At 57.2% G+C, this 54,915-nt stretch carries 65 protein-coding genes (1 of these 65 cut by a window edge); 50 read left to right on the top strand and 15 right to left on the bottom strand.

The annotated features are described in order from the left end of the window. From EE949_RS16165 to rpoS, 8 genes are all read left to right on the top strand, one after another. On the top strand, window positions 1-323 hold the final stretch of the coding sequence (locus tag EE949_RS16165) for an S-(hydroxymethyl)glutathione dehydrogenase/class III alcohol dehydrogenase (RefSeq protein WP_122665195.1). Its footprint begins 790 nt before the window's first position; only the last 323 of its 1,113 coding nucleotides appear in the window; its start codon lies beyond the left edge, outside the window; it ends in the stop codon at window positions 321-323. A gap of 90 nt (window positions 324-413) precedes the next feature. Then, window positions 414-1,259 carry an S-formylglutathione hydrolase gene (gene fghA, locus EE949_RS16160; RefSeq protein WP_122665194.1) on the top strand — a complete coding sequence of 282 codons (846 nt, stop codon included), beginning with the start codon at window positions 414-416 and terminating at the stop codon, window positions 1,257-1,259. A gap of 53 nt (window positions 1,260-1,312) precedes the next feature. Continuing rightward, window positions 1,313-1,786, top strand: coding sequence for a 2-C-methyl-D-erythritol 2,4-cyclodiphosphate synthase (gene ispF, locus EE949_RS16155; RefSeq protein ID WP_122665193.1), 474 nt, complete (start codon window positions 1,313-1,315; stop codon window positions 1,784-1,786). Continuing rightward, window positions 1,783-2,841: a tRNA pseudouridine(13) synthase TruD gene (gene truD / locus EE949_RS16150; protein ID WP_122665192.1), complete on the top strand. Its 1,059-nt coding sequence runs from the start codon at window positions 1,783-1,785 to the stop codon at window positions 2,839-2,841. The genes ispF and truD overlap by 4 nt, the downstream gene beginning before the upstream one ends. Next, on the top strand, window positions 2,829-3,578 hold the full coding sequence (gene surE, locus EE949_RS16145; RefSeq protein ID WP_122665191.1) for a 5'/3'-nucleotidase SurE: 750 nt from the start codon (window positions 2,829-2,831) through the stop codon (window positions 3,576-3,578). Before truD ends, surE begins: the two co-directional genes overlap by 13 nt. A 41-nt stretch (window positions 3,579-3,619) precedes the next feature. Next, window positions 3,620-4,255, top strand: a complete 636-nt coding sequence (locus tag EE949_RS16140; RefSeq protein ID WP_205505009.1) for a protein-L-isoaspartate(D-aspartate) O-methyltransferase — start codon at window positions 3,620-3,622, stop codon at window positions 4,253-4,255. A 192-nt stretch (window positions 4,256-4,447) separates the two neighbouring features. Beyond that, window positions 4,448-5,314 (top strand): peptidoglycan DD-metalloendopeptidase family protein, encoded by an 867-nt coding sequence (locus EE949_RS16135; RefSeq protein ID WP_122665189.1) that lies wholly within the window; start codon window positions 4,448-4,450, stop codon window positions 5,312-5,314. Between the two features lie 101 nt (window positions 5,315-5,415). Further along, window positions 5,416-6,432 carry an RNA polymerase sigma factor RpoS gene (gene rpoS, locus EE949_RS16130; RefSeq protein WP_122665188.1) on the top strand — a complete coding sequence of 339 codons (1,017 nt, stop codon included), beginning with the start codon at window positions 5,416-5,418 and terminating at the stop codon, window positions 6,430-6,432. Window positions 6,433-6,983: 551 nt separating this feature from the next. Here rpoS and fdxA read toward each other — a convergent pair. Further along, window positions 6,984-7,307 (bottom strand): ferredoxin FdxA, encoded by a 324-nt coding sequence (fdxA, locus tag EE949_RS16125; protein WP_122665187.1) that lies wholly within the window; start codon window positions 7,305-7,307, stop codon window positions 6,984-6,986. Between the two features lie 247 nt (window positions 7,308-7,554). Then, window positions 7,555-10,122, bottom strand: a complete 2,568-nt coding sequence (mutS, locus tag EE949_RS16120; protein ID WP_205505011.1) for a DNA mismatch repair protein MutS — start codon at window positions 10,120-10,122, stop codon at window positions 7,555-7,557. A 507-nt stretch (window positions 10,123-10,629) separates the two neighbouring features. On the opposite strand from mutS, the gene EE949_RS16115 reads away from it, so the two are divergent. The 3 genes from EE949_RS16115 to recX all read left to right on the top strand — a co-directional run bounded on the left by EE949_RS16115 (window position 10,630) and on the right by recX (window position 12,762). Next, window positions 10,630-11,130 (top strand): CinA family protein, encoded by a 501-nt coding sequence (locus EE949_RS16115; RefSeq protein WP_122665185.1) that lies wholly within the window; start codon window positions 10,630-10,632, stop codon window positions 11,128-11,130. Window positions 11,131-11,223: 93 nt separating this feature from the next. Beyond that, entirely contained in the window at window positions 11,224-12,288 is a 1,065-nt protein-coding gene (gene recA / locus EE949_RS16110) for a recombinase RecA (protein ID WP_122665184.1), read from the top strand. Window positions 12,289-12,294: 6 nt separating this feature from the next. Next, a complete protein-coding gene (recX, locus tag EE949_RS16105; protein ID WP_122665183.1) occupies window positions 12,295-12,762 on the top strand; it encodes a recombination regulator RecX in 468 nt (155 codons plus the stop codon). 3 nt (window positions 12,763-12,765) lie between these two features. On the opposite strand, the gene EE949_RS16100 is transcribed toward recX, so the two are convergent. Together EE949_RS16100 and EE949_RS16095 are read right to left on the bottom strand one after the other, a co-directional pair. Beyond that, the gene (locus EE949_RS16100; protein ID WP_122665182.1) at window positions 12,766-13,881 is read right to left on the bottom strand and encodes a TIGR00730 family Rossman fold protein; all 1,116 of its coding nucleotides are present in this window, start codon (window positions 13,879-13,881) and stop codon (window positions 12,766-12,768) included. A 290-nt stretch (window positions 13,882-14,171) separates the two neighbouring features. Beyond that, the gene (locus EE949_RS16095; protein WP_122665181.1) at window positions 14,172-14,582 is read right to left on the bottom strand and encodes a quorum-sensing-regulated virulence factor family protein; all 411 of its coding nucleotides are present in this window, start codon (window positions 14,580-14,582) and stop codon (window positions 14,172-14,174) included. A gap of 238 nt (window positions 14,583-14,820) precedes the next feature. On the opposite strand from EE949_RS16095, the gene EE949_RS16090 reads away from it, so the two are divergent. From EE949_RS16090 to EE949_RS16080, 3 genes are all read left to right on the top strand, one after another. After that, a complete protein-coding gene (locus EE949_RS16090; protein ID WP_122665180.1) occupies window positions 14,821-15,531 on the top strand; it encodes a tRNA-uridine aminocarboxypropyltransferase in 711 nt (236 codons plus the stop codon). Window positions 15,532-15,777: 246 nt separating this feature from the next. After that, the gene (gene erdR / locus EE949_RS16085; RefSeq protein WP_122665179.1) at window positions 15,778-16,428 is read left to right on the top strand and encodes a response regulator transcription factor ErdR; all 651 of its coding nucleotides are present in this window, start codon (window positions 15,778-15,780) and stop codon (window positions 16,426-16,428) included. Between the two features lie 82 nt (window positions 16,429-16,510). After that, entirely contained in the window at window positions 16,511-16,876 is a 366-nt protein-coding gene (locus EE949_RS16080) for a diacylglycerol kinase (RefSeq protein WP_122665178.1), read from the top strand. Window positions 16,877-16,880: 4 nt separating this feature from the next. Here EE949_RS16080 and EE949_RS16075 read toward each other — a convergent pair whose 3' ends face one another. After that, the gene (locus EE949_RS16075; RefSeq protein ID WP_122665177.1) at window positions 16,881-17,807 is read right to left on the bottom strand and encodes a LysR family transcriptional regulator; all 927 of its coding nucleotides are present in this window, start codon (window positions 17,805-17,807) and stop codon (window positions 16,881-16,883) included. 121 nt (window positions 17,808-17,928) lie between these two features. On the opposite strand from EE949_RS16075, the gene fpr reads away from it, so the two are divergent. Continuing rightward, on the top strand, window positions 17,929-18,708 hold the full coding sequence (gene fpr / locus EE949_RS16070; RefSeq protein WP_122665176.1) for a ferredoxin-NADP reductase: 780 nt from the start codon (window positions 17,929-17,931) through the stop codon (window positions 18,706-18,708). 112 nt (window positions 18,709-18,820) lie between these two features. Here fpr and tsaA read toward each other — a convergent pair whose 3' ends face one another. From tsaA to rimO, 5 genes are all read right to left on the bottom strand, one after another. Next, on the bottom strand, window positions 18,821-19,525 hold the full coding sequence (gene tsaA, locus EE949_RS16065) for a tRNA (N6-threonylcarbamoyladenosine(37)-N6)-methyltransferase TrmO (RefSeq protein WP_122665175.1): 705 nt from the start codon (window positions 19,523-19,525) through the stop codon (window positions 18,821-18,823). A 159-nt stretch (window positions 19,526-19,684) separates the two neighbouring features. Then, the gene (locus EE949_RS16060) at window positions 19,685-20,146 is read right to left on the bottom strand and encodes a DUF1456 family protein (protein ID WP_122665174.1); all 462 of its coding nucleotides are present in this window, start codon (window positions 20,144-20,146) and stop codon (window positions 19,685-19,687) included. A 65-nt stretch (window positions 20,147-20,211) separates the two neighbouring features. Beyond that, entirely contained in the window at window positions 20,212-20,922 is a 711-nt protein-coding gene (locus EE949_RS16055; protein WP_122665173.1) for an rRNA pseudouridine synthase, read from the bottom strand. Between the two features lie 232 nt (window positions 20,923-21,154). Next, window positions 21,155-21,607: a GNAT family N-acetyltransferase gene (locus tag EE949_RS16050; protein ID WP_122665172.1), complete on the bottom strand. Its 453-nt coding sequence runs from the start codon at window positions 21,605-21,607 to the stop codon at window positions 21,155-21,157. A gap of 362 nt (window positions 21,608-21,969) precedes the next feature. Next, complete coding sequence (gene rimO / locus EE949_RS16045; RefSeq protein ID WP_122665171.1) at window positions 21,970-23,298, bottom strand: 30S ribosomal protein S12 methylthiotransferase RimO; 1,329 nt, start codon at window positions 23,296-23,298, stop codon at window positions 21,970-21,972. Window positions 23,299-23,408: 110 nt separating this feature from the next. On the opposite strand from rimO, the gene EE949_RS16035 reads away from it, so the two are divergent. The 8 genes from EE949_RS16035 (at window position 23,409) to EE949_RS15990 (ending at window position 29,408) form a co-directional block, all read left to right on the top strand. Then, window positions 23,409-24,707: a hypothetical protein gene (locus tag EE949_RS16035; RefSeq protein WP_162874440.1), complete on the top strand. Its 1,299-nt coding sequence runs from the start codon at window positions 23,409-23,411 to the stop codon at window positions 24,705-24,707. After that, window positions 24,707-26,323 carry a recombinase family protein gene (locus EE949_RS16030; protein ID WP_240350588.1) on the top strand — a complete coding sequence of 539 codons (1,617 nt, stop codon included), beginning with the start codon at window positions 24,707-24,709 and terminating at the stop codon, window positions 26,321-26,323. The genes EE949_RS16035 and EE949_RS16030 overlap by 1 nt, the downstream gene beginning before the upstream one ends. A 64-nt stretch (window positions 26,324-26,387) precedes the next feature. Beyond that, on the top strand, window positions 26,388-26,660 hold the full coding sequence (locus EE949_RS30280) for a DUF1654 domain-containing protein (RefSeq protein WP_122665168.1): 273 nt from the start codon (window positions 26,388-26,390) through the stop codon (window positions 26,658-26,660). A gap of 118 nt (window positions 26,661-26,778) precedes the next feature. After that, window positions 26,779-27,318 (top strand): hypothetical protein, encoded by a 540-nt coding sequence (locus tag EE949_RS16020; RefSeq protein ID WP_122665167.1) that lies wholly within the window; start codon window positions 26,779-26,781, stop codon window positions 27,316-27,318. Continuing rightward, window positions 27,315-27,521, top strand: a complete 207-nt coding sequence (locus EE949_RS16015) for a hypothetical protein (RefSeq protein ID WP_122665166.1) — start codon at window positions 27,315-27,317, stop codon at window positions 27,519-27,521. Before EE949_RS16020 ends, EE949_RS16015 begins: the two co-directional genes overlap by 4 nt. Then, the gene (locus tag EE949_RS16005; protein ID WP_162874441.1) at window positions 27,514-28,497 is read left to right on the top strand and encodes a hypothetical protein; all 984 of its coding nucleotides are present in this window, start codon (window positions 27,514-27,516) and stop codon (window positions 28,495-28,497) included. Before EE949_RS16015 ends, EE949_RS16005 begins: the two co-directional genes overlap by 8 nt. Before the next feature lie 222 nt (window positions 28,498-28,719). Next, a complete protein-coding gene (locus EE949_RS15995; RefSeq protein ID WP_122665164.1) occupies window positions 28,720-29,010 on the top strand; it encodes a hypothetical protein in 291 nt (96 codons plus the stop codon). After that, window positions 29,007-29,408 carry a hypothetical protein gene (locus tag EE949_RS15990; protein WP_122665163.1) on the top strand — a complete coding sequence of 134 codons (402 nt, stop codon included), beginning with the start codon at window positions 29,007-29,009 and terminating at the stop codon, window positions 29,406-29,408. Before EE949_RS15995 ends, EE949_RS15990 begins: the two co-directional genes overlap by 4 nt. A 172-nt stretch (window positions 29,409-29,580) precedes the next feature. Here EE949_RS15990 and EE949_RS15985 read toward each other — a convergent pair whose 3' ends face one another. Next, entirely contained in the window at window positions 29,581-30,249 is a 669-nt protein-coding gene (locus EE949_RS15985) for an XRE family transcriptional regulator (RefSeq protein ID WP_346010041.1), read from the bottom strand. Between the two features lie 176 nt (window positions 30,250-30,425). Here EE949_RS15985 and EE949_RS15980 point away from each other — a divergent pair, with 176 nt between their 5' ends. Genes EE949_RS15980 through EE949_RS15970 form a run of 3 tightly spaced genes read left to right on the top strand, consistent with a single transcriptional unit; the run spans window position 30,426 to window position 32,223 of the window. Continuing rightward, window positions 30,426-30,665, top strand: coding sequence for a Cro/CI family transcriptional regulator (locus tag EE949_RS15980; protein WP_346773487.1), 240 nt, complete (start codon window positions 30,426-30,428; stop codon window positions 30,663-30,665). Further along, entirely contained in the window at window positions 30,662-31,285 is a 624-nt protein-coding gene (locus EE949_RS15975; RefSeq protein ID WP_122665161.1) for a hypothetical protein, read from the top strand. The genes EE949_RS15980 and EE949_RS15975 overlap by 4 nt, the downstream gene beginning before the upstream one ends. 5 nt (window positions 31,286-31,290) lie before the next feature. Beyond that, the gene (locus tag EE949_RS15970; RefSeq protein WP_240350589.1) at window positions 31,291-32,223 is read left to right on the top strand and encodes a hypothetical protein; all 933 of its coding nucleotides are present in this window, start codon (window positions 31,291-31,293) and stop codon (window positions 32,221-32,223) included. A gap of 1,053 nt (window positions 32,224-33,276) precedes the next feature. Here EE949_RS15970 and EE949_RS15960 read toward each other — a convergent pair. The 3 genes from EE949_RS15960 to EE949_RS15950 all read right to left on the bottom strand — a co-directional run bounded on the left by EE949_RS15960 (window position 33,277) and on the right by EE949_RS15950 (window position 36,467). After that, window positions 33,277-33,537, bottom strand: a complete 261-nt coding sequence (locus tag EE949_RS15960) for an ogr/Delta-like zinc finger family protein (protein ID WP_122665159.1) — start codon at window positions 33,535-33,537, stop codon at window positions 33,277-33,279. Window positions 33,538-33,613: 76 nt separating this feature from the next. Beyond that, the gene (locus tag EE949_RS15955) at window positions 33,614-34,483 is read right to left on the bottom strand and encodes a phage portal protein (protein WP_162874442.1); all 870 of its coding nucleotides are present in this window, start codon (window positions 34,481-34,483) and stop codon (window positions 33,614-33,616) included. Then, a complete protein-coding gene (locus tag EE949_RS15950; RefSeq protein WP_162874443.1) occupies window positions 34,395-36,467 on the bottom strand; it encodes a terminase large subunit domain-containing protein in 2,073 nt (690 codons plus the stop codon). The genes EE949_RS15955 and EE949_RS15950 overlap by 89 nt, the downstream gene beginning before the upstream one ends. Before the next feature lie 162 nt (window positions 36,468-36,629). Here EE949_RS15950 and EE949_RS15945 point away from each other — a divergent pair, with 162 nt between their 5' ends. The 24 genes from EE949_RS15945 (at window position 36,630) to EE949_RS15835 (ending at window position 53,969) form a co-directional block, all read left to right on the top strand. Continuing rightward, window positions 36,630-37,574 (top strand): GPO family capsid scaffolding protein, encoded by a 945-nt coding sequence (locus EE949_RS15945; protein ID WP_122665158.1) that lies wholly within the window; start codon window positions 36,630-36,632, stop codon window positions 37,572-37,574. Between the two features lies 1 nt (window position 37,575). Then, window positions 37,576-38,604, top strand: a complete 1,029-nt coding sequence (locus tag EE949_RS15940; protein WP_122665157.1) for a phage major capsid protein, P2 family — start codon at window positions 37,576-37,578, stop codon at window positions 38,602-38,604. Beyond that, a complete protein-coding gene (gene gpM / locus EE949_RS15935) occupies window positions 38,601-39,422 on the top strand; it encodes a phage terminase small subunit (protein WP_122665156.1) in 822 nt (273 codons plus the stop codon). The genes EE949_RS15940 and gpM overlap by 4 nt, the downstream gene beginning before the upstream one ends. A gap of 99 nt (window positions 39,423-39,521) precedes the next feature. After that, a complete protein-coding gene (locus EE949_RS15930) occupies window positions 39,522-39,983 on the top strand; it encodes a head completion/stabilization protein (RefSeq protein ID WP_122665155.1) in 462 nt (153 codons plus the stop codon). Next, the gene (locus tag EE949_RS15925; protein WP_122665154.1) at window positions 39,980-40,423 is read left to right on the top strand and encodes a phage tail protein; all 444 of its coding nucleotides are present in this window, start codon (window positions 39,980-39,982) and stop codon (window positions 40,421-40,423) included. The genes EE949_RS15930 and EE949_RS15925 overlap by 4 nt, the downstream gene beginning before the upstream one ends. Further along, window positions 40,413-41,093: a phage virion morphogenesis protein gene (locus tag EE949_RS15920; RefSeq protein ID WP_205504984.1), complete on the top strand. Its 681-nt coding sequence runs from the start codon at window positions 40,413-40,415 to the stop codon at window positions 41,091-41,093. The genes EE949_RS15925 and EE949_RS15920 overlap by 11 nt, the downstream gene beginning before the upstream one ends. Before the next feature lie 11 nt (window positions 41,094-41,104). Continuing rightward, on the top strand, window positions 41,105-42,214 hold the full coding sequence (locus EE949_RS15915; RefSeq protein ID WP_122665152.1) for a DUF2586 domain-containing protein: 1,110 nt from the start codon (window positions 41,105-41,107) through the stop codon (window positions 42,212-42,214). A 6-nt stretch (window positions 42,215-42,220) separates the two neighbouring features. Then, on the top strand, window positions 42,221-42,673 hold the full coding sequence (locus EE949_RS15910; RefSeq protein WP_122665151.1) for a phage protein: 453 nt from the start codon (window positions 42,221-42,223) through the stop codon (window positions 42,671-42,673). After that, the gene (locus EE949_RS15905; protein WP_122665150.1) at window positions 42,673-42,882 is read left to right on the top strand and encodes a TraR/DksA family transcriptional regulator; all 210 of its coding nucleotides are present in this window, start codon (window positions 42,673-42,675) and stop codon (window positions 42,880-42,882) included. Before EE949_RS15910 ends, EE949_RS15905 begins: the two co-directional genes overlap by 1 nt. Further along, the gene (locus EE949_RS15900) at window positions 42,882-43,211 is read left to right on the top strand and encodes a hypothetical protein (RefSeq protein WP_240350590.1); all 330 of its coding nucleotides are present in this window, start codon (window positions 42,882-42,884) and stop codon (window positions 43,209-43,211) included. Before EE949_RS15905 ends, EE949_RS15900 begins: the two co-directional genes overlap by 1 nt. Further along, window positions 43,208-43,735 carry a lysozyme gene (locus EE949_RS15895; RefSeq protein WP_122665149.1) on the top strand — a complete coding sequence of 176 codons (528 nt, stop codon included), beginning with the start codon at window positions 43,208-43,210 and terminating at the stop codon, window positions 43,733-43,735. The genes EE949_RS15900 and EE949_RS15895 overlap by 4 nt, the downstream gene beginning before the upstream one ends. Then, entirely contained in the window at window positions 43,732-44,217 is a 486-nt protein-coding gene (locus tag EE949_RS15890; protein WP_122665148.1) for a lysis protein, read from the top strand. Before EE949_RS15895 ends, EE949_RS15890 begins: the two co-directional genes overlap by 4 nt. Window positions 44,218-44,248: 31 nt before the next feature. Further along, the gene (locus EE949_RS15885) at window positions 44,249-44,539 is read left to right on the top strand and encodes a putative phage tail assembly chaperone (protein ID WP_122665147.1); all 291 of its coding nucleotides are present in this window, start codon (window positions 44,249-44,251) and stop codon (window positions 44,537-44,539) included. 20 nt (window positions 44,540-44,559) lie between these two features. Next, the gene (locus tag EE949_RS29485) at window positions 44,560-44,703 is read left to right on the top strand and encodes a DUF6890 family protein (protein ID WP_162874424.1); all 144 of its coding nucleotides are present in this window, start codon (window positions 44,560-44,562) and stop codon (window positions 44,701-44,703) included. Between the two features lie 6 nt (window positions 44,704-44,709). After that, entirely contained in the window at window positions 44,710-46,710 is a 2,001-nt protein-coding gene (locus tag EE949_RS15880) for a phage tail tape measure protein (RefSeq protein WP_122665146.1), read from the top strand. Then, window positions 46,707-47,024: a DUF2590 family protein gene (locus EE949_RS15875; RefSeq protein ID WP_122665145.1), complete on the top strand. Its 318-nt coding sequence runs from the start codon at window positions 46,707-46,709 to the stop codon at window positions 47,022-47,024. The genes EE949_RS15880 and EE949_RS15875 overlap by 4 nt, the downstream gene beginning before the upstream one ends. Continuing rightward, window positions 47,021-48,196, top strand: a complete 1,176-nt coding sequence (locus EE949_RS15870) for a baseplate J/gp47 family protein (RefSeq protein WP_122665144.1) — start codon at window positions 47,021-47,023, stop codon at window positions 48,194-48,196. The genes EE949_RS15875 and EE949_RS15870 overlap by 4 nt, the downstream gene beginning before the upstream one ends. Continuing rightward, a complete protein-coding gene (locus EE949_RS15865) occupies window positions 48,189-48,713 on the top strand; it encodes a phage tail protein (protein ID WP_122665143.1) in 525 nt (174 codons plus the stop codon). The genes EE949_RS15870 and EE949_RS15865 overlap by 8 nt, the downstream gene beginning before the upstream one ends. Window positions 48,714-48,721: 8 nt before the next feature. After that, entirely contained in the window at window positions 48,722-50,317 is a 1,596-nt protein-coding gene (locus EE949_RS15860) for a phage tail protein (RefSeq protein ID WP_122665142.1), read from the top strand. Beyond that, the gene (locus EE949_RS15855) at window positions 50,314-50,868 is read left to right on the top strand and encodes a hypothetical protein (RefSeq protein WP_122665141.1); all 555 of its coding nucleotides are present in this window, start codon (window positions 50,314-50,316) and stop codon (window positions 50,866-50,868) included. The genes EE949_RS15860 and EE949_RS15855 overlap by 4 nt, the downstream gene beginning before the upstream one ends. After that, complete coding sequence (locus EE949_RS15850; RefSeq protein ID WP_122665140.1) at window positions 50,865-51,788, top strand: hypothetical protein; 924 nt, start codon at window positions 50,865-50,867, stop codon at window positions 51,786-51,788. The genes EE949_RS15855 and EE949_RS15850 overlap by 4 nt, the downstream gene beginning before the upstream one ends. Next, on the top strand, window positions 51,785-52,318 hold the full coding sequence (locus tag EE949_RS15845) for a DNA-binding protein (protein WP_122665139.1): 534 nt from the start codon (window positions 51,785-51,787) through the stop codon (window positions 52,316-52,318). Before EE949_RS15850 ends, EE949_RS15845 begins: the two co-directional genes overlap by 4 nt. Beyond that, window positions 52,315-53,025 carry a hypothetical protein gene (locus EE949_RS15840; protein WP_122665138.1) on the top strand — a complete coding sequence of 237 codons (711 nt, stop codon included), beginning with the start codon at window positions 52,315-52,317 and terminating at the stop codon, window positions 53,023-53,025. Before EE949_RS15845 ends, EE949_RS15840 begins: the two co-directional genes overlap by 4 nt. Then, window positions 52,998-53,969: a hypothetical protein gene (locus tag EE949_RS15835; protein ID WP_122665137.1), complete on the top strand. Its 972-nt coding sequence runs from the start codon at window positions 52,998-53,000 to the stop codon at window positions 53,967-53,969. Before EE949_RS15840 ends, EE949_RS15835 begins: the two co-directional genes overlap by 28 nt. A gap of 3 nt (window positions 53,970-53,972) precedes the next feature. Here EE949_RS15835 and EE949_RS15830 read toward each other — a convergent pair whose 3' ends face one another. Next, entirely contained in the window at window positions 53,973-54,899 is a 927-nt protein-coding gene (locus EE949_RS15830; protein ID WP_122665136.1) for a hypothetical protein, read from the bottom strand. Window positions 54,900-54,915 lie beyond the last annotated feature (16 nt).

Genomic DNA, 54,915 nt, shown 5'->3' with positions numbered 1-54,915 from the left:
GTATCGGTAACGTGAATCTGATGCGTGCTGCGCTGGAATGCTGCCACAAAGGCTGGGGCGAGTCGGTAATCATCGGCGTGGCCCCGTCGGGTCAGGAAATCGCGACCCGTCCATTCCAGTTGGTGACCGGTCGCGTCTGGCGCGGTTCAGCCTTCGGTGGCGTCCGTGGTCGTACCGAACTGCCAAGCTATGTTGAAAAGGCTCAGAAGGGCGAAATCCCGCTGGATACTTTCATCACCCATACCATGGGGCTGGAAGACATCAACAAGGCATTCGACTTGATGCACGAAGGCAAAAGCATCCGCACAGTCATTCACTTTTAAGCAGTTGCAAGCTTCAAGCGACAAGCTACAAGAGGGTTCCGCGCCTCTTGCAGCTTGAAGCTTGTAGCTTGTGCCTGGGAGTTTACGACCATGGCTCTAGAGAATATTTCCTGCCAGAAAAGTTTTGGCGGTTGGCACAAGCGTTACAAGCATCATTCCAAGGTGCTTGGGTGTGACATGGTGTTTGCCGTTTATCTGCCGCCACAGGCGGAGCAGGGCGGTAAGTTGCCGGTGCTGTACTGGCTCTCGGGCCTGACCTGCACCGATGAAAACTTCATGCAGAAGGCTGCCGCTCAGCGGGTGGCAGCAGAGCTGGGCTTGATCATTGTCGCGCCAGATACCAGTCCGCGTGGACCGGATGTTGCCGGTGATCCTGATGGCGCATGGGATTTTGGTTTGGGTGCCGGGTTCTATCTCAATGCTACGCAAGAGCCCTGGGCGAAGCATTACCGTATGCACGACTATGTAGTAAGCGAGCTGCCCGCTCTGGTCGAAGCGCATTTCCCGGCTTCGCAGGCTCGCGGGATCAGCGGTCACTCCATGGGCGGCCACGGTGCTCTTGTCTGCGCGTTGCGCAATCCGGGCCGCTACAAATCGGTGTCAGCGTTCTCACCCATTTCCAATCCGATGGATTGTCCGTGGGGCCAGAAAGCTTTTTCCCGCTACCTCGGTGAAGAGCGTTCGCGCTGGCGTGAATGGGATGCGAGCGTACTGATTGCCGATGCCCGCGAGAAGTTGCCGATGTTGGTGGACCAGGGCGATCGCGATGATTTCCTCGCTAATCAGCTTAAACCCGAGGCACTGGTTCAGGCGGCCAAAGCGGCCGGTCATCCCCTGACATTGCGTATGCAACCGGGTTATGACCACAGCTATTTCTTCATCGCCAGCTTCATCGAAGATCACCTTCGGCATCATGGCGACGCGTTGAACAGCTAAGCGTCGACAAAGTAGGTAGAATCACGCCCTGACTTTTTTCAGGGCGTTTTTTTATGCGTATTGGCCATGGCTATGATGTGCACCGTTTCGCTGAAGGCGATTTCATCACCTTGGGTGGCGTGCGCATCGCGCACCGTTTCGGCCTGCTTGCCCATTCCGATGGCGATGTACTGTTGCACGCCTTGAGCGATGCTTTGCTTGGTGCCGCAGCGCTGGGTGATATCGGCAAGCATTTCCCTGACACCGATCCGCAGTTCAAAGGTGCTGACAGCCGTGCGCTGTTGCGCCACGTATTGACTCTGGTGCGGGGCAAAGGCTGGAAAGTCGGCAACGTAGACGCAACGATTGTCGCTCAGGCGCCCAAAATGGCTCCGCACATTGAATCCATGCGTGCATTGATCGCCGAGGATCTCCAGATCGATCTGGATCAAGTGAACGTCAAGGCAACTACGACTGAAAAGCTTGGCTTTACCGGTCGCGAAGAAGGCATCGCGGTTCACGCCGTCGCGCTGTTGCTGTCCGCATGACCGAATCAGAACTGCTGGGCCCGCAAGCCTATGGCCAGCCGCTGGGTAGCGCGGTACTCAAGGCGACTGCCGAAGATTTTCAGGTCGATGAAGTGCTGGACATCCCGCTCTCCGGCGATGGCGAGCATTTATGGTTATGGGTCGAGAAACGCGGCCTCAACACTGAGGAAGCCGCCCGCCGTCTTGCGCGTGCTGCTGGCGTTCAGTTGAGGACTGTCAGCTATGCCGGGTTGAAGGATCGTCAGGCGCTGACTCGTCAGTGGTTCAGCATCCAGTTGCCGGGCAAGGCTGACCCCGATTTGAGTTCGGCGGAAAACGAGACCCTGAAAATTCTTCAAAGCACCCGCCACAAGCGCAAGCTGCAGCGCGGTGCTCATGCGGCAAACGGCTTCACGTTGCGTCTGACTCAGTTGAACGCCGACAAGGACGCACTGAATGCGCGGCTTGAGTTGATCGCCAAGGCCGGAATCCCCAATTACTTCGGTGCCCAGCGATTTGGTTATCAAGGTGGCAATCTGGGTGAGGCGCGCGATTACGCTATGCGTCAGGCGTTGCCGGAACAGCGTGCAGTGCGTTCCCGGTTGCTGTCCACGGCCCGCAGTTATCTTTTCAATCAGGTGCTTGCTGCCCGTGTCGCGGATGGTTCCTGGCAGGTCGCGCAAGTGGGGGATCTGCTGGCCTTCACTGACAGTCGCAGTTTTTTTCCGGCTGGCGTGGATGAGTGCAATGATCCGCGGCTGGCGATTCTTGATCTGCATCCGACGGGCCCGCAATGGGGCGAAGGCCTATCGCCAGCCTCCGGAGCCACGGCAGTACTGGAGAATGACGTCGCCAATCGTGAATCGGCACTGCGCGACTGGCTGACGAGAGCGGGAATGGAGCACGAACGGCGCATCCTGCGACTGCCCATTGGGCGGTTGACGTGGCATTATCCCGAGCCTGACATTCTGCAACTGGAATTCGTCCTTCCGCCCGGATGCTTCGCCACTGTACTGGTGCGCGAACTTGTTGATCTGGCGCCGGTTGGGCAGACGGACAGCTCATGCGTATTCTGATTTCTAACGATGATGGGGTCGCCGCGCCCGGTCTCGCCGCGTTGTATGCGGCGCTGGCCGATTACAGCGAGTGCGTGGTGATAGCCCCCGATCAAGACAAAAGCGGCGCCAGCAGCTCGCTGACGCTCGACCGCCCTTTGCATCCTCATGCATTGGCGAACGGTTTCATCAGCGTCAACGGCACTCCGACCGATTGCGTGCACCTGGGTCTGAACGGGTTGCTTGAAGTGCAACCGGACATGGTTGTGTCCGGGATCAACCTGGGCGCTAATCTGGGCGACGACGTTTTGTATTCCGGGACAGTGGCCGCAGCCCTTGAGGGGCGGTTCCTGGAGAAACCTTCGTTTGCCTTTTCGTTTCTGTCGCGTCAGCCGGATAACCTGGCCACCGCAGCGCATTATGCGCGCGTGCTGGTCGAGGCTCATGAGCAGCTCGACTTGCCGCCTCGCACAGTGCTGAACGTGAATATTCCAAATCTGCCGCTTGACCGTATCCGGGGCATCCAGTTGACCCGGCTTGGGCATCGGGCGCGAGCCGCTGCGCCGATCAAGGTAGTCGATCCTCGTGGACGTGCCGGCTACTGGATCGCGGCGGCAGGTGACGCTGAGGACGGCGGCGCCGGGACAGATTTTCATGCAGTGATGCAAGGCTATGTTTCAATCACCCCCTTGCAGCTGGATCGTACTTACCAGGACGGGTTCGCTAGCCTGAACAAATGGCTGGAGGGCCTTCTTTGATGTCTCGCGAGCAAGATGATCTGTTACGTCGTGGCATCGGGATGACTTCCCAGCGGACTCGGGAGCGCCTGATTCAACGTCTTTACGAGGAAGGGCTTTCCAACGCGCAGGTGCTGGAAGTCATTCGCAAGACGCCACGGCATTTGTTTGTCGATGAAGCTCTGGCTCATCGAGCCTATGAAGATACTGCGCTCCCGATCGGCCACAACCAGACGATTTCACAGCCTTATATGGTGGCGCGCATGAGCGAGCTGCTGTTGGCGGCAGGTCCGCTGGACAAGGTGCTGGAGATCGGAACCGGTTCCGGCTACCAGACTGCTGTCCTTGCGCAGCTGGTCGAGCGGGTGTTCTCGGTTGAGCGAATCAAGGTATTGCAGGATCGCGCCAAGGAGCGTCTGGTCGAGCTTAATCTGCGTAATGTGGTATTCCGCTGGGGCGATGGCTGGGAAGGTTGGCCGGCTCTGGCACCGTACAACGGGATTATCGTGACCGCGGTCGCCACCGATGTGCCACAGGCACTGCTTGATCAGCTTGCCCCCGGAGGGCGGTTAGTGATCCCGGTGGGATCAGGCGAAGTACAGCAGTTGATGCTGATTGTGCGTGAGGAAAACGGGTTCTCCCGGCATGTGCTTGGCGCCGTGCGCTTTGTACCTTTGCTCAATGGTCCGCTGGCTTGATAGCTGTTCAGTGAATTCTGGGGAACGCGGCCTGTCTACCTCATGGCACCAAAGACCAGCGTCTGGAATGAACCCGTGAAACGGTGATCCTGACCGCATCAATTTGATTCAGAACAGTTAAGCAGTAGCTGCCAGTCGTTATTACGGCACAATAGGCATCTTTAATTCAGTCACCAGTAAAGGGAGTGGCGGGTGAGTCGCACAGTCATTCGGCAGCGTAGTTATTCAACAAGTTTTCAGCGGCTGGTGATTGGCATTGCGCTCAGTGTCCTCTTGGTCGGATGCTCCAGCTCGCCCTCCGGTGGCGTGCGTGTCGTCGATCGTAATAACAATGCTGCGCCTCAACGTCCGACGGTGACGACAGGACAGTACGTTGTCCGTCGCGGTGACACGCTGTTCTCCATCGCCTTCCGTTACGGCTGGGATTACAAGGCGCTCGCGGCACGCAACCAGATTCCAGAGCCCTATACGATTCGTCCGGGTCAGACGATTCGCTTTGACGGCCGTTCAAATTCAACATCCTCAACGGTTGCGGCAGCTCCAGGAGGCGTTCGCCCACCTGTTGCTTCCACAACGACTTCGACCACGACCAGCCCTTCTGGCTCGGTGAAAACCACGGTTATCTCCAAGCCGGTGACGGTTGTTCCCCCTCCGGCGAACGAGTCGACAGGGCCCGCCGGGCCATCTCCGAAAGGCTGGACATGGCCGTCTAACGGCGTTTTGATCGGCAAATTTTCTTCAAACGGTAGTTTGAATAAAGGCATTGATATCGCTGGAGATTTGGGACAGCCTGTTTTGGCTGCGTCTGATGGGTCGGTGGTTTACGCCGGGAGTGGCTTGCGGGGCTACGGCGAATTAGTCATCATCAAACACAGCGATACCTACGTCAGTGCTTACGGCCACAACCGTAGGCTGTTGGTACGGGAGGGGCAACAGGTCAAGGCAGGGCAGACGATTGCCGAGATGGGGTCAACGGGAACTGACCGGGTGAAGTTGCATTTTGAGATTCGCCGCCAGGGCAAACCTGTAGATCCGCTGCAATTCCTGCCGCGTCGTTGATTGTTGCCAGCCTGTTCCTAGCGTAGAGGGACAGGCTCAAGCGTTGCCATGGAATTGGCGTCGCTGGAGCTTGAGGTCGAACTCACCAAAGGACTATAACAATGGCTCTTAGCAAAGAAGCGCCGGAGTTTGACATCGACGATGAGGTTCTCCTTATGGAGGCCGGCATCGTTCTGGAATCGGAGCTTGAAGCGGACGAGAAGCAGACTCCTGCTGCCTCTGCGCCCCGTACCAGAGCAAAAAACTCCACATCGCTCAAACAACACAAATACATCGACTACACCCGGGCGCTTGATGCTACCCAGTTGTACCTCAATGAAATCGGGTTTTCCCCGCTGCTTTCTCCGGAAGAAGAAGTCCACTTTGCGAGACTCTCGCAAAAAGGTGATCCGGCTGGTCGTAAGCGCATGATTGAAAGTAACCTGCGACTGGTGGTGAAAATTGCCAGACGTTATGTCAATCGTGGGTTGTCGTTGCTGGACCTGATCGAAGAGGGCAACCTCGGACTCATCAGAGCGGTCGAAAAATTCGATCCGGAACGTGGATTCCGTTTCTCAACTTACGCAACATGGTGGATTCGTCAGACCATTGAGCGTGCGATCATGAATCAGACCCGCACCATTCGGCTGCCTATTCATGTCGTCAAAGAACTCAACGTCTATTTGCGGGCTGCCCGCGAACTGACGCAAAAACTCGATCACGAACCCTCTCCTGAAGAAATCGCCAACCTGCTTGAAAAGCCGGTGGGTGAGGTCAAGCGCATGCTTGGTCTGAATGAGCGCGTTTCCTCTGTCGATGTTTCTCTCGGTCCGGATTCCGACAAGACATTGCTCGATACCCTGACCGACGATCGCCCCACCGATCCTTGTGAGCTGCTGCAGGACGATGACCTTTCACAGAGCATTGACCAATGGCTTTCAGAGCTGACCGACAAGCAGAGAGAGGTCGTGATACGGCGTTTCGGCTTACGCGGTCATGAGAGCAGCACGCTCGAAGATGTAGGGCTGGAAATCGGTCTTACTCGTGAGCGTGTCAGGCAGATCCAGGTGGAGGGCCTCAAGCGCTTGCGCGAGATCCTCGAAAAGAACGGGCTTTCCAGTGAGTCACTGTTTCAATGAAGTAAATATCCGCAAAGATAAACAGTAAGTTTATCTTTCGCGTCACGAAAAACACTCCGTTAAGGGGTGTTTTTTTTTGCTGGAGTTAAAGGCGGGTTCGGGCTGCTCATTAAGGCCATTCGGCGTACACGTAAGTTATCCAGACTCTTTCGACGTCAGTCATTACTTACACCGGCTGTAAGCCTTTGCGAAATACAATGCACAACATTGACCTGTGTGGATGTAGTCGCTCCCTAACCGTATGAAATAAAAGACTTTTAATTTATATCCGTGATGTCCTGATAGATCTTGAAAGATTTCGCCTACTTGCCCTCGGCGCAAAAAACACTACTATCAGAACTGTGTCTACGGATGGACACAGGCCGTCAAGGATGACAGTCAAGGACATCGCAGGATGCGATTCATCAGGATGATGAAAGGGATTAAAAGGATTAGGGAAAAAATGTGGGCGGGTCATACCGCCCCTTTTTTCGTCTGGAGAAAAGTATCCCCGGATAAACAGACAGCCACAAAAAAGCCCCGCAAGGGGCTTTCTTGAACAGCCTGAACGCTTAACGTTCCAGGTCTGCGATCTTGCCGGTTTTGCCATCCCACTCTGCTGCGTCAGCCAGTGCGTCTTTCTTCTCGGTGATGTTCGGCCAGACGTCCGCGAGCTCGGCGTTGAGCTCGATGAAGTTCTCCATCCCGGCAGGGATCTCATCTTCCGAGAAAATGGCCTGAGCGGGGCATTCAGGCTCGCAAAGCGCGCAGTCAATGCACTCATCCGGGTGAATCACCAGGAAGTTCGGGCCTTCGTAGAAGCAGTCCACCGGACAGACTTCTACACAGTCGGTGTATTTGCACTTGATGCAGTTGTCGGTGACGACGAAGGTCATTTCTAATTCTCTCCTCAGGCGGCGACAGCAGAGCCCTTCGGTATAGGGTTGCCAGGTTCGGGAAGTCTCCCGCGCCGTGTGAAACACATGCATTAGGTAAACGGCGCTGAATGCAGATCGACTGCACGCATGGCGTTCGACCCTGGGTTCGCTACGTCTCACGCGGCTCGGATCAGCTGCTCAGCCAGGCTAAAAGCTGTCAGCGTCTCAAACCGCGCGGGATTCTAACAGCTTGTTACGGTTCTCGTTAGATGCGAGTTTGCAGTGCATATAACAACTCTAGCGCCTGACGTGGCGTGACATCGTCGAGTTTGGCCCTGGAGAGCTCTTCGAGCACCGGGTGCGGCAGGCTCGCGAACATGTCACTTTGCTGGGGCGCAGCGGGTTTTCCAGGTTTTGGACGAGGCTGCTCGTGGGGCAGGCTGGTGGTCTCCAACCGGTGTAAATGTTCTTTCGCCCGGCCAATCACTTTCGCTGGAACCCCGGCCAGCTGGGCTACAGCCAGGCCATAGCTTTGGCTGGCAGGTCCTGGCAGAACCCGGTGCAGGAACACAATTCGCTCGTTGTGCTCGGTCGCATTGAGGTGCACGTTGGCGACCAGCGGTTCGCTTTCCGGCAGCACAGTCAGCTCGAAATAGTGGGTGGCGAACAGCGTGTAGGCGCGTAACTGGGCGAGACATTCTGCCGCAGCCCATGCCAGGGACAGACCATCAAATGTACTGGTGCCGCGTCCAACCTCGTCCATCAGCACCAGGCTGCGATCAGTGGCGTTGTGCAGGATGTTGGCCGTTTCGCTCATTTCGACCATGAACGTCGAACGCCCGCCTGCAAGGTCATCGCTGGAGCCGATCCGAGTGAAAATCCGGTCTACCAGTGACAGCTCGCAGCTCGCCGCTGGCACGAAGCTGCCGATGTGGGCCAGCAACACGATCAGTGCGGTCTGGCGCATATAGGTCGACTTACCGCCCATGTTCGGGCCGGTGATGACCAGCATCCGGGTCTTGTCATCAAGGTCCAGATCGTTGGCCACGAACGGCGAGGTCAGCACCTGTTCCACGACCGGGTGACGACCCTGGTCGATGCGCATGCAGGGCTCATCGACGAACTGCGGGCAGTTAAGGTCCAGATTCAGGGCGCGTTCGGCCAGGTTGCTCAGCACATCCAGCTCGGCCAGTGCCGAGGCGGTGTCCTGCAGCGGAGCGAGGTGGCCGATCAGGTCCTCAAGCAACGCTTCGTACAGCATTTTCTCGCGCGCCAGTGCGCGGCTTTTGGCTGACAACGCTTTGTCTTCGAACTCTTTCAGTTCCGGCGTGATGAAGCGCTCGGCACCTTTCAGGGTTTGTCGACGAATGTAATCGGCAGGTGCCTGTTCGGCCTGCTTGCTTGGCAACTCAATGAAGTAGCCGTGAATCCGGTTGTAGCCGACTTTCAGATTGGCCAATCCGGTTCGGGCTTTTTCACGGGCCTCAAGGTCAATCAGGAACTGCCCGGCGTTTTCACTCAGCGACTGCAGCTCGTCCAGCTCAGCGTCATAACCGGTTTTCAGCACGCCGCCATCGCGGATCACCGCCGGCGGGTTATCAATGACGGCTCGTTGCAGCAAATCAGCCAGTTCCGGATAGACGCCGGTGACTTTGGCCAGTTGCTGCAAATGCGGCGCTTCCAGTTCGGCCATTGCCGTTTGCAATTCGGGCAACGCACTCAATGCATCGCGAAGGCGAGCGAGGTCGCGTGGCCGCGCATTGCGCAGGCCGATGCGGGCAAGGATTCGCTCGATATCGCCGATTTCCTTCAGCTGCGGCTGCAGGTTTTCGAATCGATAACGCTCAAGCAGACACTTGATGGAAGATTGCCGCGCCTTGAGGACCGACAGGTCACGCAAAGGGCGATTCAACCAGCGGGTCAGGAGGCGCGTACCCATTGCGGTCTGGCAGCGATCTACCACCGACTGCAAGGTGTTGTCGCGGCCACCGGCCAGGTTGGTGTCCAGTTCGAGGTTGCGTCGGGTGGCGCCGTCGAGGATGACCGTATCGTCAAGACGCTCGTGACGCAGGCTACGCAGGTGCGGCAGGGCAGTACGCTGGGTTTCCTTGGCGTAGCCCAGCAGGCAACCGGCAGCACCGATCGCCAGGGTCAGGTTTTCGCAGCCAAAGCCTTTCAGGTCCTGAGTCGAGAACTGCTGGCAAAGACTTTTGAGCGCCGAGTCGCGCTCGAAATCCCAAGGCGCGCGGCGGCGTGATCCTCGACGCTTTTCGGCGGGCAGACCTTGTGGCCAGTCATCCGGGATAAGTAGCTCCACGGGGTTGATACGCTCAAGTTCAGCCAGCAGGTTCTCCCAGCCCTTGATTTCCAGCACGCTGAAATTGCCACTGGTGATGTCCATCACCGCCAGGCCGAACAGGCGTTCATCGCCCAATACGGCTGCGATCAGATTGTCGCGCCGCTCGTCCAGCAGGGCTTCATCGCTGACAGTGCCGGGGGTGATGATGCGTACTACCTGACGATCTACCGGGCCTTTGCTGGTCGCCGGGTCGCCAACCTGCTCACAGATCACCACGGATTCGCCGAGTTTGACCAGCTTGGCCAGATAGCCTTCAGCCGCGTGATAGGGAATCCCGCACATAGGGATGCTCTGGCCGGCTGACTGGCCCCGCGCTGTCAGGGTGATGTCCAGCAATTTGGCGGCTTTCTTCGCGTCTTCGTAGAAAATTTCGTAGAAATCGCCCATGCGGTAGAACATCAACTGGTCAGGGTGCTGATTCTTCAGCCGCCAGTACTGCTGCATCATCGGGGTGTGTGATGAGAGATCGGAAATTGCTTTATTCATCAGATAGTTAGGCAAGTTCGTTAGAAAGATGGGGCAAATTCGGAAGCGTGCCTGATATCCCCTTTGGGCTAACAGGTCGGTAAGTCCGTGTGTTTTGCGATGGGCGCAAGATTACCACGCGAGGCTTCGCTACGCAGGTCCGCTGCAAGTCGGCTGATTCGTCACCGAGCGTTTCCGAACGGCCACAGAGTCGAAATCGCTGTATAGACTTTGCAGCGTCGCCTCTCAATCCCGAGCAGGCGTTGTAAAAAAGGGATTTTATATGGCTAACAAACGCGGAAGGGATTCTGAAAGCGGGCGTTTCATTCCGGTCGAAGAGGCTCGGCGACGCCCGAAGGAAACAACGGTTGAAACCATCAAGAAACCGCATTGCCCGAAAACCCGAGACAAATGACGTATCCATGAGGGCGGTCGCGATCAGGCCGCTCTCTGCTTGCACCTTCAAAGCGCTCGTGTACGGTGTTGGTTTACTCGCCTTTCCAAAGGAAGAGCATCTTGGATGAGATCACCCGGCTTGCCGCCACCCTTGGCAAGCATCTGCAATCGATCAACGCTCAGGTCAGCACCGCCGAGTCCTGTACCGGCGGCGGCATCGCCGAAGCGATTACCCGGATACCCGGCAGCTCGGCCTGGTTCGAGGCGGGTTATGTCACTTACTCCAACCCCCAGAAAACCCTTCAGTTGCAAGTACCGACCGAATTGTTTGCCCGGGTCGGTGCGGTCAGCGAGGAGGTGGTGCGCGCGATGGTGTCGGGTGCGCAACGTCAGAGCGGCGCAAGGTTTGCGGTTGCGGTTAGTGGTGTAGCCGGGCCGGATGGCGGCTCGGTCGAGAAGCCGGTCGGCACTGTATGGCTGTGTTGGGGCGTGGGTGGAAAGCTGATTTCCCGGCGCGAACAGTTCGCCGGAGACCGTGACGAGGTGCGCCGACAAACGGTGAAAGCCGCGCTAGAGGGGCTGATCCAGCTTGTCAGTGCAGAAATACCAACTCGGGGGTAGGCGAGCGCTCAACCCTGTGGAATAATACTGTCTACTTATACAGGTGTTGTGGCCGTCAGGCCCCTAATTGAATTTGATTACGTGAGGACTTCAATGGACGACAACAAGAAGAAAGCCTTGGCTGCGGCCTTGGGTCAGATCGAGCGTCAATTCGGTAAAGGTGCCGTAATGCGCATGGGTGACCATGACCGCCAGGCTATTCCTTCTATCTCCACCGGTTCGCTCGGGCTGGATATCGCGCTGGGTATTGGCGGTTTGCCGAAAGGCCGGATCGTTGAAATCTACGGTCCGGAATCTTCCGGTAAAACGACGCTGACGCTTTCGGTTATCGCCCAGGCCCAGAAAATGGGTGCAACTTGTGCGTTCGTCGATGCCGAGCACGCGCTTGATCCAGAATACGCAGGCAAGCTGGGCGTCAATGTTGACGACCTGCTCGTGTCGCAGCCGGATACCGGTGAGCAGGCGCTGGAAATCACCGACATGCTGGTGCGCTCCAATGCCATCGACGTCATCGTTGTCGACTCCGTTGCCGCTCTGGTACCGAAGGCTGAGATCGAAGGCGAAATGGGTGACATGCACGTGGGTCTGCAGGCTCGTCTGATGTCTCAGGCGCTGCGCAAGATCACCGGCAACATCAAAAACGCCAACTGCCTGGTTATCTTCATTAACCAGATCCGTATGAAGATCGGTGTGATGTTCGGTAGCCCTGAGACCACCACCGGTGGTAACGCGCTGAAGTTTTACGCTTCGGTCCGTCTGGACATCCGCCGTACCGGTGCTGTGAAAGAGGGCGACGAAGTCGTCGGTAGCGAAACCCGTGTCAAAGTCGTCAAGAACAAGGTGGCTCCGCCGTTCCGTCAGGCCGAGTTCCAGATTCTTTACGGCAAGGGTATCTACCTCAATGGCGAGATCATTGATCTGGCCGTACTGCATGGTTTCGTAGAGAAGTCCGGTGCATGGTACAGCTACCAAGGCAGCAAAATCGGTCAGGGTAAAGCCAACTCGGCCAAGTTCCTGGCGGATAACCCGGAAGTAGGTGCCACCCTTGAGAAGATGATTCGCGAGAAGTTGCTGACTCCAGGTGTTGATACCAAATCCGAAGCCTCTCGTGCACCAGCGCCTGCTGATGACATGGCTGAAGCTGACGTTGATCTCTGATAGATCATGTCGGTTGTACTCGATACACCTGTCGCCGTAAGGCGCACCGCAATGGACCTGCTCGCACGCCGCGAGCACGGTCGTGTCGAGCTGACGCGCAAACTGCGTCAGCGCGGCGCAACTCCTGAACTCATCGAACCTGCTCTCGACCGCCTTGTGGAAGAAGGGCTGTTGTCTGAAGCGCGTTACCTCGAAAGTTTCGTCTCTTACCGTGCACGCTCGGGCTATGGCCCTGCGCGTATTCGTGAGGAGTTGAATCAGCGAGGATTGCAGCGTGCGGAAGTCGAACAGGCCATTCGGGAATGTGGTTTTGATTGGCAGGAAAAACTGAAAGAAACCTGGCAGCGCAAGTTTGCCGGTCAGTTGCCCGCAGATGCGCGGGAGCGTGCGAAGCAAGGTCGCTTCTTGAGCTACCGCGGTTATCCCATGGATATGATCGGCCGCCTGTTAAGCGGCCGTGGCGAAGACGACTGATCCTCAGGACTCTTTTGAGGATTCCGATTCCCGGGCTTTCAATTTTGCTGCCGGTTGAGCCCAGTTTTCCGACAGGTTGATGTAGTCCACCAACTCCCGCAAACGCCCTTGATTACGTCCACTGAAAGTAAATACCAAGCGCGTCAGATGGCTGAAATCAGCCTCATGTTCTTCACCCTGATAAGCATGTTGCTGAAAGTCTTCTGCCAGACGCAGGTCGGCGAATGCTTCTTGCATATGCGCAATGGCTTGCTCGGTGAGCGGGTGATGCATGCGCAGGATGAACTTGTTCTTCAGCCAACGGCTTGAATGGAAGTTGCTGTAGAACTGATCGATTTCCTCAACCGCTTCTTCGGCGCTGTAGACCAGGCGCAGTAATTTCATGTCGTTTGGCAGAATGTAGTGATTTTCTTCCAGCTGACTTTTGATGAAGTCCAGTGCGCTCTGCCAGAAACTTCCTCCTGGCACGTCGAGTAGCACGATAGGCACCAGTGGACTTTTGCCGGTCTGAATCAGTGTCAGCACTTCCAGAGCTTCATCAAGCGTGCCGAAACCACCTGGGCAAAGCACCAGCGCATCGGCTTCTTTGACAAAGAACAGCTTGCGCGTGAAGAAGAAGTGGAAGGGCAGCAGGTTGCCCGTGCCCTCGACCGTGGCGTTAGCGTGCTGTTCGAACGGCAAAGTGATGTTGAAGCCCAGGCTGTGATTCAGCCCGGCGCCTTCATGGGTCGCAGCCATGATGCCGCCCCCCGCGCCAGTGATGACCATCAGATCCGCTTTGGCCAGCAACGCGCCAAGCTCCTTGGCGAGCGCATACAGTGGATGTTCAACGGGGGTGCGGGCGGAGCCGAAGACCGTCACCTTGCGGCGCCCGCGGAACTGCTCAAGTACCCGAAAGGCATTGTCCAGTTCGCGCAAGGCTTGCAGCGTTATTTTGGCGTTCCAGCGATTGCGATCGTCCTGGGCCATGCGCAATACGGTCAGCATCATGTCGCGATAGAGCGGAAGGTTTGGACTGTTGGGGGCTACCAGATTGATCTGTTCTTCGATCTTGCTGGTGAGGTCTTTACCGTTACTTTGAAAGTGGCTGCTCAGCAGGTCGTTGGGTACATAGGGCATTCAAGGCTCTCCTTGCATGAATCGTCACTCCAGCCATCGAGGGCTGATACTTGATTTCAAACGATAATGACCCTTGCCTGCTGGGACTGGCAACGTTTGTGTATGACTTTGGGTTTCTGCACCGCAGACGTTGGACCGGCTTGAACAGCACTGAGGTGGAACGGCCGGGCGGCGTTCCGTTTCAGCCGGGAAGTCGGGATTCCCGGCGATGAAGATGGAGTGACTGTACCGGCCACTTCCCGGCTAAAGCCGGTCCCACGTTGGGTTCTTGTGCGGTGCGAGAAGGAATCTTACTTCTTGACCGAACAGTCGCTGGCCTTGAATACCTGGCTGGTTACCGGACGATTGGTCTTGTACTCGGTGAACTGATACTTGAGTACCGCGCCCTTGCTCATCAACTGGCGATAGCCGTTGTTATGGCAAACACTGTTCCCGAGCTGATTGCGGACCGCATCGGGGTTGGCGCGCATTTGCTGGGCCTGGCCTTCGCGAACACTCAGATGATTGATCAACTGATTGCCTTCAACCGTGTAACCCTGATCGAGAATGTCCTCATTGATAGCCCGCGGCGTGCCGACGCTGCTTTCCTTCGCAACTTTTTCGAGCATTTTGCTCAATTCGAAATCCTGCTTCGACGCCGCTTGAGCGAAGAATGGGACAGCGAGCAGAAGCGTGAGGGTAGGGACGGTAAGGCGCAGCATTAAATTCTCCTGATTCAGTGACTGGCCCGTTGGACCGGTGACTTGCAAGTATGTTCAGCAGGCAGCAGGGCTGAATATGCATGAACGATGGCGAAGTATAAGGATGGCGCGCAGTGAAAGCGATTCGTCCGTCGACACCGCGGGCCGGACAGGACGTGGCTCTGTTAAACTGCGCAGACTTTTAAGCCCTCCGAGTTATCGCAGTGTTCACGCTTCCCTTCAATCGACGCATGCCATTATGAGCCACGCCGTTTCTCGCCTGCGCGATCGCCGTCTGGCGCAGAGTACCAAGCCGTTTATTGCACGCGGGTCGCGCGCGCCACGCTGCAATCAGTGTCGAGTGATCCCCGAGTACTGCCTGTGTGGATGGAAGCCAAATGTGGCGACCAATTCGGCGATGTGTCTGCTTATGTACGACACTGAGCCGCTTAAGCCGACTAATACCGGCTGGCTGATTGCGGATGTTGTCGATGACACTCATGCATTTGGCTGGTCACGCATAGAGGTCGATGAGCAGTTGCTGGCATTGCTGGATGATCCGCAATGGCAGCCCTATATTGTTTTCCCGGGTGAGTTTGTGGCTCCGCAACGGGTGGTCAACCAGGTCATTCAGGAAGAGGGCAAGCGTCCGCTCTTCATCTTGCTGGATGCGACCTGGCCTGAAGCGCGCAAGATGTTTCGCAAAAGCCCTTACCTGGAACGGTTTCCGGTGCTCAGCCTTGAGCCGGAACAGATGTCCCGCTATCGCCTGCGCCGTTCAAAGCGTGATGATCATTTTTGCACGGCGGAAGTCGCTGCATTGTGTCTGGAGCTGGCCGGCGATAAGCAAGCCAGCGGGGTGCTTGATGCTTACCTGGATGTGTTCACTGCTCACTATCTGGGCGCGAAGTACCAGAAAAACATTGATTCGGATGATGTCTCTCACACCCATCTGAAGGCTTTTCTCTAAGCTGATATTGCGGCTTCGCGAGTGACGTGCACCTGCATGCGAAATAACCTCTGTTTGCGGCCGGGTTAATGCTTGACCACCCCGGTTTCGCTGGGCATGCTGGCGCCGCATAAAGGCCCGGACGGGTGTTTTTCGCAGGCTGCGGTTCGCGCTGCGTATAGCTGCAACAAGTGTTTGCTGGCATTTGCCAATGCCTTGCTGGGCGCTGAATGGATCGGCGCCCACTTATAAGTACAGGACCACCCCATGACTTACGAAATCCTGATTGCCGATGACCATCCGCTGTTCCGCAGCGCGTTGCATCAGGCATTGAGCCTTGGCCTCGGTCCTGATGTGAGACTCGTGGAGGCGGAGAGCATTGCCCAGCTTGAAGCGCGTCTGGATGAGAAGTCTGACTGGGATCTGGTCCTGCTGGACTTGAATATGCCGGGTGCTTATGGCTTTTCCGGTCTGGTCCTGCTGCGTGGTCAGTATCCGCAGATTCCGGTGGTGATGGTGTCGGCGCAGGAAGAAGCCGCCATCGTTGTCAGGTCCCGAGAGTTTGGTGCCAGTGGCTTCATCCCCAAGTCCAGCCCGTTGGAGACTATTCAGCAGGCTGTGCGCAAGGTACTTGAAGGCGATGTCTGGTGGCCGCCGCAGGCTAACGAAGCCGTGAGTGTTTCTGATGAAGCCAAAGCCGCCAGCGCGGGTCTGGCAAGCCTGACGCCTCAGCAGTTCCGGGTATTGACCATGGTCTGTGAAGGATTGCTGAACAAACAGATTGCCTATGAGCTGACCGTCTCTGAAGCAACGATCAAGGCTCATGTCACGGCGATATTTCGCAAGCTGGGTGTGCGGACACGAACCCAGGCTGCATTGCTTTTGCAACAGCTGGAATCCATTTCTCCGAACGGATAACTCTGGATGACTCAACCGTTCACATTTTTTTGATCTGTCCTGAATTAGCTTCCATCATCTTTTTTTGCACAGCAGCCTATCTATGTCTCCTTTCAAAGGCCAAACGGGCCTGAAACGTATCCTGAATGCCGCCGGTTATTCTTTCGATGGTCTGTCTGCCGCTTTCAAGGGTGAAGCCGCTTTCAGGCAGTTGGTGCTTCTTAACGTAGTGCTGGTGCCACTGGCTTTTATCGTCGATGTGAGCAAGGGCGAGCGCGCGTTGTTGATCGCGGTGTGCCTGCTGGCACTGATCGTTGAATTGCTCAATTCGGCGGTTGAAGCGGCCATCGATCGCATTTCCCTGGATTTGCATCCTCTTTCGAAAAACGCCAAAGACATGGGCAGCGCTGCCCAGATGGTCTCGTTGACCATGATCGCTGCTGTATGGATGCTAATCCTGTTCGGCTGATCATCTAGTACATGCTTGGCAGCACGATTTCATCGCTGCGCTGGACGCCTTCAGTCAACGAGCGGCACAGGTCGAGAAACTCGCGCATGGCAGAGGTCTGATACTTCTGCTTGTGCCAGATGAAGTAAAACTCTCGGGACAGGTCCAGCTCCGGTGTTTCCACCGCCACCAGACTGCCGCGCCGAATTGCATCCCGAAGAGCCAGTCGGGATATGCAGCCAATACCCAGACCCGATTCGACGGCACGTTTGATGGCCTCTGTATGCTCAAGCTCCAGGCGTACATTCAGCGCATTGCGATGATGACGCATCGCCTGATCGAACGTAAGGCGGGTTCCTGAGCCCTGTTCGCGCAGGATCCAGGCTTCCTGGGTCAGTTCGTCGAGGCTGGCATGTCCGCGTTTGGCCAGTGGGTGCTGAGGGGCGCAGAACACCACGAGTTCGTCCTCGACCCAGCGTTGCACCTCAATGTCAGCGTGCGTGCAATCGCCTTCAATCAGACCCAGATCAATTTCGTAGTGTGCGACCTGCTGCACGATGTGAGCGGTGTTCTGTACATGCAGCTTGACCTGGCTCTCCGGGTGACGCTGCATGAAACTGCCGATCAACAGCGTCGCCAGGTAATTACCGATGGTCAGCGTGGCGCCTACCGCCAGCGAGCCGAAACCGGATTTACCATTGAGCAAGTCCTCGATCTCTTTGGCCTGATCCAGCAGGGCAACCGCCTGGGGCAGTAGCTGGCGCCCGGTGGCATTCAGGCTCAGGCGTTTTCCCGCCCGGTCGAACAACTGGCAACTGGACTGTCGCTCCAGTTCAGTGATGGACGTGCTGGCGGCCGATTGGGACAGCGATAGCAGGATCGCCGCCCGGGAAACGCTTTCCTGTTGGGCGACGGCTACAAAAACCTGAAGTTGACGTAAAGTAAATCGCATATCTATATAACCGATAACCTATATCTTAATAATTCAGTTAACAGATATTGTGCTTCCCACTAGAATATCGCGCAATAGCGTTCCTACCCGGCGCAAGCGAATCTCAGGAGTTTTCACGTAAATGAGCAACATGAACCACGAGCGTGTTCTAAGCGTCCACCACTGGAACGACACACTCTTCAGTTTCAAGTGCACCCGCGATCCAGGTCTGCGTTTCGAGAACGGTCAGTTCGTCATGATCGGTCTGCAGCAGCCAAACGGGCGCCCGCTCATGCGTGCCTATTCGATCGCCAGCCCGAACTGGGAAGAGCATCTCGAATTCTTCAGCATTAAAGTGCCTGATGGTCCCCTGACTTCGCAGTTGCAACACTTGAAGGAAGGCGATGAGATCATCATCAGCAAAAAGCCTACGGGCACGCTGGTACTCGACGACCTCAAGCCGGGCAAGCATCTTTATCTGCTGAGCACGGGTACCGGTCTGGCGCCGTTCATGAGCGTTATTCAAGACCCTGAAACCTATGAGCGTTTCGAAAAAGTCATTCTGTGCCACGGCGTACGCTATGTGAATGAAGTCGCTTACCGCGAATTCATCACCGAACACCTGCCACAGAACGAGTTCTTCGGCGACGCGCTGCGCGACAAGCTGATTTACTACCCAACCGTTACTCGTGAGCCGTTCGAGAACGAAGGTCGTCTGACTGACCTGATGCGCAGCGGCAAGTTGTTCAGCGATATTGGGCTGCCACCGATCAATCCTCAGGACGACCGCGCCATGTTGTGCGGTAGCCCAAGCATGCTCGACGAAACCAGCGAAGTGCTCAACAGCTTCGGTCTGACGGTTTCTCCGCGTATGCGTGAGCCAGGCGACTATCTGATCGAGCGTGCATTCGTCGAGAAGTAAGCGCTGAAATTACGGGGTGGGGGGTGTTCGCACGCCCCGCTGATGTGACAAAAAAACCGCCTGGGGGTCACGGACCGGGCGGTTTTTTTGTGGGCGCAGATTCGTGATGTAATCAATCGGCAGTGAGCACGACTTCCAGCACGTTGATCACTCCCGGGCCGGGGTAGTGCCAACGCACGTCGAGGTCCCAGAATTGCGCACCGTAGCGGCGTTCCGAAGTGGGTGTCTGATAGGCCGGACGTGGGTCCTGCGCCAGGCATTGCTCGATCAGTTCGATTAGCGGTTCATTCAGGCGCATGCCGTGCTCATGAGCCTGCTTCAAGGCTGACTCATCCCAATTCACAGGGATGAGGTCTGGTGCGGCACTGGCCATGTTATTGAATGCTGTTGACACGTTGTCGGCGTAAGGCACATAGGGCTTGATGTCCAGTACCGGCGTGCCGTCCAGTAAGTCGATGCCCGATAAGTACAGGCGTCCGGCTTCAACCTTGTCGAGCTTGACCACTGACTGGCCGATCCCGTTCGGGCGATGCGTGGCACGGGTGGCGAAGACGCCCATCGACTGGTTGCCCCCCAGCCGTGGCGGCCTGACTTTCAAGCGGGGTTTGTCTTCCAGAGCTTGATGAAAGAGAAACAGAATCCAGACATGACTGACGTGTTCCAGACCCTGCACGGCATCGCCCTGATCGAACGGCGCCACTAGTTCCAGCACGCCACGCGCCGCTGGCGCCAGTTGTGGCTGGCGCGGAATGGCGAACTTCTCCTTGAAGCAGGAGCGGACGAAGCCGATGGGGGAGACGGTGTAGGAATCAGTCATGAGATGCGTCTGAATTGAAATGAGTACGCCATGCGGACTGTGGGAGCGAATTTATTCGCGAAAGGGCCGGTACATCCAACGCTTTTCGAAGGTGTGGAAGGCCGTATTCGCGAATGAATTCGCTCCCACAGGTTCTCTACATGGCGGTAGCCAGCTTGTTCAGCCGCGAACCCGCAGGGTCAAACCCTTGAGGAAGTTACGCAGCAACTGGTCGCCACACGTACGGTAGTTGCTGTGGCCGAATTTGCGGAACAGGGCGCTCAGTTCAGGTTTGGAGACCGGGAACTCAACCGATTTGAGGATCGCATGCATGTCCTCTTCCTTCAGTTCGAAGGCTACGCGCAGCTTCTTCAAGACGGTGTTGTTGGTGACTGGCAGCTCGACAGGCTGCGGCGCGCGGCTGTCGTCCTTGCCACGCTTGAAAATCACCAGGCCATCAAGGAAGTGCGCCATGATTTCATCGCTGCAATTCAGATAGCCTTCTTCGTCTTCCTTCTTGGTGAAGGCGATGACATCAGCCTTGGAAATTTCCATTCCGCCAAGCTTTGTAATGTCGACAATTTTGCCGTCGCTGATATCAAGCATGTAGCGCACGCTGCGCAATACGTCGTTGTTCATCATGATGGGTAAATCCTGGTAAGGCTGGGGTCACGCGGCAGGAAAGGATCCTGCAGCATTGAACTGAATCAGAACTTCTCTTTGGAAGTCATGTAGCGCCATTGGCCTTCGGGCAACTTGCCCATGGACACGCCGCCGATGCGGATGCGCCGGACTGAAACGATCTTCAGGCCTACGGCTTCACACATTTGAGCAATGACGCCGGGTTGCGGGTTTTTCATCGCAAAACGCAGACGGTTCTCGCTCTGCCAGCTGGCTTTGACCTTGGGCAATTCCGTGCCTTTGTAAGTCATGCCGTGATTGAGCCGGTTGAGGCCGTGAGCGACCATCTCACCGGATATTTCCACCACGTACTCTTGCTCGATCTTGCTGCGATCATCCGTGAGCTTTCGGAGGATCTTCCAGTCCTGGCTGAACACCATCAAACCGCTGGCATTGGCCTGCAGCGTCGAGATAGGTTCAAGGCGCAGAAAGTGTCCTTTGAGCGGACGTTTGCCGAAGCTGTGTTCTTCCGAGAGGGTGGCAGGGGTAATCAATGCCAGTGCATCGGCTTCGCGCAGAGTGGCCGGTTTGTGGAAGATGATGGTGACAGGCTCTGGTGCATCGGCCTTGGCTTCGCGATCCAGCACAACCGTTTCGGTGTCGACCTTGAACTGCGGTTCATCGATGACTTTACCGTCCACGGTGACCCAGCCGCCTTCGATATACAGCTCAGCCTCCCTGCGGGAGCAGCCGGTCAGTTCGATCAGGCGTTTGGAGAGGCGGATGGGTTCTGACATGACAAAAGCCGTTACTTGAGAGAAAGGCCGACATTGTACCCGTGCCCGCCCGGTTAATCGCGGCAACATTGCAAATGGTGCGTAATCGGGTCGCTGCCTTCATAGCTGAAGCCACTTCCATCAAACAAAATGCTGAATGCATTCTTGTAGGAGCTGCCGAAGGCTGCGATTGCATTTCCCCCTGATACACCGCAATCGCAGCCTTCGGCAGCTCCTACGGGGGGCTTGGTTATCAAAATCGCTGCTCCAGCCTCATCCGCAACATTGGATACGGCTGCCCAAGCCCGTCGACTTCAGAACGGCTGATCACTTCAAAACCCTGCTTGAGGTAAAACTCCAGCGCTTGCGGGTTCTGTTCGTTGACGTCCAGTTCGCGAATCCTGAAGTGTTCGATGCTGTGAGCCAATAGCTGTTTGCCCAGCCCTCGGCCGCGATGATCGGCGGCGATGAACAGCATCTCCAGCTTGCCGATACTGACGCCGGCGAAGCCCGTGATATTCAGGTGTGAATCCCGGGTGCAGACCAGCGTCACGGTATCCAGATAACGGGTCAGCAGCAGCTCCTTGAGCTGCACGATGTACGCATCGGGCAAAAAGTCATGCGTCGCGCGGACAGCGCTTTCCCAGACTTGAATCAATTGCGGATAGTCATTTTTATCAGCGTTGGAGATCGCCGGATGTTGCATGGGGTTTGGCTCCACTGAAGGTCGCTTTGTGTTCCTGACACGTCGCCAAGGCGCTGCGTTGTTTCGTGGCAAGCATGGACCCTGTAGAAGTGAGCTTGCTCGCGATAGCGTCAGGCCAGACGCTAATTCTCAGCAGGTCTAAATCGCGAGCAAGCTCACTCCTACAGGTCCTATGCTTGCCGTGAGACAGCGTGGTGTCAGGGACGCGGGGGCGATTTTCTACAGAAAATGCATTTCAGTTAAAGGATTACAGCTGTTCGATAGAAGGCAGTGCACACGGACTAGCTTAGCCCTTCGAAGTCAAAAAAAGCCCCGCCGTTTGAAGGGCGGGGCTGTTTTGTTGCATCAGCTCAAACGGAGGGTCAAAGCGTCTCGGCCCAGAGATCATACTCATCGGCGTCGGTGACGCGGCACATGACCTTGTCGCCTGGCTTCAAGGTGCTGTTGTCATCCAGGGCGATGAACACATTGCCGTCGATTTCCGGAGCATCGAAGAAGCAGCGGCCCACAGCGCCTTGCTCGTCGACTTCGTCAATCAACACTTCGATTTCCCGGCCGATTTTCATCTGCAGGCGGGCAGCGCTGATGGCTTGCTGGTGGGCCATGAAGCGGTCCCAACGGTCCTGTTTGACGTCGTCCGGCACAATGGCCGCGTCCAGCAGGTTGGCCGGTGCGCCTTCAACCGGCGAGTACTGGAAGCAGCCGACGCGGTCGAGTTGTGCTTCAGTCAGCCAGTCCAGCAGGTACTGGAAGTCTTCTTCGGTTTCGCCGGGGAAGCCGACGATGAAGGTCGAACGGATGATCAGGTCCGGGCATTGCTCACGCCAGTTCTTGATACGGGCCAGAGTCTTGTCTTCGAAGGCCGGACGCTTCATCAGCTTGAGCACTTTCGGGCTGGCGTGCTGGAAGGGGATATCCAGGTACGGCAGGATTTTCCCGGCGGCCATCAGCGGGATCAGCTCATCAACGTGCGGGTACGGGTAAACATAGTGCAGACGGACCCAGACACCCATTGAGCTCAGGGCCTGACACAGCTCGGTCATGCGAGTCTTGACCGGGGCACCGTTCCAGAAACCGGTGCGATACTTGACGTCGACGCCGTAGGCGCTGGTGTCCTGAGAGATTACGAGCAGTTCTTTTACGCCAGCCTTGACCAGACGCTGGGCTTCGTCGAGTACATCGCCCACCGGGCGGCTGACCAGTTTGCCGCGCATCGACGGGATGATGCAGAAGCTGCAGCTGTGATTGCAGCCTTCGGAAATCTTCAGGTACGCGTAGTGGCGTGGGGTCAGTTTGACGCCTTGAGGCGGCACCAGATCGATCAACGGGTTGTGATCGAGCTTGGGCGGCGCTGCGTCGTGCACGGCGTTGACCACTTGCTCGTATTGCTGTGGACCGGTAACGGACAACACGCTTGGGTGCACGTCACGGATCACGCTTTCATCAACGCCCATGCAGCCGGTGACGATGACCTTACCGTTCTCTTTAATGGCGTCGCCGATCACTTCCAGCGATTCAGCCTTGGCGGCATCGATGAAACCACAGGTATTGACCACAACGACGTCGGCGTCCTGATAAGTCGGTACGACTTCGTAGCCTTCCATGCGCAGCTGGGTAAGGATGCGCTCGGAGTCGACCAAAGCTTTCGGGCAGCCTAACGATACCCAACCTACACTTGGGGTTTTGCTCATATAATCACCTCGGTTGGGTACGTTCTTTGGGGCGCGCGATTCTATTCGCTGGCTAAAAAATGTGCAATTTTCTTTGTTGGCAATGATTGCTATTTAGGTTTGGTGAGTGTATGGAAGAAAAAAATCACAGGGATCCGGACAACAGGAATCATAGCGATCCGGACAACATCAATCACAGGGATCCGGACTACGGGAGTGATAGGGATCCGGACAGTAGAAATCGTCGCGACCCGGATGAAAGTATTCGCAGGGATCCAGATGAACAACATATGGAAGATCGTCATCTGGAGCAAAAGGCTCAGTTGGATGCTATCGAGCAAAGAGCGAAGGATGCGTACGATCGCATTAAAGCCGAGGCAGCGAGAACTAGTAAAGAAAAAGCTAACTTAGAAGATGAATTAAGATCTCTTTTTTCAGAGAAAAAGACAGAGCGCATATCGAGAATAAAATATCGTTCTATGTACGCTGTTTCTATGTTAACGGGTTTCATAGCTTCGATATATAGTGTTGGCTTATGGTTTTATCCTGAGTTTGGCTCATTTGTTTTTAAAAGTTGGGAGATTACTTTATCTGTATTAGTTGCTTTAATATGTATTATGGTGGGTGTGATTGTTCAAGCATACATGCCTAAGCGGGAAAAAGGGTTTGTTGGTATCGATATTAGGGCTCAGGAAGAGAAAAATGAACGGTATATAAACGAGAAAATAAATGCCGCTATAAAACTGCTGGAAGTTCCGCCCCGATCTCCCGAAACTGTTACCAAGTCTGAAGATAGTATAAAAATTTCTGACGAATATTTTGCATCCGTCACACCACCCAGCGGGACGGCTGTATCTAAGTTTGAATCGTATGTTGCTTTTTTAGTCAGAGAGTTGGACTTCCAGATTTTAACATTTGATACAAAAGCTTCGGAATTGCTTGATACAGGTATAAAGTTTCTTCTTTGGGGGATTTCGGCATACGTTGTCTCTATATTTATTTGGCAGTTTGCTATAAAAAACGGCTATGTGGGCGAATATGCCATTATTGGTATGGTCTCATGCACTCTGGCGTTTCTTGTGGTGGAGTTTTTGGCCGCATGGTTTTTGCGGCAATATAAGGGGTTTGTAGAATCATCAATCCATCTTGTTAAGGCTAGATCGCTTTTTAACCGATACATGCTTTCTTATCATGCTGTCGTAGAGTTTTCCAATCCCTCTGAGGAAATTGCTGCCATAAGAGGCCAGATACTCAAGGTTTTGGAAGAAACAGTGAAGTGGCCGGAAGCATCCGTAGCAAAGGCTGGTGACCTTAATCATATGGTTGCAATGTTCGAGTCTGTATCAAAAGTTATTGAGGTAGCTAAATCAGATAGCGATAAAGCTTCTACAGATAAGAAGAAGGCTTCCGCAAGCGAGGCTCCAGGCTAGTGTCCATTTCCCCTAAAGTATTCAGCTATCTAAGGTTTTCTGATCCTAAACAGTCAGCAGGTGGCAGCGCCGATCGACAGCTTCAATATGCTCAGCGCTGGGCAGCCGAGAAAAGCCTGGTGCTGGATGAGTCGTTGTCACTTCGGGACGAAGGATTATCTGCCTATCACCAGCGCCATGTAACCCAAGGTGCATTGGGAGTCTTTCTTCTGGCTATCCAAGACGGGCGCATCGCTGCTGGATCAATATTGGTGGTTGAGGGGCTGGACCGGCTGAGCCGTGCCGAACCGATACAGGCGCAGGCGCAGTTGGCCCAAATTATCAACGCTGGCATTACCGTCGTCACCGCGAGTGACGGTCGGGAGTACAACCGCGCCAGTCTCAAGGCGCAGCCAATGGACCTTGTCTATTCGCTCCTGGTGATGATTCGTGCGCACGAAGAATCCGATACCAAGAGCAAGCGGGTGAAGGCATCCATACGTAGACTGTGTGAAGGCTGGATAGCCGGAACTTACCGTGGCCTTGTTCGTAACGGTAAAGATCCACAGTGGGTCAAGTGGACCGGAGATGCGTGGGAGTTGATCCCAGAAAGAGTCGCTGCAGTGAAGCGTGCGCTTGAGTTGTATCAAAGCGGGCTTGGTGCTGCCCGTGCAGCGAAGCTGATGCACGAGGAGGGGTTTGAGCTGAGCGAATGGGGAATCAATGGTCAACAGATCTACAGGCTCATCAAACTGCCTGCTCTGCGCGGTGCGAAGCGCATCTCTGTCGACGGGGAAGATTATCTGTTGGAGGACTACTATCCGCGCCTCCTTTCAGAGACTGAGTGGTCCGAGCTTCAGCACTTGGGAGGTCAGCGCCTGCGTCGACGTGGCCATGGCGAGATCCCAGGCTTCATCACCGGTATGGGGATTACTTATTGTGGATACTGCGGTAGTGCCCTCGTCGCTCAAAACGCCATGAGTCGGCGGAAGACAGACGGAAGCTTGAATGACGGTCATCGGCGTTTGCACTGTGTGGGGTACAGCAAGAATGGTGGCTGTAAGGAAAGTGGTTCTTGTAGCGTCGTGCCGATCGAGCGCGCTTTGCTGAGTTTTTGCTCGGATCAAATCAACCTGCAGCGTTTGTTGCAGGTGGGGGACGATGGTCAAGGGCTGCGCCAGCAACTGATTGTAGCCAGGTCAGCGGGCGAAAAAATCAAAGTCCAACTCGATAGGGTTACCGATGCGCTGATGGCTGACGATAGCGGATCCCCGCCGCAGGCTTTCATTCGTAAAGCGCGAGAACTGGAGGCCCAGCAGGTGGAAGCTGGTAGGAAGGTGGCGCAGCTGGAGCACGAGCTGGCCACGGTTTCCCGCTCTACCAAACCTGCTCAGGCAGGGCGTTGGGCAGAGCTTGCAGCACGCGCTAATAAGTTGGATACCGACGCGCGGGAGCAGATCCGCCAGTTGGTGATGGATACGTTTGATCGCATCGTGATTTACATGCGTGGCTTGAATCCTGATGGCAGGAACGGACAGGAGATCGATGTACAGCTACTTTCCCGCACTGGCCAGCATCGGTTGATTCAAATCAGCCGACGATCTGGAGCGTGGGTGGCCAGCGAAGATTGGGACTGATCTTGCCGGGTGGCAAGAAGCCACCTTATACTGGTTGGATATACAGTGTAAGCAAGGAGTGTTTATGTCTCATAGCGTCTATCCCGTTGGTCTTGAACGATCACACACCCCGTATGAGCGACTTGCCCGTCGCATTCACCGCCAGGTGAATAGCTCGGCAGCGCAGAGGCGAAGGCGAACGGTGATTGCTAGGCTATCAGGCGAAAAACTGGATGACTGGGACTGTTTGCTTGATCAGCTCGACCTTGAGGATAGCGTGCGCGTCACACGATTGGAGTGTGGTGCTGTAGGGCTGACGTGGACAAATCAGCATGCAAGCACGATAGTCTTTGCCTAATTATCTATCAAAAATAATTAGCCTTAGGCTTGATATGAAGTAAGCCATAGGCTAACTTTGCCTCCGTCACTTCGCGGTAGTGTTTCGCACTGCCGTGATCGCCATGGAGGTTCACCGCATGATTCGCCCTACCTTTAGCCTTTCGTTTGATGCCCGTGCGCAGTTGGCCGAACACGTCAAACAGAACGGCATCTTTCCCCTATCTCTCGTCTGCAACTACGCGCCGAGCTTCCTACTAGCCCATTTGACGATCGAGCAGTGCGGTTCTGACGTTGCTGTTCAGGTCCGGTTGGGTGAGACGGTGAACACGCTTACCGTTGGGCTTCTCGACGATACGGCTCATAGGGTCGAGCATTTCGTTGAAGAGCTTGCGAACATGCACTACGAGCGGATGGCCCAGCCTATTCTCGATCGTGACCTGGAGTTTCTGTTGCGCAATGCCGCAACAAGCCGCCGTGGGCTCTATCTGTTGCCGCAGTCAGGAATGCACGACCTCCGGTTGCTGCTGACAGCAGCTGCCGAGAATCCAGATCAGACGTATTTCAGATTCCTGCTGGGTGGCGCCGGTATTTCAGCTCCAATGCTGATGCCTGCGGATCCTGATAAAGCCTACGAACTGCTCTCCAACTTCGTCCGCGAAGTGAAGGAGTGGCAATGACTACCTCTCAGCTCATGTTGATACTGGGCGGCTTGGCCGTCTGCCAGGTTATTGCCATGGCTCTGCCTTATTGGATGGGATGGCGGTCCGGCCAGACAGCTGCCACCGCATCGCTCCTGGACGAAAACCAACGATTGAGAGACGAGCTGTCGTCGGTGCATGCTCAGATTCGCCAGATCAAGCAGGGGGTGAGCTATGCCTAATCACCTCATCTGCCAGCGAGTTCGCTGGTTGCTTCTGACCATCGCTGTCGCGCTTTCTAGTGTCACTGCTCTGTCCGTTGGCATGGCCATGTCGACACTGATTGCCGACCCGCTACTGGCGGCAGTGTTTGCTACTGCAGCAGTACTGCTGGATTTCTACAAGTACCTGGCTTGGCCGATAGCTTTGGGCATGCTGGCTGCTGGCAAGCGTGCCTATGCCGTACTGATGATCATCTCGGCTCTGATGCTGGCAGTGGTATCAGCGTGGGCTACATATGATCGACTACTGACGTCCATCGTTTCAGGCCAGACGCGGTACACCGCTGTTACCGAACAACGCATGGTTGACCTGCAAGCTGTCAGGTCCGATGGGCTGCGGCAGCTCGACTCCCTGGACAAAGACGCTCGATCGATCGGGGATCAGGCACGGCAACTGCGCGAACGCGGCATCGTTAGCAAGGCGCAGGAGTTGGAATCGTCTGCCCTAGGCCGGATTGATGGTCAGCGTGAGCAGGTTCTACAGCGACTCGATCGTGCATCGGTGGAACTTACCGAACTGCGTGCCAAGCCAGCGGCATCCGTTGGGCTGCCTGAGCTGTTGGCGATATTGCTCTGTGCCGGGTTTGCTATCGCCCTGGAAGCGGTGCCCGCGCTTATTGGATCTGCACTGCGCGTCGGCAGCCTGTCCGCGCCCCCTTTGCCGGAAACGATGGTTTCGACAACACCGGCAACAGCGACAACAGCCTCAGAAAACCCAGCATTTGGCGAGCAGCAGGATCTGTTCGGATCACCGGACGGTGCCCTGATGCAGACATTGCTCGACATCACGCGAACAGTTGCGCCAGGCACGCCGATATCGCTCCGTGATTTCACTACTGCAGCTCGTGTCGGGAATCGACGCGCCATGAAGCTGTTTCGTGCAGCGCTCGACCTAGGCGAACTGCGAAAAACCACCGCCGGCTATGTGACCGCTTGAGGAGGGCATGACTATGACTTTCGATTTTTCAGAGCAGGATAGACGAATGCTTTCCCGTAGCGTGTCTGGTTGGAGGGACGCGAACGTGCAAATCGACACTGCGATCGAGTCCGAAAACTGGACCGCGATCGACAGCGCCCAGATTGATCGGTCGTCGCACGCAAACACCATCGCGCTGATCGTAAACAAATACACAGACGCAGTTGAACAAGGAGCACGGCCATGATTGGTATCCCAGAGACAGGCACCCTGGAGAATGGCCGTATCGCTGCCAACGTCACCAGCGGCTACAAGTTCACGACAGCTGATGGCCGACCTGCCCGTCTGGCGATCATCGACGACCAAGGCAACGTGGTGGAATCTGGCGAAGCTGTGGCACGTGAAGCGTGGAACGTGTGCATTGCGGTGATCAAGAACTTCAAGATTGGGCAGGGCCATATCGTCGTTCACAGTGCGCCACCAGGTATGACTCCGCCCGAAGCGCAGAAGAATGTAAAGGGATCCCGTCCATGAGCTATAACTGCGCATACGTTCGTAACCACTATAAGGTCCCAGCAGAAGTGGGTCGCCGCGTCATCGCAAATGGCGAGCCTGGAGTGATCCTGGCCGACCGCGGCCAATATATCGGCGTGGTACTCGACAGCGACCTGAAGAAGCGCATTCGCAACTATCACCCAACTTGGGAAATGGAGTACGGCGAGATGGCTGAAAAGCTTCCACTCAAAAAGTGGAAGGTTCTTCCATTCAATTTTGGCTGGGATGAGCTGAGCTGGAATCGCGATGCGCAGGGGTACCTGACTGAGGTCTGGGCGGCTACTCGCAATCAGGCGAAATATCTCGCCTATCGAGAGCTTGAAGACTGCTGCGTCGATGCAAGGGCGATGTGCTTTTTCAAAGTTCGGCGTGCTTGATCAGGTTTCCAGCCGGCTACGTCTAACACCCTCACTCGAATAACCTGCGTCACCTCATCCTGTATCGGGAGGGTCGCATCTGGCTGGAAATCACTATGAGCCAGCTTCACCAGGTAATGGTCGGCGACGATTGCATCGAGATGATGCAGACGCTGCCTGACCTTCGAGGCCGCTACATACCAGTGATTTTAGCGTCGATCGCCCGACCAATAATTTCCCAGTTGTCGTCTAGCACAACAGGTTGATAGCTGGGATTGAGCGGCACCAGGTAACCGACTCCGGCGTCCATCGCGTACTGCTTGAATGTCGTCTCTCCACTGACCGTGTTGCGGGCAACGTAGAACTTTCCACTGATGATATCGAATCCCTCAGGGCGGATCAGGATCGGAGTGCCTTCTGGAAAGGTAGGTGGAGTATCCGAGGTCATTGATTTGCCCTTGACCCTCAACCAGTAGCCTTTTGGGCCAGCATTTTCTGTTGAGCTAAGCCACTCGTCAGAGATGCCGGTAGGGTAGCTGGCAGACGATTCTATCCCCAGACCAGCATCTACCCATGTTATCAGAGGGTACTCGGTGGCCTCTCTGCGAGGTTGGATCATGGGGCCTACGTTTGCCATTTCGGAAATTTCAGCCGCTAGCCGGGGGCTGAAGCTCTCGATCGGCTCCTGCAGCATTTTCGCCAGTACAGCAGCAAACCGAGCATTCAACGGATTGATGCCCCTCAGGTACTGATTGACCGATGCAGGCGTGATTCCTGCTGCCTCAGCAAGCTTTCGCTGAGTGAGTTTCAGAGAATTCTTCTTCGACAGAAACAAAGCATTTGCCGCTTTGCTTTCGGCCATGAGGGTGTCTGTTAGAGGTTTTTTTATGTATGCCATCAACAAATTATAAGCCGTAGGCTAACGATTGTAGACAAGCCTCCGGCGTTCGTTATCTGTCACCTAAGTAAGCCTTTGGCGTATTTTTATTGCTATCAAAAAAGCCGTCGGCTAATATTCCAGCGTTCATTGCCCCTTAGGTGTATGCCGTGGAAAAAATATCGTTGAGTGACTTCGTCAGGAAGATTGGGCAAGCCCGGGTTGCTCGCGCATTGGGTTGCAAACCTGCGTCAATTGCTAAAGCTCTCAAGGCGCGCCGTAACATCGAAGTATCAGTGGATAGCGACGGTTCATGCGTGGCTCAAGAGGTGCGTCCTTTCCCTTCGACCACTCCAGATGATCTAGAGCTTGAGCAGGCTAAAAGCAGTAGCGCTGCATGAACACGTCTAATCCAGGACATCCCTCGATCTCCCGTGACCAGGTACTGGTTGCCCACGCAGCCGAAATGATTGCCCGCACGGGTTTCAGCCAGGACGACTTCGCCCAGTTGCTGAGCAGCAACCTGCACCGCTTGGTTCCTGACAAGGCTGTCAGCAAGGACGTGCCGGACTTCGACGAGTTGGCCAAGGGTAATGACGCACCGGCTTTCCTTCGGGCGTCCGGAGCCTGGCTGCGGCGTGTTGGTCGATGGCTTAACGGTGAGGTAGACCTGCCGTGCTGGCTTGAAGAGGCGTGGGTAGAGGCGCTTGACGGGGATTTCAAAGACGATTGCATCAATGAGCTGGCCAGCCGTCACGGTCTGACCGGTGCTCGTGAGCAGGACGGTCACGGGAACCCTCTGTGCGCGTTCGGCCTGCTGGTTGCCAGACTGGGCAACACGGTCGCCCTGGGCAGCGAGATCCTTGCTGACGGCCGGATTGACGTCGGGGATCTCGACAAGCTGCCTGACTTTGTCGATCGGCTCCGATCGGTGGAAGCCCGCTGCAGCGAACTGCGTACGCAGGCCGAGGATGTACTGCTCGAGCAGCTTCAAAAACCTGTCCTGCACCAGGTGAACTAGCGCCTGTGACTCAGCCGGATAAGGACATCAATTCGCGAACGAGCGACCGCAAGGCCGGCCCCAAAAAGGGTCGGCCTACTGCTGTGCATCGCGACAAGAAAGATCCACATGCGGCCCTGCATGCTCCTATCCGGCCGGCTCGCTACAGAGAAAAGCGTCATCTGACCTCGGCTCAACTTAACAATCCGCTGATACGCCAGGCTTTCAACCGGCTGAGCCGGATGGGTGACGAACTGCGTGGTACATATCTGCGCTCGCTGGACACCATCCACGGTGGTCGACGCACGCGATCTGAGAAGTTTTCAATGCTGGCCAAGACAGCAGAGCAGATGTTGCTGCGGTTGGACCTGGCCACAGGTGTATTAGGTTGGCTGGAGGTTGAGGAAGGTCGGTTCTGCCTCAGCACCCAGTGCAATATCGCTGAACACAGCGATGTCTCCGCTTCGTCTTTCAGTCGCTTCATGCACGGGATGGAGCAGGCCGAATATGTATACCGGCGCATCGAGAAGGTGCGCCTGGATGAAAAGGATTCGCAGGGACTCCACCTCGTTCGTACTCGTGTCCTGGTGCGCTTCACTGAAAAGTTCTTTGCCGATCTTGGCCTTCGCTATCTTTGGTTCCGCGCCAAGAAAGCGGCCATCAAAAAGCGTGAACGGGAGCTACGCGAGATCGGCGCGATGCGCAATGCACGTCAGGAGAAAGCGTCCCTGGAAGAGTTCAAGAGGCAGCAATCGCGTAGCAACTGGCAGAAGAGCGAGGCTCGAAAGGCCGCTGGTGCTCAGGGGCAGCCACACGATGCAACGCCTAGGCAAGAGACGCCTTGCGGCACCAGCCCTCCTTATGAGCCTGATAAGCCGCCTAGCGGCACCGTGAACGATAAGCTGGCGCGACTGATGCGCAGTGTTCAGGTCAAGAAAGACAACCCCCCCTCGGAATAATCGCGGATCCCGCGAGGCCAGGTCACGCCTGGTCATCGAAAAATCATCCCACATCCTTACCAGCACGGCCTGCATGCATCGTTGTGGCGGCCATCCGCCACCTCCGCGTCGACTTTCTGCCGCCATTTTGCGGCGCTGCCGGCGCGCGCGCAGGGCAACCAGGATGTCTTTGAAATAAATGGGATTTTAAACCCCTCTCAGTACCCCCCACAGGGTAAAAAAAGAGACTTCCGAGGTGTCCACAGGCCTTGTATGTTGGGTACATGATGATGCCTTCGCCCAAGGGCTCAGCTCGCTTCGCTCAATTCTCCAGAGAATCGCGGGCTGCGCGCCCGCACCAGCGGCAGGGCAGTGCCCTGCACCCAACTCTGGATACCCGGCACACAGTGCCGTGGATCCAGAGGGCGTCAGAAGCGGTAATTGGGCGCGCCGAGGTGCAATCGAAATTCGCGAGCAGCGGTCGCGGGCACGATCGGGCGGCGCGGCTGTGATTTTGGGTGCGAGGTTGTCAGACCACCGGCCGCTGCGCGGGTTCCGCCGCACGGCATTCTTCGTAATCAAGCGAGATCGGGGGGCGGCTTATATGCCAGCGTGCTGGCATGCTGCGATCTGGAGATCATGGTTCACTCAAAGAAGGAGCAAGCATGAAAGCCCAGGACGTTGCAGACAAGTTGACTGCTAGAGGTTATGCAGTTTCAAACATTAAGGAGCCTGACTCACTTGGGCCTGGTCACGTTCATGTTCGAGACGACATCTTTGTGGAGGTCGCTGCTGAGGGCGATGCTGTATGCGTCGTGATGATCCAGCCGGACGGGACCGTTGTTTATGGACGTTCTAGAAGGCGATTCGCTTACGTCGAAACTGACATTGCCGCGGTAATCAACCAAGGGTGGCCAAGACCTTAGCTGCGACAGCTCTGATGGATTTAAACAGGCTTGATGGGATGATCTTCTTGGTCAGATGTTGGTGATGCCCGCGTTGCAGGCATCGGTGTGGCTGGTGATCGAGGAGGGCGGCTCAGTACGGGAGGAGGGTGTATCGGGGCGTGCCCGGTCAGATCCCGGATTGAATCCCCAGTTGGGCGATCAACTGCTGCTGTTGCGACGGTGGCATCTCCCGCAACTGATCGAGCAGCAGGGTCTCCAGCGTACGAACTGGCGCATTAAGGGAGTGCGAAAACGTCAGGTGCGCCACCCATGTGTGGCCGCACTCCGGGTTCAAGCACAGGCAATACAGCTTGGAAAACTGTTTCGTCTGTTCCCTGGTAGTTCGGATTTTTCCTTTGCTATTGCAGACCGTGCAGTAGACGCGCATTTACCCCTCCGTAATCCTTTTTGCGTAGCATCATTTTGCCACGTTTGGTGGTTTTTTGCCTCAGAAACATGGTTTTTTATCCAGTGTTTCCGGTTGTTTCGGGGAGTTCACGCCAACTGAATCGCCGGTCTTCGCGCAATACGTCGTTGGCTTTATTGAACAGCTGACAGATGGGCCGGATTTCGTTGCTGGTGTACACGCGATCGATCTTCTCGATGTCTCCGAATCCTGCCGAATTCTCGGGGATGATCCCGGCAAGTGCTGGATTCATGCGCCACGCCGCGATGATGTCGTTGCGGGTGATGTTCTTGACCTTCTCCAGCTCATCCTTGGCTTGGAAATCCCCCACGGGAATGATCTGAATGGCCTTCTCCGCACCGCCTGGTATGTTGACGAACATACTGCGGAAGTTACCTACGCCCTTGCTTGATGCCATCTGGGAGCGCAGCTCGTCCTCGTCATCTTCAGTCAGGTTCGGGTCATTGGTGTAGAAGATGTAACCGGCGTGGGCACCGTTGTTGTAGTAGCGCCGGCGGAACAAGGTGGCGGCCTCGTTGAGCAGCAGTGCCTGGATACCGCCGAGGTACTCCGGGACCCCATACACGTTCTGTTCCACGTCGTAGTTGAATATATGCACGATCTCGTGGGCTTCGAAAGCCTCTTCTTTGCCGTCATCGAGCAGGCGCACAAATCCGCCGTCCAGCCGGACGCGCATGTTGATGGCGGGTATGTGCTGCAGCTCCAGGATGTGCCCGAACATATTGGGCACGCCGTAGAAATACGCCTCGCCAAACACCATAAAATCTAGAGCCGCGTGGCTCATGGTGGTTTCCGACATGCCGGAGGAGGGGATTAGCTCACGCAGCAGCAGGTTGCGTTTGAAGCCCGGAATAGCGCCGTGGTGCGCGTTCGCCCTTAGCAGCTTGGCCAGCCCGATCCGGGACACCGGAGGCGTATACAGACGACCGTCGTGACTGGCGGTTACTCCGATGTAGTGGCCGAGGCTGTCCTGCAGCACCGGCTCGGGCGCGCCGAACGTGAACATGCGCATCGGCTGCTGCGGAGCGGCTGGGTGCGGGGGATTTGACTTTGTCGGACGGCGATTTTTGCGCTTGGCCATTCAGGGAGGATCCGGTAAGTGTGTATTTGCTGCGTCGACGGCTGCCGACATTCAGTGGTTCGTAGTGCAGGGCGTGCATGATCGACCAGGCCACGTCGGCGTGGCCGTTGGCATCGGTCCTGGAAGCGCTGTAGGTGACTTGACCGCTGCCTGTAGTGCCGCGCTTGATGCTCAGGAAGGCCTGCGAGATGTCGTTTGAGCCGGCGTCCCATTCGATCCGGCCTTTTTGGATCGTGTCCTGGGCCTTGAGGACCAAGATGTTTTTGGTTTCCAGGCTGTAGTGGATCGACATAACGCGGGGGTAGAACACCCGAACCAGGTCGAATACGCCGTAGCCGATGCCAGTGGTGTCGATGCCGATGTGCTGGACGTTGAACCGGCCGACAAGCTTCTCGATCTGCTCGGCCTGGTAAGTGAACGACTGTCCGCGCCAGGAGTGCTTTTCAAGGATGCGGAATTTTCCACCCTGCTCCAGGGGCGGAGCGACCACCACGCAGCTGGCGTCGTCGCGGGTCCGGCTTGGGTCGTATCCGATCCAGACAGGGCTGTTGCCAAAGGGGCGCTCGGCGTCGGGATCGTAGTCCGTCCAAAGCGATTGGTCGGAATAGCACTTTTCCAGATCCTTGAGCGTGAACGCGCCCTGGGTGCTGTCGATGAATTTGCACATGAACAACTGATCGAACGAATCATCGTCGTACTCCAGCTGCAGCTGCTCTAGGTTGAACAGGTCGCAGCCGCCGGCGATGGCGTCCAGGATGGTGATCGTCTTGCGCCATTGCCCATCCGGGCATAGTGCGCCTGCCTGGAACGCCTTATCAGTTGGCCATTCCTTACCGGCGGCAGCTTTCTTTTGCCTCTTGCTGTTGCGGAACGACTCGCCGGTCCAGAATGGATAGGCCGGATGGGAGACCGCACTGGGCGTGCTGAAATATGTTTTGCGCCACTTGTGATGGGTGGCCATGGCCGACGCTACTTTGTTCAGTTTCTGGAAGTCCCTGATCCAGAAATATTCGTCGACGTAGACGTGGCCGCTGTAGCCCTGGGCGCTGCTGCTGTTGGTGCTCATGAACTGCAGCTTTGCGCCGTTGCTCAGGATGATTGGGTCGCCAGTCAGCTCGATATCGAACCATTCTTTGGCGAATCCGATGATGTAACTGCGGAAGATCTCCGACTGAGCACGGCTGGCCGACAAGAACACCTGGTTGTCGCCGGTCAGCACCGCGTCCATGAACGCTTCGCCGGCAAAGTAATAGGTCAAACCAACCTGGCGGGACTTCAGGATGTTGCGGATCCGCATGGTCAGAGGATTTTGCTTGGCCGCAAACAGTTCTTTCTGATAGCCGAATAGCTTGGATGTGAACTTGTCCAAAAAATCGATTTCGGTCAGATGGTCGATATCGTTTTTGGATTTTTTTTCCCGCCTCTTCCCATCGCGCTCACGGCGCGGCTTCTGCTTTCCCTCGCGGCGCTGCCCATCTTCGGCCAGGTCGCTGCCGCCATCCGGGATTGCCGCCGGCACTGATTTGGTCGATTGCTTCTGCAACCGCTCGCGGTAGGTGATGAGCCGCTCCAGCTCGTTCAGCTCATCCTTGGACAGGGTGCCGGCTTTCTCCAGGAGCAAAGTGATCCGCCGGCTGCATGCAGTCAGTGGCTCCTCATCCGTGAGCATGTCGTCCCAGTTCCCCTGCCGGATCCAGTGGTAAACGATGCGGACGTGAGGCAGGCCGAGTTGCGCCTGAATTTCCTTGGCCCTGTAGCGGCGCAGAAACAGACGTTTGGCGGCTTCTTTTACTTCGGTTGAATAGTGCATGGCCGCAGTCTATGCGGCGAAAAAGCGGAAAACGTGGTGAAAAAATCCGCGTTTGTCCTCGATGCAAACAACGCGGACGAGCAAGGATTTAAACAGTTTGTTGGTAGGTTAGAGCCTCCCTATCGTGAGGCCTCAATTACCCGATGAGCGCCGCACTCCCTCATGCCTCGATCCCTTGTCTCCTCCTGGAAACGCGTTGCTGTCAGCGGTCCCACCGTTGATGGTCGCGAGATCTATCCCCAGGAATTGATCGACCTCGCCGAAACGTATGACCCAGCGTTCTACACGGCTTCGATCTGGTATGAACATGAACGAGAGTTCGGCACGCACGGCACTGTGTATGCGCTGCGTCTATCCGAAGACACCTCCGATTTGAAGCCTGGCCAGATTGCTCTGGAAGCAAAGCTGCGGCCCAACGACAAACTGCTGCACCTCAACGACCTGGGCGAAAAGCTGTTCAGCAGCATCGAGATTCGCCCGAGTTTCGCCGGCACCGGTCGCAACTATCTCGGCGGCCTGGCTGTTACTGATGAGCCGGCGAGCATCGGCACTCAAGAACTGTACTTCACCGCCCAGACAGGCCGGAGCCGCAACGCTCAGCGCCCGAAGGCCCCTGGGCGTCTCAGCGCCGGCACACCTTTGGATTTCAATGAAATGAGCACAGACAACGAAGCCAAAAACCTGTTTGGCGCACTGGCCCAGTTCTTCAAACGCTTCGCTGTGGACGAGCAGGAAGCGGACCCGTCTACCGACACCCCTACCGAGAGCAAACCCCCAATGGATGAAGCAACAGCTAAGGCGCTACAAGGCCTGGTGGAACAGCAACTGCTTGTGACCGCAGGCATTCAAGCCCTGGTCGACAGCTTCGCGCCTGTCGAGCCGGAAGCTGACCCTGACGCCGTCTCCGACGTTCAGACCGCCGTGGACAAGATCATCACCACCGCCGAAGAAGAGAAGCAGCTCAGCCGCCGCGTCCCTGACAACAAGGCAGTGCTGACCAGCCTCGGCCGCATCGAGAAGATGTTCAGCGAGGCAATGAACACTCCGCAGGCTCGCCAGTTCAGCCGCACGGCCGGTAATGCTGACAAGCCGAAGAAGGTGTACTGACATGGCGTATTCGCTGAGCAATCACGGGGCGAAAATGTACGCCCAGCTGCAGATGGCCATCGCCGAAACCTACGGCGTTGATACCGCTGTCCGCATGTTCAATGTCGAGCCTTCGGTCGCCCAGGAGCTGAACGACGCGATCACCCACCAGGCCGATTTCCTCGAACGGATCAACATCGTTCTGGTAGATCAAATCAAAGGTCAGAAGGTGTTCCTGGGCACCAACGGCCCGGTTACTGGCCGTACTAACACCAAGACCAACGACCGGGAAGCTGTTGATGCTTCTTCGCTCGATGACGACACCTACGAGCTGTCGTCTACCGAGTCCGATGTCAGCCTGTCTTACGCGAAGATCGATGCCTGGGCGAAATTCCCTGAGTTCCACGCCAAGTACTCGGCTGCTGTTCAACGCCAGATCGCGCTGGACCGCATCATGATCGGCTTCCACGGCATCAGTGCGGCGGCACAAAGCGACAAGACGCAGTACCCGATGCTTCAGGACGTGAACAAGGGGTGGCTGCAGCAACTGCGCGAGAAAGCCCCTGCTCAGGTCATGAAGGAAGGCGCGCTTGCCGGCAAGGTCACCATGGGGCCAGAAGGCGACTACGCCAATCTCGATGCTTTGGTGCATGACGCCAAGCAGTTGGTCGATGAGCGTCTGCGCGACGCTGGCGACCTGATTGTCATCATCGGTTCGGATCTGCTGGCAGCAGACAAGGCCAAGCTGTATTCCAAACAGGGCAGCACTCCGACTGAAAAAGAGCGCATCGAGTCAGCTCAGGTGATCGCCACCTACGGCGGTCTACCAGCATTCAGCGTGCCTTACTTCCCGGCCAATGCCGTATTGGTGACCAGCTTCGACAACCTGTCGATCTACGTCCAGGCAAGCAGCTGGCGTAAGCAAACTATCGACAATCCGAAGCGCAGCCGCGTTGAGGACTACAACAGCCGTAACGAAGGCTATGTGATTGAACAGGTGGAAAAAGCCGGCCTGATCGAAAACGTCGAGATCCTGGAGCAAGCAGCGTGAGCCTGGCACTGGCGCACAAGCGCCGCGTTCTCGCCCAGGGCCTGGCCGTAGTTGCTGTCGCCAGTGCCAGTCCGAAGCCGTATTCCTCCGAAACTGCTCTGGCCAGTCCGGCGAATGCCCAGAAGCACCTCAAGCTGATGGAGCAAAGCCTGCAGGTAGATCTGGACCGCATCGCCGCGATCGACAGCCGCGAACAGCGACAGTTGCTCAAGCGTGACGAGTTGCTGCCCAAGTATCTGGACTACGTGCAGCGCTATCGCGAATCAGGTCTCAGCTTCGCTAATCCGGTGCTGGTCTACGTGCTGATCTGGCTATTCGACACGGTCCAGTTCACCAAGGGCCTAGAGCTTGCTGAATTTGCAATGGGTCAGGACCAGAAGCTGCCTGAGCGCTTTAACCGCAACATCCAGACGTTTGTGGCGGATGAGGTCATCGACTGGGCCGAAGCCGAATACAAAGCCCAGCGCAGTCCGGAACCCTACGTCTCCAAATTGCTGCACCTGGTTGATGGCGAGTGGAAGCTGTTCGAACGGATCCCCGCCCGCTACCACAAGCAATTGGGCCTGCTGGCGATGGATCGCCGTGACTGGACCGCCGCAATCGTGCATTTCGAACGCGCTGAAGCCTTGTACGAAAGCATCGGTGTAGGCACTCGCCTTGCCGGCGCTCGTAAAGCGCTCCTCAAGGCCCAGGCCTCCGGATCGACTGCCGAGATTGCCACGCGGCTGGATGAGGTTCTGCAGGTTTCCGATGACCAGGGTTCCGCAGACACCTCTTGCGACAACAGCGACAGCAGCGAAACCGCCGCTACCGATTAACCGACTCACCCCCCGCAGGGAACTGCCAAGGCAACCCAAGTCATTTATGACCGTCCGGCATCGCCTGAAGCGGCTACCTGCCCTATTTGAGCACCCAGCATGAGCTTTTCCGGGAAACCCACCACCTTTGTGGAACAGATCATCGAGAACGACGGCTTTTGGCCGCACCTCTCCGTGGCCGAGTTCCAGAAGGGTTACCGCCTGCCGGCGGAATACCTGGTCGATATGCTGGCTGCTGATTTATCCATGGCCATGGTCGAGGTGAATAGCGACCTGGCCACGCTAAAAGCGCGCTGGCAGGGCGCTGGAGTGTCAGACGTTGAATCCGCAGACACCACCATCCTGCCAGAGCGCACCCATCAAACCGCGACCTATAAACGGGCCGTGTATTGCCGCGCCAAGGCCAGCCTGCTGACCCAGTTCGCCACCGTGTCGCGTCGTGAGTCGGCTGAAAACATCGGTAAAGAACTGCCCGAGCGATCGGAGACCTTTCTGGCGTTCAGCCAGGCCGCTGTGCGCTCGCTGCAGGGCCGTGGCCGCATCACGGCGGCGCTGCTGTGATCAAGCTCAAGGCGTTGACCGCCTACCTGATCGACTGCGCCCTGGTGGCTCCCGAACAGCTCGATAGCTGGACTGACCAGGTGCAGGTTGAGTTGATCTGGAAGCCGGACGAGAACGGCATGCGCATGGGCGACATGAACTACGGCGCAACCATCGTCCTGGAGCGTTTCGCCGATAACCCGGCCCGGCTCTTTGCCCTGGTCGGCAGTTGGTTGGAAACCCATGATCAGGACCGTGACGGCCTGCCCAATGTCGTGTTCGACGTGACCATGCTGGACAACGATCTGGCAGACGTGGACATCAAGCTGCAGTTCACCGAGTCGCAGTACCTGAGCGAGGACGATGACGGCGAGATCAAGGTCGGCGACAAGTCTTATTCGTTCAAGCCATACGAGCTGTGGGTGGCTGAGGAAGGCGAGGTGACCGGCCGTGGCGCGTAGCACGTTCGAACGAGATATACGCGGCATGCTCGATGTCGACAAGCAGCTCGCCTTGCTTGAACTGCGCCCGCAGTTGCGCCGCCGTTTGCTGAACAACGTCAGCAAGCGCGTGCGCAGTGCCAGCCGTAAGCGGGTCCGTGATCAGCAGAACCTCGACGGCACACCGTTCGAGGCGCGCAAAGGCTCGTCCAAGGGCAAAAAGAAAATGGAGTCCGGGCTGGCCAAGCTGCTGGAGGTCACCCGGCTGGACGCTGACGAGGCCGAACTGGGCTGGCGCAACGCGCTGACCCGCTGGGTTGCGACCCAGCAGCACAACGGTGTTTCCGAGCGTCGTACCGCCGCCCAGATGCGCCAGTGGAACAAGGTTCCCGAAGGCCTGGCTGCGACCGAAAAGCAGGCCAAGCGTCTGCGCCGTCTCGGTTTCAAGGTCCGCCAGGCGGGCAAGAAAACCCTTACACGTCCGTCCGTGGCGTGGATTCAAGAGCACGTGAACTACGCCAAGGCGGGTCTGCTGATCCGCATCCTGGACGACGAACAATCCGAATCATCTGGTGCGCAGAGCTGGGAAATCACCCTGCCCAAACGCCAGTTCCTCGGCCCCGGTACCGAAGCGGAAACCACCGCACTGGTGAACCTGGTGCTGGAACAAATCCTTAATTCTCAACGATAACGAGGCACTGCATGGCACTCGGCAAAGTCAGCGTCAACAATCTCAACCTCAGTCAGGGCGCTGTCACCCAGGTCGAGAACTATTTCATTTTCATCGGTCCCGGCCCCAAGAGTCAGGGCCAGGTGATCGCACTCAACACCGACAGCGATCTGGACGTGATGCTAGGCGTTCCCGCCAGCGCGTTGAAAACCCAGGTGACGGCGGCGCGCCTCAACGGTGGCGATCGCTGGGCCTGCCTGGCCATCCCATTGGGTGCCGACAAGACCTGGCAGGACGCGCTCACCTCTGCGCTGCAGCACAACTATTCCTTTGAAGCCATTGTGATCTGTGCGCCAGTGACCGCTGGTGACGAGCTGGAGGACATGCACGAAGCAGCGATCGGCCTGCAGAACACTTACGGACGTCGTGCGTTCGTCATGGCCTCGTCGGTCGGCATCGAACCGAACATGACTTGGTCGCAGTACACCACAGCTCAGAAGGCAATCACCGATGGCATCGCCGCGCCTCGTGTGCTCTGCGTGCCGCTGCTGCACGGCAATGACCTGGGCGTGTTGGCCGGTCGCCTGGCTAACGCGGCTGTCAGCATTGCTGATAGTCCGATGCGCGTGGCCACCGGCGCTGTGATGGGGCTGGGTGACATTCCGGTCGACTCTGAGGGCGTACCGCTGACGTCTGCCGTTCGCTTCGAGCTGGACAAGTCGCGCTTCTCGGTCAGCCAGACCTACCCGGACTACGAGGGCGTGTACTGGGGGGACGGCAACATGCTCGACACCCCGGGCAGCGACTTCCTGGTGATCGAGTACCTGCGCATCGTCGACAAGGCCGCCCGCCAAGTTCGTCCGCTGCTGATCCGCCGTGTGGGTGACCGCAGCCTGAACAGCAGCGCCGCGAGCATGGCCAGCAACAAAACCTACCTGATGACCCCGCTGCGTGCGATGGCCAAGTCCACAAGCTTTGCCGGTCGCGTGTTCCCGGGCGAGATCGAGACGCCGTCTGACGACGCGATTGTCCTCACCTGGAAGAGCAAAACGGCGGTCGAGGCTTACATCAGCATCCGCCCCCTCAACTGCCCGAAAGACCTGACCGCGAACATCGCGCTCGATCTTTCCACCACGGAGTAATCCCCCATGGCTGCAAAAATTGGCGGTAAGAACTTCGACATCACCGTGGGCGATCTCGCCATTCACGTTGAAGCTCTGACCCTTGATATCACCGACAACAGCGCCGTGGCGCAAACCCGTGGCGTTCCTAACGGCCATGTCGACGGCGACGTGGCAGCCGCTGGCGAGATGGAGCTGGACACCACCAACTTCAATCTGCTGATCGAGGCTGCGAAGACTGCAGGCAGCTTCCGTGCATTGCCGCTGTTCGACTCGGTGTTCTTCGCCAAAGCAGGTGAAGAGGAACTGCGCATTGAGGCGTTTGGCTGCAAGTTGCGTCTGTCCAGCTTGCTGAGCATCGATCCGAAGGGCGCGACCAAGAACACCCACAAGATCCCGTATGACGTCACCAGTCCGGACTTCGTGAAGATCAACGGCGTGCCGTACCTGGACTCCGCTGAAATCGAAGGGCTGACCTGATGGTGTGCCCGTTCGATCGTGCCCAGGACCTGGAACAGCGGCAACGCGACCAGGCCATAGCGGCCCAACTCGCCCGCACGCGATCACGCGGGCCAAGCCTGAGCCATTGTCAGGACTGCGACAAACCTATTCCGGAACTACGCCAGGCGCTTGGTGGGATGACCCGCTGTGTCCCGTGCCAGAGCCTTTTCGAGCAAGGAAACCGCTGATGAGTACTACTCTGCAGCACGCACTGGACGACCCCGGTACCGACACCACGCGAGTGGGCCGCATCGAGCGCGACGTGATGCTTATCCAGTACCGCCTGGAGTCGATGGAAAACCGCCATGAATCGGTGCCGATCCGTGTGACCAAGCTTGAACAGCAGTTTGAGCATATGTCTGGCCAGCTTTCGGAACTCAATCTCGGCCAGCAAAAACTGACTGTCGTCGTTTCCGATATCGGCAAGAAAATCACCTGGGCGCTGGCCATTGCCAGCACCTTGTGGGCGATTCTGCAGATGGTCGGGCCAACTCTGCTGCGGGGGCTGTTCCCATGAGCCTGCGCGGGAAAATCATGCGCGGCGCACTGGTGCTCTGCAGTTCCAGCCTGGTGCTGTTCCTGGGCACGTGGGAAGGCAACGGTCAGAACGTTGTTTACCCCGACCAGTTGGCCCGTGGACTGCCTACGGTGTGCAAAGGCATCACCCGCCACACCAGCCCTTATCCCGTGGTCGTCGGCGACTTCTGGTCGGATGAGCGCTGCGCCGAGGTGGAACACCTGGTGATCGAAAAGGGCCAGTTGACGCTGGCCGATTGCCTGACCAATCAGGCGATCGGGCAGAACCCGTTCGACGCGCTGTCCAGCCATGGCCACAACTTCGGCAACGCGACCACGTGCGCCAGTCGGGCTGTGGTCCTGATCAACGCCGGACGGATCGAAGAGGGCTGCAGGGCATTGGCCTGGGCCCCAGACGGAAAAACACCGGTATGGGCTTACGTCACTGACGCACAGGGCAAGAAATCATTCGTGCGCGGCTTGCACAACCGGCGCTTGGCCGAAATGGAGCTGTGCCTGAAATGACGATTACCCCCATGCGCTTTGTATTCGCGGTCCTGCTCACGGCGTTGATCCCGCTGTTCTTCTTCGTCCAGGTGGTGAAGGAACGGGACACAGCCGTCCACGAGCTGCAACAGGCCAAGTCCGATGTGAAAACCCTCATAGAGCACGCGAACCTGGTGGCGAAGATGCTCGCCGACCGTACCGCGCTCGACCTGAAACACACCCAGGAACTTAAAGATGCGCTCGATCAAAACCAGTCTCTGCGCCGCGATGTTGACGATGGCAATCAGCGGCTGCTCGTCAAAGCCCGTTGTCCCGCCCCAGGACTGTCCACCGCCGCCGGAACCACCAGCCTGGCTAATGCTGGATCCGCCGAACTCGCAGCAGACGCTCGACCGGATTATTTCACCCTCCGAGATCAGCTCGCCCTCAGCAAGCAAATGATTCTCGGGCTGCAGGACTACATCCGCCAGGTCGCGCTGCGCGCACCGGCAAACCCCTGATTTTCTCAACCAACTGTTAACGGATAACACCATGACCGACGTAAACCGCGACATCACGCTGGAAATCAAAGGCACCGACTTCGTATTCCACCTGACGCCCCAGGACGTGACCAAGTACTTCAACGCCACCACTCAGGCCAACAAGGTCGCACCGGCCACCAATTTGCTGTCGGGCACCATCAAGCAGGAGCAGAAGGCCGATCTGAAACCGTTCCTGGCTAACCCGGTGACCGTGATGGAGTTGGCCGGTGCGCTGCTCGAGGAGTACTCGCCTGATATCGGTCTGGTCGTAAAAAAGTCCTCGAGCACGCTGAGCGCTTAAACGACGACGCGCTGGGCCAGTTGCTGGCCCTGACCAACCGCTGGCTACCTGGTACCGAACCCACCATCGAAAACATGGGGATCGCCAAGTGGCTGGAGGACGAACACTGGAGACGTATGGATATTGCCGTTGCTGACGGCATCGCCCATGCGCTGAACGGATAAAACCCCATGGCTGACCGCAGTGCCCGCTTGGCCTTCATCCTGAGCCTGACCGACAAGGTCAGCGCTCCCCTGGGCAAGGTCAAAACCAGCTTCTCCGACCTGGCCACCCAGGGCGAAGCCAACATCAGACAGATGGGGCTTGGCCTGGGCGGGATGATCGGTGCAGCCAAGGGCATCAGTGAATCCCTGGAACCGGCGCTGGAAATGAACCGCGCCCTGGGCGAAGTCCGATCGCTGGGCGTCGCCGAGGACGCGCTGACGTCCCTGAATCAAAAAGCCCTGGAGTTCTCCACGAACTACGGGACCAACGCCCGGGATTTTGCCGCTTCGGCCTACAGCATTTCGGGCGCGATCAAGGGACTGGTAGGCACTCAGTTGGCCACCTTCACCAACACCAGCAACCTGTTGGCAAAGGCGACCAAATCCGACGCCGATACCATGGGCGCGTACGTCGGCACCATGTACAACCTGTTCAAGACGTCGGCTGATGCCATGGGCAAAAGCCAGTGGGTCGAGAAGCTGGGCGGGCAAACGGCGTTGGCCGCCCAGCTGTTCCGCACCGACGGCGCGCAGCTCAAGGACGCCTTCAAGGAAGTCGGCCAGATCGCCAACACGGCCGGCACCGATATCGCCGAGCAGTTCGCGGTGATCGGCACGCTGAGCAGCACCATGGAAGGCGGCGATGCGGGCGGCCTGTACAAGTCGTTCTTCGAAAACATCGGCGCAGCGTCTGAAAAGCTCAAGATGAAGTTCACCGAGCAGAACGGCCAATTGATGCCCATGGCCGACATTCTGGCCAAGCTGGAAGGCAAGTTCGGTGATCTGAACAGTGCCGCTGCAGGCGCGAAGCTGACCGAAGCTTTCGGCGGGGAAGGCGCACGCGTCATCACCGCACTGGCCAAGGACACCGACCGATTCAAGAGCAGTCTGGATCAGTTGGGCAAAGTCCGCGGACTGGAAAACGCCGAGAAGATGGCCAAGGCGATGGTGGATCCGTGGCAGCAGTTCGGCGCCGCTGTTGTCGCGCTGCGTGTGTCGTTTGGTCAGGCGTTGATTCCGATGCTCACGCCGTTGATGGACAAGCTGGTCAGCATTGCCTCAACGCTGACCCGCTGGACGCAGATCTTCCCGAACATTACCCGGGTAGTCGGTGCCACGGTGTTGATCATCCTCGGCCTGGTCGCCGCCATGTCCGCCGTTACCCTGGTGGTGGGCATTAGCAAAATGGCCTGGCTGGGCGCGCTCACGGTCTGGAAGCTGCTCAACTGGCAGGGCTACAAGTCCATTGCCATGTTTGTGTTCCACACGGTGATGGTCGCCGCATTCGTGATCGGCCTGATCGCCATGTACACCTGGATGGCGACCGTCAGGGTCGGAATGATGCTTTGGCAGGGCGCGATCTGGCTGGTCAACTCGGCGTTGATGGCCAACCCGGTGTTGCTGATCGTGATCGGGATTCTTGCCTTGGTCGCCGTCGTTATCGCGGCAGTCGTCTACTGGGACCAGTGGACCAGCGCACTGATGAACACGGCCGCTTTCCAGTGGATCCAGCAGCAACTGGAAGCGCTGTCGAACTGGTTCGGATCGATCGGCGGCTGGTCCGGCATGGCCAGTGCTGCATGGGACGGCATCGTGTCGATCTTCCGCAACGCAATCAGCGGCCTGATCGAGATGATCAACAAGATTCCCGGCGTGCAGATCGATGCAAGCTTTGGTGACCTGCCCAAGCCCCCGGAACTGCCTGGCATGACCGCGCCACTGGTTACCACACCTTCACTCGCTGAACAGACCGAGCAAGCCCGCAAAAACATGAACGCCGGTACCGGGGGCGGTCTGTCGCCTACGCGGCCGAACGCGGTACCGCCTGGCGGGCTGCTGACCAGCATCCAGAACAACAACAGCAGCCAGACCAAAGGCACGCACATCGAAAACATGAACATCAATACGGCCAAGCCTATGACGCCTTTGGAGCTGGAAAACATGATGGCGATGGGGGTTGGCGGATGAGCGAATACGTCGATCTGCTGATCTCCGATAACGACGTGGTACTGGATCTGTCGCAGCAACCCACGCTGGTGGACGACCGCGCCTGCATCGCCCAGGACATCGCCCACATGATCCGTGACAGCGGGCTGCTAGTTACCCTGGTGGCTGAGCGCTCAACTCTGCGGCAACGCGACTGCATCCAGCAAATGGAGCTGCTGGTGGAAGACGACGAACGCCTGGTACCGGGCACGGCGCAAATCACCCAGGTCGAACCGGGATTGTTCCTGGTAACGGCCACCACCCTGAAATTTGGAACCCTTGAGGTGAACCTGTGAGTGACGTTGATTTTAAGCAGGCGCTCACTGACGCCGGTATCCCGACCACCGAGGCGGGGCTGCGTGCCGCGTGGGAGGCCGAAGTAGTCGCCCAAGGCGCGAAAGTGGCCAACACCAGCGCTTATTCGCCGTTCTGGCGGGTGGTCACGGCGCTGATCACCAAGCCGGTGATGTGGATCCTGCAGTTTCTGATCACCACGGTGCTGCCGAATTTCTTCGTCAAGACGGCGACCGGCAGCTGGCTGGAAATGCTGGCTTGGGCGGTGAACGTAGAGCGCAAGGGCGCGACCAAGGCCAGCGGCCATTTGCTGTTCACCCGCACGGCTGCAGGCGGTGCGCTGGTGGTTGAGGCCGGTACCGTGGTGCAGTCTGCCTCGATCAATGGCCACGTGTACCAGCTGGTGACCACGGCTCCCGGCGTTTTTGCCGATGGGCTGATGCAGCTGCAGATCCCGGTCGAGGCAGTGGAAAGCGGATCCGGGTTTAACCTGGCCCCGGGTTACTACGCGATTCTGCCGGTGCCGGTACCGGGCATTGCCCAGGTGGTAAACAACGACGGCTGGCTGTCGGTACCTGGTGCGGATCCGGAACCGGACGACGAGCTGCGCCTGCGCACCCGTAACCAGTTTTCGGCGGTCAACCAGTGGCACACCGACTCGGTGTACAAGGCCATGATCTCGGCCTTCCCGGGCGTACGTCCGGATGGCGTGTACTTCGAGCACGGTGCCCCGCGTGGCCCGGGCAGCGCCAATGCCTATGTCTTGTTCGAAGCGGACGTACCAGCGGCCACTTACCTGGAGCAGATCAACGCGCACATTCGGGACCAGGGCAACCATGGCCATGGCGACGATCTGCTGGTCATGGCCATGCCGGAAACCTTCCACCCGCTGCAGTTGGAGATCTGGCCACGTTCGACGCTGACGGCTGATCAGCGCGAGATGCTGCAGGCCAACGCCGATCAGTTCATCCGGACTGCCTTTCGCGAAAGCACCACCGCCGATTACCAGCCAACGCTGACCTACCCGCAGTCGCGGTTTTCATTCAGCCGCTTGGGTGAAGAACTGCACCAGCAATTCCCTGGCATTGAGTCGCTGCACTTCATCAATGCCGACATCGTGTCGGAGCTGACCATTCCCCGCATCCAGTCGCTGCAGGTGAACCTCAATGATTAAGCTCAATTTGAAGTTCTGGCTGGCTGGTACCGAGCTGACCAAGATCAAAGACGCTGCCCAGTCCTGGTGGGAGCGGGTAGAGCAGTGGTTGGGCTGGCCACTGCTGCAGCTCGATGCCGAGACCTGTCACCTGGTCATGCTCGATCTGCTCGCCTGGCAGCGGGACATCACGCGCTTCAAGGGCGAGCCGGAAAGCCTGTACCGCCTGCGCGTGAAATACGCCTTCATCAATGCCGTCGACGCCGGTAGCACCGCTGGGATGAAACGCATCCTGGTGCGCCTGGGCGTCGGCTATGTCGAGATCGAGGAGCGTCAACCCGACCGTGACTGGGATGTGGTGCTGCTGCAGCTGAGCAACACCCAGTTGGCCGACAACCCGGAGCTGCTCCGCGTCCTGATTCAGCAATACGGCCGCACTTGCCGCCGTTACGACTTCGTCACCATCACACCGGTCACCACATACGTGGCCGTCGTGGACTTTAACGACGATCAGCAAACGCTGATCGCCAGCCTGTAGGAGTTCCCATGGGAGCCAGCATTACCCTTGCAGGTGAAAACCTGATTGCCCAGAAACAACCAACGCTGCAGCCGCTCAAGATTGCGCGCTTCATCTTTGCCAACGTACCCGGGTTGAATCCAAGTATCGCAGTCGATCGCGCCGCCGCTAAGCCGCCTGCCGCCCAGATTGTTTACACCTACCAGATCCCGAACGGTAACGCGGGTTACGTGAACCCTAACCAGGTGGTGTACAGCTCGCAGCTGGGGTCCGACCTCGGTGACTGGGATTTCAACTGGGTCGGTCTGGAGAGTGACGAGGGCGTATTGTTCGCCGTGTCCTATGTGCCCCTGCAGCAGAAGCGCCGCAACATTCCGCCGCTGCAGATCGGCAACAACGTGACCCGCAACTTCCTTGTGGTGTTTGACGGTGCCCAGGCACTGACCGGTATCACCATTGATGCCAGCACCTGGCAGCACGACTTTACGGTGCGCCTGGCGGGCATTGATGAGCGCGAGCGGCTGAGCAATCGCGACGTATTCGGTCGGGCCTGTTTCTTCGGTACCGGCCTGCAGCTGGAAAAAGTAGCCGGCGCTTTTCAACTAAAGGCCGGCACGGCCTATATCGAAGGCATCCGCCTGCAGCAGAGCGCATTACTGCCGGTCTTGCCGTCTAAATTCCCAACCACTGCCTGGCTGGATGTTTCCCTGGAGCGCGGCTTGAACGACGTGGCCGCCACCATGAAAGTGGTGTTCGCTGCCGATCGGCCTGACTACTCGGATTCGGTGGGTGTGAAGCATTACTGCGTGGCACTGGCTGATTTGCCTGATGCCAACACCATCACCGACCGCCGCACCGTCGAGGCGATCAACGGCCCGCTGGTGACCCACTTTGCGGCGCGCATTGGCGATTACCCGAACCTTCGAGCACGCGCGACCACCAAGACCGACGTGGGTCTGGGCAACCTGCCCAATGCGACCAGTGACAATCCGGATACCGACGACAGCTTAGTGCTGGCCACCACCAAGGCTTTGAAGGCTTTGGGCACGGCGATCGGAAGTGTTATCGAGAAGATTGTTTCCGGCGTCACCGAGGTTGGTAAGGCTGCCAAGTTGGGCACTGCCCGGAAGATCACGCTGGATGGTGCCGTCACCGGCGAAGTGCTGTTCGATGGTTCTGCCGATGTGAAGCTAACGGCGGCTGCGACTCAGGCAACTGAAACCGTTTCGGGCGGGGCCAAAGTGGCGAGCCAGGCCCAGACAAATGCCGGTACGAATGACGCAGCCTACGTCACGCCGAAGAAATTGCGCTGGGGATTTGCGGTAAGCCTTGGGGCCACGGGCTACATCATTCTGCCCACCTGGTTGAGTGGCCTGACGTTCCAGTGGGGGCGGCTGGTCGGGGTTACGCTCTACCAGAACTTCTACACGGTCACATTCCCGATCCAGTTCAGCCAGGTGTTTCACATCGGTTCGGACATCTATCGGTCGACCGTTATCTCCGGAACCGTGGCCACGCTCACCAAGCCGGATTTCACCACGACCGGTTTCGAGATCTGCGGTGACCCTGACACCAACTCATCCGTAGGCGATATCGCCTGGTTTGCCATTGGAGTGTGCCAATGACCATTTTTGCCACCTGGGTGCCATCCGATACCCGTTTCGCCTTCAGCCTCAGCGCCGGTGAACATCGCCTGACCAATGCCCAGCATGCGGCACTGCTGGCTGCCCAAAGCTTAGGGGTCAAGCTATCCCCTGATGCGGTCACAGGTTTTCCAGTCGCGGTTGAGAGCGTGTCAGAGCGAGCGCAAATGCTCTACGACGTGCAGGTCCGCATCGTGAACGATGTCTGTCAGGGCCAGATCATCAGCGGGTTTTGGTCGTCTGCCCTGGGCGCAGCTTTTTTCTACGACAGTCAGGTGGAAGATCAACTGAACCTGACCGGAATCATCCAGACCGCCGCTGCTAGCGCGTATCCCTGCCGGGATGAACAGGGTGTGAAGGTGTTCCGGGATCACAGCGCCGCGCAGTTGCAGCAAGTAGGTGATGACTTCATTCAGCTCAAACTGCAACTGCTGCAGAAGGCCAATGTCCTCAAGCAAGCTCTGGACACTGCACTGGCAGCGCTCGATCTATCCGCGATTGCCGCGGTGGTCTGGGAGTCTGAATCCGTATGAGCTGGGCACCTGTGACGATGCGCTGGCCTGAGCAGGCCACGGAATGGATGGGCGATCTGACAGCGGCCAAGGATCTGGCCGGTGGCGAGCTGGCCAACACCGCGCAGCGGCTTGCCGGACTGGACGGGCTGGCCACCACCAATCCGGGGCCGGTCGGTGCAGTTGCTGAAAGCGTGATCGCTGCAGGTCGTGCGGCGATGGCCAGTCAACTGGGCGAAGCCCCGGCCTGCATCACCGTGACGCCGTTTCAGTCAGGCATTGGCCAAGGGCAGGGCAATCAGCGCTTTCTGTCCGCACCCAACCTGCTGCAGGTAATGGCCGACAAGCTCACGGACAGTTCGGACGATGCCCGCCCGACAGAGCCTCAATACGCGCTGCTCATCCTGTTCCTGGCCACCAACTACGGCCAGCTAGCCAGCACCTTAACCAAGTTCAATGCGCTGATGCCAGTTCCGGACCTGGTGCGAGCCGAGCGCCGGGCGCAACACCTGTCCACACTCGAGGCGGAGAAGTGGGTGATGCCCAGCGCTGGACCGTTGCCACGTTGGGGCAGTCTGCCGCTGGAGCGTTGCACCGTGCTCAAAGCCGCTAAACAGGCAATGTCGGGCCAGTTGGCCACGCTTGAAAGCTATGCGGCGGACAGCTCGCCGATGGGGGATCTGGCTGCATTGGCTGCACGCAAGGCCGCGCAGCAGCAGGGCAGCGACCAGAAACTGGACGACCTCAAGGCGTTGCTGGCCAGCGGTGACGAAGACACGACCATGCGCGCGCGACTGCTCGGTCCTGGTACGCCTGCAGATCTGCGCAAGGCACTGCTGCAGGACGACGCCCCGGGCCACGAGTGGGTGCTGTCAGCTGGGACCATGTTGGTCGGCTCGCTTCAGGGCTTGAGCTTTGTCCGTGAACTGGTGGGCCTATGACGTTATTGCTCGATGGCCAGCAGGTGCTGGGCAAACGGATGAAGGTCACGGCAAACCTGCGTATCGAAAGCGAGGATCTGTCCGGGCAAACCAGTGGTAGCGAGAAGGCGCACAAGGGTTTTAAGCCTAAGACGCTGACCGTCAGTCTGCAGATTGCTTTCGTTGACCAGGTGCAACTGAAAACGCTGATGCGCTTGGCTGAGGCGACCGAGGGCGGCGGGCAACTGAAAACCTATCGGATCGTGAACGACACGGCGTCGGCGTTCGGCATGCGCCAGGTGCAGTTCACCGAAGGCGTCAGCGCCCGGGAAGATGACACGCTGGCCTCTTGGTCGGTGCAGTTCACCCTGACCGAAAAGCAATCGAACCCGGAGAAGGTCGAGCAGCGCCGCAAGGCCAATGGCTCCAAGGCGCAATCGGCATCAGGCACTGGCGTTGCAGGCGAGGACGGATCCGGAACGGACACGGCGCTCACCGGCTTCGAAGGTGTGTTGAAGAAACTGGATAACTACCTCGGCGGCACGCCATGAGCATGAAACTGCACAAGGTGCTGACTATTGGCGGTGTGACGCATGCCCTGGTGAAAGACGATGTGCGACTGGAGTTGGCAGGACCTGGGCGAGCGACCTTCACCATTCAAGCACCCGCGCCGGTCAAAGGTCTGGTTACGCTGGATGTGGGCTACAACGAAAGCCTGCTGCAGCGCCACTTCATCGGTTACGTGGAAACCTCGACCGCCGCCAATAGCACCGAGCAGGTCCTGTTCTGCAGAGAGGTTGCCGCGATCCTGGCCAAGCCTCTGCCCATGAACCTGCGTCATGTCGACCTGCAGGGCGTTCTCAAAGAGATCAGTACCAAGACCGGCCTGCGCTTTCGTGTTCCAGATCAGGCCTATGCCCGGTTAAAGGTTCCTTACTTCTACAGCCTGGCCGCCGGGTATCAGGCGATGCAAAGCATGGCCGGGGTGTTCGGGATCTCCGACTTCATCTGGCAGCAGCAGGGCGACGGCGAAGTGTTCGTGGGCAGTTGGGCCGACAGCTTTTTTGGCTCCCGATCGGCGCTGCAGCTGCCCGCCGAACTGTTCGACGGTTACCAGGGCAATCAGAGCGCAATGATCGCGGCCTTACCAGGTCTGCGTCCGGGCGCATCATTCAACCAAGGCGAGCGGATCACTAGCGTGACGCTTGCCGGTAGTCAGATGGCAATCAAATGGAAGAAGCAATCGGTCGCGCTGTAGAGCGCCTGTTCCCTGAATTGACGGGTGGTTACCACCTGCCGCGCTTTGGGCGGGTGGTCGCGGTGCCGGACGCTCCTGCAGCGCAAGGCCTGTGCGACGACTTCCGTCCGCGTTTTGGCGTCGACGTCGAAGTCCTGTTGCCCAGTGGCGAGCCGGATCCGGATCTGCCGGTCCTGACCAGCGTCCCGTTGCCTGCGCCCATGGGCGGTCAAGAGGCGGGCATGTTCGGCTTTCCGGAGGAGGGCACCACCGTGGTGATCAGCTTCGCCTACGGCCTGCCGACCAAGCCCTTTATCACGCAGATCCTCCCGCACGGCCTGAGTCTGCCCCGGGTTCCGAAGGGTGATCAGGTGTGGCAGCACAGCGAGGCCTGTCAGCAGCGCGTGGACGCCGACGGCAACTGGCTGCGCCAAACGGACGGCAAGATCCAGGACAAGGCGATCGAGCGGGAAGTGGAAGCCCTGGAGAACACCGAAACCTTCCAGAGCCACACCAGGACGGTGGACGACCATTCCACCGAATCAGTGGGAGGCATCAAGAAGATCGAGGCACTGGGCGCGCTCAAGCTGTTGACCGGCGGATCCGCGAGCCTGGCAGCGGTGGACGATCTGCACCAGGCTACCGGTCGCGACCTCAACCTGGTGGTGGGGCAAAAGCACAACGCCACGGTGGGTGGCGATATGCAGGAGCGGATCGAGGGCCTGCGCAAGAGCGTGGCGGGTGTCAGTCAGCGCCTGCAGTCTCCCAAGACTTGGTTGGGATCCGAGAGCGTGAACGTGCTGCAGGTACTGTGTGATTTACTTGATCTGGTGCAGCAAATGAATTCTCAACTTGCCACGCACACACACGGCCCGACGCCAGTACCAGGTAACGCTACAGCGTTTGCTCAATACTCTGCTCAAGCAACCACGTTGTCCGAAAAAACCAAGCTGATAACTTTGTAAAGATTATTTGATAACTATAGAGCTGGATATGTGTCGGTTTATCATGTTCGATACCGAGATGTTCTTTTTTTGTAATTCGATCCTCACATCATCCCAGCTAAGATTTATTACGGTATGAGGAACTATCTCTTCTCCATTCTTTACTATGAATGCCCCTACCGCAAATGAGTCGCCATCATTTAGATTGGCGTAGCTTTTCAAATAAGCTTCTATGGTTTTTCTGGCCGTGTCCGCCGAGTCGCCGATAAGCCGTCTGACTTCTTCGTGGACGTGGCTAATTGCCCCGATATAGGCTCTCGCGCCTTTCTTCAAATCGTATCTGTCGGGAAGCTCGTCAAGGATATTTCGCTTGAATTTAGAGTTTTCCGCTAGCGCTGTTTTTTCTGCGTAAATTTCCAGATTGAATACTAACTGATCTGCTTTCTTTTGCTCCGTTAAAGTCCATTTGCTAGGTGTGGAGATTGTGTGTACCGCCAAACCATAGTGGTTAACATGGTTCCGAAGCGCCTCCATTGCGCGGTAATCTAGGGTGTCATCGTAATGTTTGCTAAGGAGTGTGCTAATCGTATTTTCTGTTTCTGACTCATTGGTGGAGCACTTTGACGCAAGGCCTGCTACACGTTCAGTATACTGTTTCGCTGTTGATAAAAAATTTACGAGTCTGCGGTTTAATGTTGAAAGAATTTTGTAGCTGTGATGGTAGTCGAAGTGGACGCTGTTAGCTAAGTTGTCCAGTGTAAGGATTAACTGCTCTTTCTCAAACTCTAAATAGTTGCACAGTGCTAAGTCGTACTTCTCCTCAATGTTGAGTGCGATGCCCAAGATTCTCCTGGCGAGCTGAATTGAGATATATTCACTAGGGGTAAGTTCTAGTTTTTTATGGTTGTCTAAAGTAATGGTGCCAAGAAAATATTTTGCCTCGATATCCATGGCGTACGCTCCGATA

Origin of the sequence: Pseudomonas viridiflava (assembly GCF_900602065.1) — a bacterium.
Lineage (GTDB): Bacteria > Pseudomonadota > Gammaproteobacteria > Pseudomonadales > Pseudomonadaceae > Aquipseudomonas.
Note: the sequence above shows the minus strand (reverse complement) of the source record. Positions and strands in the feature narration are given on the sequence as shown.

Coding starts and splice junctions, on each gene's coding strand:
- fghA (WP_122665194.1), top strand. CDS start 414: ATGGCTCTAGAGAATATTTCCTGCCAGAAAAGTTTTGGCGGTTGGCAC.
- ispF (WP_122665193.1), top strand. CDS start 1,313: ATGCGTATTGGCCATGGCTATGATGTGCACCGTTTCGCTGAAGGCGAT.
- truD (WP_122665192.1), top strand. CDS start 1,783: ATGACCGAATCAGAACTGCTGGGCCCGCAAGCCTATGGCCAGCCGCTG.
- surE (WP_122665191.1), top strand. CDS start 2,829: ATGCGTATTCTGATTTCTAACGATGATGGGGTCGCCGCGCCCGGTCTC.
- EE949_RS16140 (WP_205505009.1), top strand. CDS start 3,620: ATGACTTCCCAGCGGACTCGGGAGCGCCTGATTCAACGTCTTTACGAG.
- rpoS (WP_122665188.1), top strand. CDS start 5,416: ATGGCTCTTAGCAAAGAAGCGCCGGAGTTTGACATCGACGATGAGGTT.
- fdxA (WP_122665187.1), bottom strand. CDS start 7,307: ATGACCTTCGTCGTCACCGACAACTGCATCAAGTGCAAATACACCGAC.
- recA (WP_122665184.1), top strand. CDS start 11,224: ATGGACGACAACAAGAAGAAAGCCTTGGCTGCGGCCTTGGGTCAGATC.
- recX (WP_122665183.1), top strand. CDS start 12,295: ATGTCGGTTGTACTCGATACACCTGTCGCCGTAAGGCGCACCGCAATG.
- EE949_RS16100 (WP_122665182.1), bottom strand. CDS start 13,881: ATGCCCTATGTACCCAACGACCTGCTGAGCAGCCACTTTCAAAGTAAC.
- EE949_RS16095 (WP_122665181.1), bottom strand. CDS start 14,582: ATGCTGCGCCTTACCGTCCCTACCCTCACGCTTCTGCTCGCTGTCCCA.
- EE949_RS16090 (WP_122665180.1), top strand. CDS start 14,821: ATGAGCCACGCCGTTTCTCGCCTGCGCGATCGCCGTCTGGCGCAGAGT.
- erdR (WP_122665179.1), top strand. CDS start 15,778: ATGACTTACGAAATCCTGATTGCCGATGACCATCCGCTGTTCCGCAGC.
- EE949_RS16080 (WP_122665178.1), top strand. CDS start 16,511: ATGTCTCCTTTCAAAGGCCAAACGGGCCTGAAACGTATCCTGAATGCC.
- EE949_RS16075 (WP_122665177.1), bottom strand. CDS start 17,807: ATGCGATTTACTTTACGTCAACTTCAGGTTTTTGTAGCCGTCGCCCAA.
- fpr (WP_122665176.1), top strand. CDS start 17,929: ATGAGCAACATGAACCACGAGCGTGTTCTAAGCGTCCACCACTGGAAC.
- tsaA (WP_122665175.1), bottom strand. CDS start 19,525: ATGACTGATTCCTACACCGTCTCCCCCATCGGCTTCGTCCGCTCCTGC.
- EE949_RS16060 (WP_122665174.1), bottom strand. CDS start 20,146: ATGATGAACAACGACGTATTGCGCAGCGTGCGCTACATGCTTGATATC.
- EE949_RS16055 (WP_122665173.1), bottom strand. CDS start 20,922: ATGTCAGAACCCATCCGCCTCTCCAAACGCCTGATCGAACTGACCGGC.
- EE949_RS16050 (WP_122665172.1), bottom strand. CDS start 21,607: ATGCAACATCCGGCGATCTCCAACGCTGATAAAAATGACTATCCGCAA.
- rimO (WP_122665171.1), bottom strand. CDS start 23,298: ATGAGCAAAACCCCAAGTGTAGGTTGGGTATCGTTAGGCTGCCCGAAA.
- EE949_RS16035 (WP_162874440.1), top strand. CDS start 23,409: ATGGAAGAAAAAAATCACAGGGATCCGGACAACAGGAATCATAGCGAT.
- EE949_RS30280 (WP_122665168.1), top strand. CDS start 26,388: ATGTCTCATAGCGTCTATCCCGTTGGTCTTGAACGATCACACACCCCG.
- EE949_RS16020 (WP_122665167.1), top strand. CDS start 26,779: ATGATTCGCCCTACCTTTAGCCTTTCGTTTGATGCCCGTGCGCAGTTG.
- EE949_RS16015 (WP_122665166.1), top strand. CDS start 27,315: ATGACTACCTCTCAGCTCATGTTGATACTGGGCGGCTTGGCCGTCTGC.
- EE949_RS16005 (WP_162874441.1), top strand. CDS start 27,514: ATGCCTAATCACCTCATCTGCCAGCGAGTTCGCTGGTTGCTTCTGACC.
- EE949_RS15995 (WP_122665164.1), top strand. CDS start 28,720: ATGATTGGTATCCCAGAGACAGGCACCCTGGAGAATGGCCGTATCGCT.
- EE949_RS15990 (WP_122665163.1), top strand. CDS start 29,007: ATGAGCTATAACTGCGCATACGTTCGTAACCACTATAAGGTCCCAGCA.
- EE949_RS15985 (WP_346010041.1), bottom strand. CDS start 30,249: ATGGCCGAAAGCAAAGCGGCAAATGCTTTGTTTCTGTCGAAGAAGAAT.
- EE949_RS15975 (WP_122665161.1), top strand. CDS start 30,662: ATGAACACGTCTAATCCAGGACATCCCTCGATCTCCCGTGACCAGGTA.
- EE949_RS15960 (WP_122665159.1), bottom strand. CDS start 33,537: ATGCGCGTCTACTGCACGGTCTGCAATAGCAAAGGAAAAATCCGAACT.
- EE949_RS15950 (WP_162874443.1), bottom strand. CDS start 36,467: ATGCACTATTCAACCGAAGTAAAAGAAGCCGCCAAACGTCTGTTTCTG.
- EE949_RS15945 (WP_122665158.1), top strand. CDS start 36,630: ATGCCTCGATCCCTTGTCTCCTCCTGGAAACGCGTTGCTGTCAGCGGT.
- EE949_RS15940 (WP_122665157.1), top strand. CDS start 37,576: ATGGCGTATTCGCTGAGCAATCACGGGGCGAAAATGTACGCCCAGCTG.
- EE949_RS15930 (WP_122665155.1), top strand. CDS start 39,522: ATGAGCTTTTCCGGGAAACCCACCACCTTTGTGGAACAGATCATCGAG.
- EE949_RS15915 (WP_122665152.1), top strand. CDS start 41,105: ATGGCACTCGGCAAAGTCAGCGTCAACAATCTCAACCTCAGTCAGGGC.
- EE949_RS15910 (WP_122665151.1), top strand. CDS start 42,221: ATGGCTGCAAAAATTGGCGGTAAGAACTTCGACATCACCGTGGGCGAT.
- EE949_RS15905 (WP_122665150.1), top strand. CDS start 42,673: ATGGTGTGCCCGTTCGATCGTGCCCAGGACCTGGAACAGCGGCAACGC.
- EE949_RS15900 (WP_240350590.1), top strand. CDS start 42,882: ATGAGTACTACTCTGCAGCACGCACTGGACGACCCCGGTACCGACACC.
- EE949_RS15895 (WP_122665149.1), top strand. CDS start 43,208: ATGAGCCTGCGCGGGAAAATCATGCGCGGCGCACTGGTGCTCTGCAGT.
- EE949_RS15890 (WP_122665148.1), top strand. CDS start 43,732: ATGACGATTACCCCCATGCGCTTTGTATTCGCGGTCCTGCTCACGGCG.
- EE949_RS15885 (WP_122665147.1), top strand. CDS start 44,249: ATGACCGACGTAAACCGCGACATCACGCTGGAAATCAAAGGCACCGAC.
- EE949_RS15880 (WP_122665146.1), top strand. CDS start 44,710: ATGGCTGACCGCAGTGCCCGCTTGGCCTTCATCCTGAGCCTGACCGAC.
- EE949_RS15875 (WP_122665145.1), top strand. CDS start 46,707: ATGAGCGAATACGTCGATCTGCTGATCTCCGATAACGACGTGGTACTG.
- EE949_RS15865 (WP_122665143.1), top strand. CDS start 48,189: ATGATTAAGCTCAATTTGAAGTTCTGGCTGGCTGGTACCGAGCTGACC.
- EE949_RS15860 (WP_122665142.1), top strand. CDS start 48,722: ATGGGAGCCAGCATTACCCTTGCAGGTGAAAACCTGATTGCCCAGAAA.
- EE949_RS15855 (WP_122665141.1), top strand. CDS start 50,314: ATGACCATTTTTGCCACCTGGGTGCCATCCGATACCCGTTTCGCCTTC.
- EE949_RS15850 (WP_122665140.1), top strand. CDS start 50,865: ATGAGCTGGGCACCTGTGACGATGCGCTGGCCTGAGCAGGCCACGGAA.
- EE949_RS15845 (WP_122665139.1), top strand. CDS start 51,785: ATGACGTTATTGCTCGATGGCCAGCAGGTGCTGGGCAAACGGATGAAG.
- EE949_RS15840 (WP_122665138.1), top strand. CDS start 52,315: ATGAGCATGAAACTGCACAAGGTGCTGACTATTGGCGGTGTGACGCAT.
- EE949_RS15835 (WP_122665137.1), top strand. CDS start 52,998: ATGGAAGAAGCAATCGGTCGCGCTGTAGAGCGCCTGTTCCCTGAATTG.
- EE949_RS15830 (WP_122665136.1), bottom strand. CDS start 54,899: ATGGATATCGAGGCAAAATATTTTCTTGGCACCATTACTTTAGACAAC.